General features: G+C 53.3%; 57 protein-coding genes (2 of these 57 cut by a window edge). 21 read left to right on the forward strand and 36 right to left on the reverse strand.

The features are described from left to right. The 4 genes from CUN67_RS27920 to CUN67_RS27935 all read right to left on the reverse strand — a co-directional run. On the reverse strand, positions 1–1002 hold the 5' portion of the coding sequence (locus CUN67_RS27920; protein ID WP_208718699.1) for a solute symporter family protein. It extends 816 nt beyond the left edge of the window; the window shows 1002 of its 1818 coding nt (coding positions 1–1002); the start codon lies at positions 1000–1002; the stop codon falls past the left edge of the window. Continuing rightward, positions 999–1328, reverse strand: coding sequence for a DUF485 domain-containing protein (locus tag CUN67_RS27925; protein WP_217621311.1), 330 nt, complete (start codon positions 1326–1328; stop codon positions 999–1001). Before CUN67_RS27925 ends, CUN67_RS27920 begins: the two co-directional genes overlap by 4 nt. 240 nt (positions 1329–1568) lie before the next feature. Continuing rightward, the gene (locus CUN67_RS27930; protein WP_208718701.1) at positions 1569–2486 is read right to left on the reverse strand and encodes a LysR family transcriptional regulator; all 918 of its coding nucleotides are present in this window, start codon (positions 2484–2486) and stop codon (positions 1569–1571) included. A gap of 123 nt (positions 2487–2609) precedes the next feature. Further along, positions 2610–3119 (reverse strand): GNAT family N-acetyltransferase, encoded by a 510-nt coding sequence (locus CUN67_RS27935; RefSeq protein WP_208718702.1) that lies wholly within the window; start codon positions 3117–3119, stop codon positions 2610–2612. 63 nt (positions 3120–3182) lie between these two features. Between CUN67_RS27935 and CUN67_RS27940 the strand changes: the two genes are divergently transcribed. Then, entirely contained in the window at positions 3183–3761 is a 579-nt protein-coding gene (locus CUN67_RS27940; RefSeq protein WP_208718703.1) for a helix-turn-helix domain-containing protein, read from the forward strand. A gap of 255 nt (positions 3762–4016) precedes the next feature. Beyond that, entirely contained in the window at positions 4017–5471 is a 1455-nt protein-coding gene (locus tag CUN67_RS27945) for a phosphoethanolamine transferase (protein ID WP_208718704.1), read from the forward strand. A 22-nt stretch (positions 5472–5493) separates the two neighbouring features. Here CUN67_RS27945 and CUN67_RS27950 read toward each other — a convergent pair whose 3' ends face one another. From CUN67_RS27950 to CUN67_RS27985, 8 genes are read right to left on the reverse strand one after another with little or no spacing between them, the layout of a single operon-like run. Beyond that, the gene (locus tag CUN67_RS27950; RefSeq protein WP_208718705.1) at positions 5494–7164 is read right to left on the reverse strand and encodes an AMP-binding protein; all 1671 of its coding nucleotides are present in this window, start codon (positions 7162–7164) and stop codon (positions 5494–5496) included. After that, positions 7145–8404, reverse strand: coding sequence for an MSMEG_0569 family flavin-dependent oxidoreductase (locus CUN67_RS27955; protein WP_208718706.1), 1260 nt, complete (start codon positions 8402–8404; stop codon positions 7145–7147). The genes CUN67_RS27950 and CUN67_RS27955 overlap by 20 nt, the downstream gene beginning before the upstream one ends. A 17-nt stretch (positions 8405–8421) precedes the next feature. Beyond that, positions 8422–8712, reverse strand: coding sequence for an MSMEG_0570 family nitrogen starvation response protein (locus CUN67_RS27960; RefSeq protein WP_208718707.1), 291 nt, complete (start codon positions 8710–8712; stop codon positions 8422–8424). A gap of 11 nt (positions 8713–8723) precedes the next feature. Further along, the gene (locus CUN67_RS27965; protein WP_208718708.1) at positions 8724–9686 is read right to left on the reverse strand and encodes a sll0787 family AIR synthase-like protein; all 963 of its coding nucleotides are present in this window, start codon (positions 9684–9686) and stop codon (positions 8724–8726) included. Next, on the reverse strand, positions 9683–10243 hold the full coding sequence (locus tag CUN67_RS27970; RefSeq protein WP_208719567.1) for an MSMEG_0567/Sll0786 family nitrogen starvation N-acetyltransferase: 561 nt from the start codon (positions 10241–10243) through the stop codon (positions 9683–9685). The genes CUN67_RS27965 and CUN67_RS27970 overlap by 4 nt, the downstream gene beginning before the upstream one ends. Before the next feature lie 9 nt (positions 10244–10252). Next, positions 10253–11362 carry an MSMEG_0568 family radical SAM protein gene (locus CUN67_RS27975; protein WP_208718709.1) on the reverse strand — a complete coding sequence of 370 codons (1110 nt, stop codon included), beginning with the start codon at positions 11360–11362 and terminating at the stop codon, positions 10253–10255. Beyond that, a complete protein-coding gene (locus CUN67_RS27980) occupies positions 11322–12323 on the reverse strand; it encodes a Nit6803 family nitrilase (protein ID WP_208718710.1) in 1002 nt (333 codons plus the stop codon). The genes CUN67_RS27975 and CUN67_RS27980 overlap by 41 nt, the downstream gene beginning before the upstream one ends. Before the next feature lie 13 nt (positions 12324–12336). After that, the gene (locus CUN67_RS27985) at positions 12337–12819 is read right to left on the reverse strand and encodes an MSMEG_0572/Sll0783 family nitrogen starvation response protein (protein WP_208718711.1); all 483 of its coding nucleotides are present in this window, start codon (positions 12817–12819) and stop codon (positions 12337–12339) included. Between the two features lie 366 nt (positions 12820–13185). On the opposite strand from CUN67_RS27985, the gene CUN67_RS27990 reads away from it, so the two are divergent. The 3 genes from CUN67_RS27990 (at position 13186) to CUN67_RS28000 (ending at position 16547) form a co-directional block, all read left to right on the forward strand. Next, complete coding sequence (locus CUN67_RS27990; protein ID WP_208718712.1) at positions 13186–14586, forward strand: PLP-dependent aminotransferase family protein; 1401 nt, start codon at positions 13186–13188, stop codon at positions 14584–14586. An 82-nt stretch (positions 14587–14668) separates the two neighbouring features. Then, positions 14669–15226 carry a hypothetical protein gene (locus tag CUN67_RS27995; RefSeq protein ID WP_208718713.1) on the forward strand — a complete coding sequence of 186 codons (558 nt, stop codon included), beginning with the start codon at positions 14669–14671 and terminating at the stop codon, positions 15224–15226. A 58-nt stretch (positions 15227–15284) separates the two neighbouring features. Then, positions 15285–16547, forward strand: a complete 1263-nt coding sequence (locus CUN67_RS28000; protein ID WP_208718714.1) for an SEL1-like repeat protein — start codon at positions 15285–15287, stop codon at positions 16545–16547. A gap of 111 nt (positions 16548–16658) precedes the next feature. Here CUN67_RS28000 and CUN67_RS28005 read toward each other — a convergent pair whose 3' ends face one another. Beyond that, positions 16659–17552: a LysR family transcriptional regulator gene (locus tag CUN67_RS28005; protein ID WP_208718715.1), complete on the reverse strand. Its 894-nt coding sequence runs from the start codon at positions 17550–17552 to the stop codon at positions 16659–16661. 371 nt (positions 17553–17923) lie between these two features. Between CUN67_RS28005 and CUN67_RS28010 the strand changes: the two genes are divergently transcribed. The 3 genes from CUN67_RS28010 to CUN67_RS28020 all read left to right on the forward strand — a co-directional run bounded on the left by CUN67_RS28010 (position 17924) and on the right by CUN67_RS28020 (position 20088). Continuing rightward, complete coding sequence (locus CUN67_RS28010) at positions 17924–19153, forward strand: multidrug effflux MFS transporter (RefSeq protein WP_208718716.1); 1230 nt, start codon at positions 17924–17926, stop codon at positions 19151–19153. Positions 19154–19271: 118 nt separating this feature from the next. Continuing rightward, positions 19272–19670, forward strand: a complete 399-nt coding sequence (locus tag CUN67_RS28015; protein WP_208718717.1) for a (R)-mandelonitrile lyase — start codon at positions 19272–19274, stop codon at positions 19668–19670. Positions 19671–19866: 196 nt separating this feature from the next. Further along, the gene (locus CUN67_RS28020; protein ID WP_208718718.1) at positions 19867–20088 is read left to right on the forward strand and encodes a hypothetical protein; all 222 of its coding nucleotides are present in this window, start codon (positions 19867–19869) and stop codon (positions 20086–20088) included. Between the two features lie 252 nt (positions 20089–20340). On the opposite strand, the gene CUN67_RS28025 is transcribed toward CUN67_RS28020, so the two are convergent. Genes CUN67_RS28025 through CUN67_RS28035 form a run of 3 tightly spaced genes read right to left on the reverse strand, consistent with a single transcriptional unit; the run spans position 20341 to position 23160 of the window. Continuing rightward, entirely contained in the window at positions 20341–21804 is a 1464-nt protein-coding gene (locus CUN67_RS28025) for a hypothetical protein (RefSeq protein ID WP_208718719.1), read from the reverse strand. After that, positions 21789–22175 carry a hypothetical protein gene (locus CUN67_RS28030; protein WP_208718720.1) on the reverse strand — a complete coding sequence of 129 codons (387 nt, stop codon included), beginning with the start codon at positions 22173–22175 and terminating at the stop codon, positions 21789–21791. Before CUN67_RS28030 ends, CUN67_RS28025 begins: the two co-directional genes overlap by 16 nt. A gap of 16 nt (positions 22176–22191) precedes the next feature. Further along, complete coding sequence (locus CUN67_RS28035; RefSeq protein WP_208718721.1) at positions 22192–23160, reverse strand: hypothetical protein; 969 nt, start codon at positions 23158–23160, stop codon at positions 22192–22194. Between the two features lie 258 nt (positions 23161–23418). Here CUN67_RS28035 and CUN67_RS28040 point away from each other — a divergent pair, with 258 nt between their 5' ends. Then, entirely contained in the window at positions 23419–24678 is a 1260-nt protein-coding gene (locus CUN67_RS28040) for a chloride channel protein (protein WP_208718722.1), read from the forward strand. A gap of 37 nt (positions 24679–24715) precedes the next feature. Here the strand turns inward: CUN67_RS28040 and CUN67_RS28045 are convergent, their stop codons facing one another. Beyond that, complete coding sequence (locus CUN67_RS28045) at positions 24716–25633, reverse strand: LysR family transcriptional regulator (protein WP_208718723.1); 918 nt, start codon at positions 25631–25633, stop codon at positions 24716–24718. A gap of 113 nt (positions 25634–25746) precedes the next feature. On the opposite strand from CUN67_RS28045, the gene CUN67_RS28050 reads away from it, so the two are divergent. Both CUN67_RS28050 and CUN67_RS28055 read left to right on the forward strand, forming a co-directional pair. After that, on the forward strand, positions 25747–27168 hold the full coding sequence (locus tag CUN67_RS28050; RefSeq protein WP_208719569.1) for a coniferyl aldehyde dehydrogenase: 1422 nt from the start codon (positions 25747–25749) through the stop codon (positions 27166–27168). Positions 27169–27194: 26 nt separating this feature from the next. After that, complete coding sequence (locus CUN67_RS28055) at positions 27195–27878, forward strand: type 1 glutamine amidotransferase domain-containing protein (RefSeq protein ID WP_208718724.1); 684 nt, start codon at positions 27195–27197, stop codon at positions 27876–27878. Positions 27879–27946: 68 nt separating this feature from the next. On the opposite strand, the gene pptA is transcribed toward CUN67_RS28055, so the two are convergent. After that, the gene (gene pptA, locus CUN67_RS28060) at positions 27947–28177 is read right to left on the reverse strand and encodes a tautomerase PptA (RefSeq protein WP_208718725.1); all 231 of its coding nucleotides are present in this window, start codon (positions 28175–28177) and stop codon (positions 27947–27949) included. A gap of 522 nt (positions 28178–28699) precedes the next feature. Between pptA and CUN67_RS28065 the strand changes: the two genes are divergently transcribed. Both CUN67_RS28065 and CUN67_RS28070 read left to right on the forward strand, forming a co-directional pair. Then, the gene (locus CUN67_RS28065) at positions 28700–29974 is read left to right on the forward strand and encodes an OprD family outer membrane porin (protein ID WP_208718726.1); all 1275 of its coding nucleotides are present in this window, start codon (positions 28700–28702) and stop codon (positions 29972–29974) included. Positions 29975–30211: 237 nt separating this feature from the next. After that, complete coding sequence (locus CUN67_RS28070; protein WP_208718727.1) at positions 30212–30568, forward strand: DUF488 domain-containing protein; 357 nt, start codon at positions 30212–30214, stop codon at positions 30566–30568. A 3-nt stretch (positions 30569–30571) separates the two neighbouring features. On the opposite strand, the gene CUN67_RS28075 is transcribed toward CUN67_RS28070, so the two are convergent. From CUN67_RS28075 to CUN67_RS28085, 3 genes are all read right to left on the reverse strand, one after another. Further along, positions 30572–32011 (reverse strand): UbiD family decarboxylase, encoded by a 1440-nt coding sequence (locus CUN67_RS28075; protein WP_254711511.1) that lies wholly within the window; start codon positions 32009–32011, stop codon positions 30572–30574. A 129-nt stretch (positions 32012–32140) separates the two neighbouring features. Next, complete coding sequence (locus CUN67_RS28080) at positions 32141–32542, reverse strand: SRPBCC domain-containing protein (RefSeq protein WP_208718729.1); 402 nt, start codon at positions 32540–32542, stop codon at positions 32141–32143. 114 nt (positions 32543–32656) lie between these two features. Then, positions 32657–33775 (reverse strand): alkene reductase, encoded by a 1119-nt coding sequence (locus CUN67_RS28085; RefSeq protein ID WP_208718730.1) that lies wholly within the window; start codon positions 33773–33775, stop codon positions 32657–32659. 104 nt (positions 33776–33879) lie between these two features. Here CUN67_RS28085 and CUN67_RS28090 point away from each other — a divergent pair, with 104 nt between their 5' ends. From CUN67_RS28090 to CUN67_RS28105, 4 genes are all read left to right on the forward strand, one after another. Then, on the forward strand, positions 33880–34785 hold the full coding sequence (locus tag CUN67_RS28090; protein WP_208718731.1) for a LysR family transcriptional regulator: 906 nt from the start codon (positions 33880–33882) through the stop codon (positions 34783–34785). 185 nt (positions 34786–34970) lie between these two features. Further along, positions 34971–35639, forward strand: coding sequence for a hypothetical protein (locus CUN67_RS28095; RefSeq protein WP_254711444.1), 669 nt, complete (start codon positions 34971–34973; stop codon positions 35637–35639). Positions 35640–35850: 211 nt separating this feature from the next. Then, entirely contained in the window at positions 35851–36756 is a 906-nt protein-coding gene (gene gcvA / locus CUN67_RS28100) for a transcriptional regulator GcvA (RefSeq protein WP_208718732.1), read from the forward strand. Between the two features lie 123 nt (positions 36757–36879). Then, positions 36880–37770, forward strand: coding sequence for an oxidoreductase (locus tag CUN67_RS28105; RefSeq protein WP_208718733.1), 891 nt, complete (start codon positions 36880–36882; stop codon positions 37768–37770). A 73-nt stretch (positions 37771–37843) separates the two neighbouring features. Here CUN67_RS28105 and CUN67_RS28110 read toward each other — a convergent pair whose 3' ends face one another. Further along, entirely contained in the window at positions 37844–38059 is a 216-nt protein-coding gene (locus CUN67_RS28110) for a YdgH/BhsA/McbA-like domain containing protein (protein ID WP_084878987.1), read from the reverse strand. Between the two features lie 137 nt (positions 38060–38196). After that, positions 38197–38406 (reverse strand): YdgH/BhsA/McbA-like domain containing protein, encoded by a 210-nt coding sequence (locus CUN67_RS28115; protein ID WP_013508023.1) that lies wholly within the window; start codon positions 38404–38406, stop codon positions 38197–38199. A 268-nt stretch (positions 38407–38674) separates the two neighbouring features. Between CUN67_RS28115 and CUN67_RS28120 the strand changes: the two genes are divergently transcribed. The 3 genes from CUN67_RS28120 to CUN67_RS28130 all read left to right on the forward strand — a co-directional run bounded on the left by CUN67_RS28120 (position 38675) and on the right by CUN67_RS28130 (position 40733). Then, a complete protein-coding gene (locus CUN67_RS28120; RefSeq protein WP_208718734.1) occupies positions 38675–39121 on the forward strand; it encodes a hypothetical protein in 447 nt (148 codons plus the stop codon). Positions 39122–39126: 5 nt separating this feature from the next. Further along, positions 39127–39684 carry an RNA polymerase sigma factor gene (locus CUN67_RS28125; protein ID WP_208719573.1) on the forward strand — a complete coding sequence of 186 codons (558 nt, stop codon included), beginning with the start codon at positions 39127–39129 and terminating at the stop codon, positions 39682–39684. 95 nt (positions 39685–39779) lie between these two features. Then, positions 39780–40733: an aliphatic sulfonate ABC transporter substrate-binding protein gene (locus CUN67_RS28130; protein ID WP_208718735.1), complete on the forward strand. Its 954-nt coding sequence runs from the start codon at positions 39780–39782 to the stop codon at positions 40731–40733. Positions 40734–40735: 2 nt separating this feature from the next. Here CUN67_RS28130 and CUN67_RS28135 read toward each other — a convergent pair whose 3' ends face one another. The 13 genes from CUN67_RS28135 to CUN67_RS28195 all read right to left on the reverse strand — a co-directional run bounded on the left by CUN67_RS28135 (position 40736) and on the right by CUN67_RS28195 (position 56276). Beyond that, complete coding sequence (locus CUN67_RS28135; protein WP_208718736.1) at positions 40736–42187, reverse strand: N-acyl-D-amino-acid deacylase family protein; 1452 nt, start codon at positions 42185–42187, stop codon at positions 40736–40738. Then, positions 42184–43830 (reverse strand): ABC transporter ATP-binding protein, encoded by a 1647-nt coding sequence (locus CUN67_RS28140; RefSeq protein ID WP_208718737.1) that lies wholly within the window; start codon positions 43828–43830, stop codon positions 42184–42186. Before CUN67_RS28140 ends, CUN67_RS28135 begins: the two co-directional genes overlap by 4 nt. Next, positions 43827–44708, reverse strand: coding sequence for an ABC transporter permease (locus CUN67_RS28145; RefSeq protein ID WP_208718739.1), 882 nt, complete (start codon positions 44706–44708; stop codon positions 43827–43829). The genes CUN67_RS28140 and CUN67_RS28145 overlap by 4 nt, the downstream gene beginning before the upstream one ends. Before the next feature lie 9 nt (positions 44709–44717). Next, positions 44718–45659, reverse strand: coding sequence for an ABC transporter permease (locus tag CUN67_RS28150; RefSeq protein ID WP_208718741.1), 942 nt, complete (start codon positions 45657–45659; stop codon positions 44718–44720). 126 nt (positions 45660–45785) lie between these two features. Next, on the reverse strand, positions 45786–47381 hold the full coding sequence (locus CUN67_RS28155) for an ABC transporter substrate-binding protein (RefSeq protein WP_208718742.1): 1596 nt from the start codon (positions 47379–47381) through the stop codon (positions 45786–45788). Between the two features lie 94 nt (positions 47382–47475). After that, positions 47476–48330 (reverse strand): D-amino-acid transaminase, encoded by an 855-nt coding sequence (locus tag CUN67_RS28160; protein WP_208718744.1) that lies wholly within the window; start codon positions 48328–48330, stop codon positions 47476–47478. A gap of 17 nt (positions 48331–48347) precedes the next feature. After that, complete coding sequence (locus CUN67_RS28165; protein WP_208718746.1) at positions 48348–49271, reverse strand: N-carbamoyl-D-amino-acid hydrolase; 924 nt, start codon at positions 49269–49271, stop codon at positions 48348–48350. Positions 49272–49372: 101 nt separating this feature from the next. After that, positions 49373–50293, reverse strand: a complete 921-nt coding sequence (locus CUN67_RS28170; protein WP_208718748.1) for a LysR family transcriptional regulator — start codon at positions 50291–50293, stop codon at positions 49373–49375. A gap of 256 nt (positions 50294–50549) precedes the next feature. Then, complete coding sequence (locus tag CUN67_RS28175; protein WP_208718750.1) at positions 50550–51449, reverse strand: nucleotidyl transferase AbiEii/AbiGii toxin family protein; 900 nt, start codon at positions 51447–51449, stop codon at positions 50550–50552. Further along, positions 51449–52216 carry a type IV toxin-antitoxin system AbiEi family antitoxin gene (locus CUN67_RS28180; RefSeq protein ID WP_208718752.1) on the reverse strand — a complete coding sequence of 256 codons (768 nt, stop codon included), beginning with the start codon at positions 52214–52216 and terminating at the stop codon, positions 51449–51451. The genes CUN67_RS28175 and CUN67_RS28180 overlap by 1 nt, the downstream gene beginning before the upstream one ends. A gap of 260 nt (positions 52217–52476) precedes the next feature. Continuing rightward, complete coding sequence (locus tag CUN67_RS28185; protein WP_439332305.1) at positions 52477–53547, reverse strand: porin; 1071 nt, start codon at positions 53545–53547, stop codon at positions 52477–52479. Positions 53548–53614: 67 nt separating this feature from the next. Continuing rightward, positions 53615–55009 (reverse strand): amidohydrolase, encoded by a 1395-nt coding sequence (locus tag CUN67_RS28190; protein WP_208718756.1) that lies wholly within the window; start codon positions 55007–55009, stop codon positions 53615–53617. 13 nt (positions 55010–55022) lie between these two features. Further along, a complete protein-coding gene (locus tag CUN67_RS28195) occupies positions 55023–56276 on the reverse strand; it encodes an MFS transporter (protein WP_208718758.1) in 1254 nt (417 codons plus the stop codon). A gap of 105 nt (positions 56277–56381) precedes the next feature. On the opposite strand from CUN67_RS28195, the gene CUN67_RS28200 reads away from it, so the two are divergent. After that, positions 56382–57045, forward strand: partial view of a GAF domain-containing protein gene (locus CUN67_RS28200; RefSeq protein WP_208718760.1) — the 5' end (the start) only. 1385 nt of this gene lie beyond the right edge of the window; only the first 664 of its 2049 coding nucleotides appear in the window; its start codon is at positions 56382–56384; its stop codon lies off the right edge, out of view.

A 57045-nucleotide genomic window follows, 5' to 3' on the forward strand; every position in this document is an offset into this window, starting at 1 on the left:
AAAACCAATGACGATAATGAACAGGTGGCAGACACCGATAAACAACATGCTCCACAGCACTGATTTTCTGGCATCGGTAGAATTACGCACCGCAAAGAATCGCATCAGCACGTGCGGCATGGCTGCGGTGCCCAGCAGCAGCGCCAGTCCCAGAGAGACCTGTTCAAGCGGTTTTTTCAGGTAAAGCCCGGCTTCTAAAAACCGCTGCCCCGCCTCCTGCGGTGAAAACGAAGGATCGGTGACCAGCGACATGACATATTGTTGCAGACGATGGTCTGCCGTCAGGGTGTTGAGAAACGCCAGGCCGTTAAAACCAAAAGGTAACCAGGACAACACCACCAGGATAAAGCAGCAAGAGATCAACAACACGGCTTTGGTCACCTGCACCGCAGTCGTCGCACGCATGCCGCCAAACGCCACGTAAATCAGCATCAGCATCCCGACGGCGATAACGGAGACTTCATACGGGATGCCAATCAGTGCCCTGACGATCACCGCGCCCCCAACGATCTGCGGCACCATATAAAACAACGCTACGATGACACTGGATACCGCTGCAACAAACTTGGTGGCGCGGAAACCATTACGCCAGGCCAGCACATCCCCCAGCGTGTAACGGCCCAGGTTACGGCACGGTTCCGCAACGAGGAGTAACACCGGGATGAAGGCGACGAAGAAACCAATCAGGTAATTAACCCCATCAAAACCATAAAGCGCGATCAACCCGGATACCCCCAGAAAGGCGGCAGCCGAGAGATAATCCCCGGCAATCGCCAGCCCATTCTGTAACGGTCCAATCTGACCACCGGCGGTGTAAAAGTCACCCGCTGAACTGTTTTTACGTGAGGCAATCCAGGTGATGGAGAGTGATGCCAGGAACAGAACGGTAAATATGGCAAAGGTCATATATTTGTGACCCTGTCCAACCATGGTGTCGGCAGCATTTGCCGTTGCAGAAAACAGAGAAAGTATCGATGCTGCTATCAGCCATTTCATTTTCATTTCGCTTTACCGCCTGCCAGATAATGTTTGATCCATTTTGGGTCGTCATAGCGCCCCATCTTTTTTGCGTAGCACCATGCCACCGCCGCGCCCAATGGATACTGAAGGATGACCCATAACAACCCGATATTGAATGAACCCGCGATCTGGTATTTCATCACGGCTGGCAATAACGTGTTAAGCAGTGGTAATGAAAAGAAAAAAATAAAGGTGACCAGCACGAGAAAGGTAATTACCCAGCCTTTATTTCTCACATGCGATTTAAACTCCCCTGAAGAATAGATCTTATTAATGCTTTGTTCTGATGTCGCTATTTCATTGTTCATTGTGAATCCCCCCGTCTGTACGAAAATCCTAACAAACGGGATAACCCTGAGGAACTGGCGATTTAGCACTCGCCCTTGCATTTTTGCAAAGGTGATATTGCACCAATAACAGGAATTGCTGCCGCATGATAAGATTTATCACCATTACAGAGGCGAAAAATAACCCCATTCTGTTGATAGAATTGGGGTTTTAATTTAATGCGTTATCATCAATCGGTGCACTTTGTCAGTGCAATGACATCATGTTAAGCGAATGCCGGGATCGTTGGGATAATCATTTCCGAACATCTCCAGCAGAAATGCGATGATAGCTTTCATCTTTGGCAGATAACGCAGCTCGCTATGAACGGAGAGCCATACCACCCGGTTCACTTCAACCGATTCCTTAAGTAGCGGTTTTAGTCCAAATCGCTCCGCCTGCATAAATTCCGGCAGCATGGCAATGCCTGTTCCGCTGGCAGCGGCAAACATTTGTGCAACCAGGCTGCTGGAGCTAAAGATAATATCCGGATTAATAATCGCCTCATCCAGCCAACGCACGGTATCCAGCTGAATCAGATCGCTGATATAACTGATAAATTTATGATGGCGCAACTCAGCGATATTCGCGGGAGCACCGTATTTTTGCAGGTAATCATCATGAGCATACAGACAGAGCCTGAACTTACCCACCGGCAGAATATCCAGCCCTTTACCATCATAGGGATAAAAGCTGAGAAAAAGATCGGCTTCGCGACGATTCACATGTACCTGATGCGATGAAGTTAATAACTCCACCATGATATTGGGATATTTTTCATTAAATTTACCGATCTTTCCGGCCAGATAGAACGACGCAATCCCTTCCATGGTGCCAATCCTGATTTCTCCGGCAGGTAAATGACTGACACCGGCTTTATCCGTCTGCATCATCGCCAGCGAATGGGATTCCATCGATTCGATAAAGGACAGAATCTCTCGCCCTTTAGTGGTGGCTTTCAACCCGGCTGGCAGCCGTTGAAAAACCGGGGCAGCCAGGGATTTTTCAAGGCTGGCGATATGGCGCGATACGGTGGATACGTCGATGCGCAACTGACGTGCCGCCGCTGACAGGCTGCCACAACGATAAACTTCCAGAAATATTCGCAGATCATTCCAGTTGGGCATTGAAGGTTGCATCAGTTTTCTCAGGCTATTGTCTGGTGTGAATTCAGTATGTTGATAAAAGTATCAGCTGAGATTATCGCTGCGAAGCAGTTGTTGATGCCTTATACCCACAACACTTCCCTGTGCTGTTTCGTATCAGGGATGAGTTCTGGTGTCCAGGCGCAGCTGGAGGAAGGTCAGATCGAGCCAGCGTCCAAACTTGGTTCCCACCTCATTCATCCGTCCGACATCGGTGAAACCGAGTTTTTTATGCAGTGCAATTGAGGCTTCGTTGCCTGATTCGATCCCTGCCACCATCACGTGCTTGCCCTGTTGCTGAGCCAGTTGGATAAGCTCAGCCATCAGCGCCACACCCGCACCTTTGCCGCGAGCCTCTTTGTGGACATAAACAGAGTGTTCTACCGTATGACGGTAGCCATCCCACGGACGCCAGTCACCATAAGAGGCATAGCCCAGAACCTTCCCCTCCTCATCAACGGCAACCAGTACCGGGAAGCCAGCGTCCTTTCGGTCGCGCATCCATTTAATTCTATTGAGAAAATCAACAGTTTTCTCATTCCAGATGGCCGTCGTATTGAGTACTGCGTCGTTATAAATGTCAGCAATGACTTCTGCATCACCTTCATTTGCGGTTCGTATTTTCATGATGGACACCCCGTTTCTCTGTCACTAAAGTAGATGTATTGTTCACTATCCTATTTATCCATTATGTTAGACAACATGTCCAGCAAAGAAGACGATGTAAACCAGCGCATCGGGCAAAAAGTGAAGGCTGAAAGGGAAAAACGCGTCTGGTCTCTGACAGATCTTGCTGAAAACTCGGGCGTATCAAGAGCAATGATCCACAAAATTGAACGCGGTGAGAGCAGCCCTACCGCCACTCTGCTGGCGCGTCTGGCGGGTGCTTTTGATATGAGTATGTCCCAGTTAATCGCTCTGAGCGAGGTTCAGACCGGTACGCTGGTCAGACACGATCAACAGGCAGTTTGGCAGGACCCGGAGACCGGTTACATCCGACGCCATGTATCACCCGGACAAATCCCCGTTGACCTGGTGAGTGTCGAGCTCCCGCCAGGGGTTGCCGTTCCGATGCCTGCAATATCTTACCTGTCACGCCGTCAGTTGGTCTGGGTGCTTGAAGGTACGCTCACGTTTCAGGAAGGCAGCACCGTTTTTGAGATGCATAAAGGTGATTGCCTGGAGCTGGGCGATCCTGCCGATTGTGTTTTCAAAAATGCCACTCACGCCCCCTGCTTTTATGCGGTGGTGGTGCTTAAATCTTCATGACTTTATACGGCATACCCCCCTGCTGATAATACGCTTAAATTTTCATTCTTAACATTTCCCTGAGGGTGATCCATCCAGCCACCCTCTATATTCAGGAATATCTCCATTTTCCGTCATTTAATCCTTTCCCGGATTGATGTATTTTGCGCCGCCTTTGAGAGATGCGCTGATATTGGTAAGTCCGGGGAAAGTGTTATGCCAGAAAATACAGTAGATATTTCTAAACAATCACTGAGATTAAAAGAAAATCCAACAGTGATTAAGTCAGCACTAAAATGGATTATTCCGGCAACGATCGCCGCGGTCGCCATTCCCGTCGGCACAGGTTACGCCGGTGTGGGTAACGTTGCATTAACGTTCATCATACTTTTTATTGCCAGAAAAAACCGGCTGACCTTCTGCCTTGCCTCTCTCATTCTGCTACTTATTTCTTTTTATATTCCGGTAGGTTACAACTTTGGGCGAGTTAGCTACCCTTATGTGGTGTCAGCATTGCAGAGCAACCCTGGGGAAAGTCTGGAGTTCCTGCAAGGGGTGAGCTTTACCGCCTGGTTGCTGTTTGTTATGGCAATCACCTCACTGCTGCTATTTTTTGTTTACGGTGGCGACTTTGGCAAGAAACATCAGGTAATCTATTTAATCCTTTTCATCATTGTTAATCTTAATTCCTTTCCAAAACGGATGGCAGAAGAAGTTATCACCTCCATGCACAAGGCCAGTCTTGAATTAAAAAAGTTAAGAGCATCCAATTTAATCCCGGATGATTTCCCTGGCCTCAGCCATAGCGGAAGATACAAGAATGTGATTGTTATTATTGGCGAGAGTGTCACGCGGGATTATTTATCCGTTTATGGTTATCAGCATAACACCACGCCGTGGCTGAATACGGCTCCGGGTCTGTTTTTTACTGACTATATTTCCACTGCACCCAATACCTACCTGTCATTGCCTCGCACGCTCGCGCTCAGTGACGGGGTGAAAACGCAGGAAAACAACAACATTGTCGCCCTGGCAAACAGAGCCGGTTTCAATACATTTTGGGTCTCAAATCAGGGTTTTCTCGCCACTTTCGACACACCTGCAACGCTCATCGGCAGCAGAGCTAATCATCAGGCTTTCTTCAAGACAGGAGACTTTGATGAGAACGATACGGATGATATGGCCCTGCTGGAACATTTGCACAGCATCGTCAATGCAAACCACAGCACCGATAACGCTGTATTTCTCCATATGATCGGCTCTCATCCTGACACCTGTTCACGCTTAAATGGCTATCCGGTTACTCTGCATATCAGCCAGCAGGAAAGCTTCAATTGCTATCTCGCCACCCTGCAGAAGCTGGATACCTTTATGGAGCGCGCGCATAACATTCTTGAACACAGCGGCGAATCCTACGCGCTGATCTATTTCTCCGACCACGGCATGTCGATTGATAACAGCGTTCGCCCGGTGCGTCATGGCGTTGACGCACAGCAAAATTACAATGTCCCGTTTTTTATCCTCACCAGCGATAACAACCAGCACCTGATTGATAACACACCCATCAGCGCCAGACATTTTATGGCGCTTTACTCATGGCTGACCGGTATCCATAGCGAGCTGATACCCGCTCAGTCGCCTGCGCAAGTTGCCGATCAGGAGAGAACGGTATTTAACGGGGAGAGTCTGATTCCTTATAATGATCTGAAAAAAAGTGAGGTAGTTGAATAGATACAACTGATCTCCCCAACTTTCACGCACTCAACATCCGGCGCAAAAACTTCCCGGAAAAGGTCTTCGGCAACGAACGGCGGAAGTGAATCTTGCGCGGCAGGGCATAGCGGCCACAGCGGCTGATCAGACGTTCGCGTATTTGTTGCTTCAGTGCCGCTTCCTGTGGTGCATTTAGCCCATCGGTGACGACAAAAAGCGCCACCATTTCACCCAGCAGGTGATGTGGGGTGCGGGTGGCAACCACCTCAACGATACCGTCCAGGCCCGCCAGGGCATTTTCTACTTCCGCTGTCGCCAGACGCTTGCCGCCGATGTTGATCACGTCGTCCATGCGCCCCTGAATGACGATGTTATCGCCCACCTGCACGGCACAATCATGGGTGGCATAACTCCAGCGCCCATCACGTTGCAGCCAGTAGCGTTGATCATGCTGCGTATCATCCTGCCAGAGGGTTGACATGCCACCCGGACCAAGCGAGCCATTTACCACCAGCAGTCCTGCCTCACCCGCCGCACACAAAGCGCCACTGGCCGCATCAACGATCGCCACTGAGCGGCTGAACACCGGCTTCAGACCGCTGCCCGACCCCGCCAGCAGTGGCCAGCCGGATTCAGTCTGCCAGTAGTGATTTTCGCATGGCACGCACATCTCCGTGCTCACCCAGTCATGCGTTGTACTGTCGAGCGGTTCGCCTGCCAGATAGAGCGATCGTAACGCCGCCAGGTCGGCACGCGGCGTCCCCTGCTGGCGTGCCATGCGGATCGCACCGGCGATGGTTAACATACGGGTGATCCCCAGCTCCGCCACCATTTGCCACCAGCTTTCTCCGGGGGCATTCACCGGGCTGGCTTCACACATAACCGTGGTGATCCCCGCCAGCAACGGTGCATAGACGCCGTAGCTATGTCCGGTGACCCATCCCACATCCGCCGTGGTAAAGAAAATTTCGTCATCCTGAACCTGAAACAGGTGATGCAGGCTAGCCAGCAGCGCCACGGCGTAGCCACCGGTATCGCGCACGATGCCTTTCGGCGCGCCCGTGGTGCCGGAGGTAAACAACAGGTGTGAAGGCTGAGAAGCCTCTACCCAGGCACAGGGCACCTCGCGCCCCTGATGTTGTGCCAGCTCACGGCTAAAATCCGCACTCACCATATCCGCCACGCGTAACGTGGCGGTGGGTGCAGGGATGGAGGGCAGGCTCTCACGGCTGCGCTTCTCGCTGCTGTGGATCAGCAGCACCGGTTGGCAGGCATTGATACGCTGGGCCAGCGCTTCGCTGGTGCTGGCAGAGTAAACCACCACATGCACCGCCCCGAGCCGGGCGCAGGCCAGCATGGCGATGGCGGCCTGCGGCATCATCGGCAGCGCAATCAGCACCCGATCCCCCTGGCGGATCCCCCAGCTCGACAACAGGCTGCTCAGGGCGTTGACCTGCTGCCAGAGCTCAAGGTAGCTGAGCCGATGGGTATACCCGAGATAATCACGATGAATGATGGCGCAATGGTTTCCACGGGTCACCAGATGGCGGTCGAGCGCGTTATAGCTCAGGTTAGTTTTCCCATCCGGGAACCAGCGACAGCGCGGACCACCATCAATGCTGGCTACCAACGCGCTAAAATCCTGTTGCCAGTGCAGGCGTTGCGCTTCCTGTTGCCAGAACGCGGCATCCTCAACGGTGATCATTGACATATACCGTCTCCGCAGCGCCCTGATGCTGCTGCACAATCGCTTCCGCCAGCCATGCGGCATCTTCCCCTACACCTTCAAAGCGCCCCGATCCCCAGGTCCACAGCCACGGCAACCCAAGAAAATACAGACCCGGCTGTACCGAGACACCACGGGTATGCCGTGGATAGCCTTTGTCATTGAAGGCAGGCGCGTCTATCCAGCTGAAATCGGTATGGAACCCCACTGCCCAGATAATGGCGGTGATATTGGACAGATCGATATGGGTGGCGCTTTCTTCTGGTTGCCACAGCGGCTGATAGCGCGCTTCAGCGGGCGCGTCGATACCCTGTTCAGCGATCCAGACATCAATGCTGTCTTTGATTTTCTGCGAGGTGGCGTCAGCACCGTCGAGGTTAGCCTTAAGGTCATCGGCGGTGAGGAGTGTGCCGTCGCGGTATCCCAGCAGACGGCCATACAGCTGCATGCCCTGCAAGGCAAAGGCGCGCAGATCGATATCGCGCCCGCCATCACGGCCCGTGACATAGTGGTTGGTTTTGCGCCGTGCGTCTTCACCGAGCGGATGATCGTCAACGGTCAGACGGTAATGCCCCATATCATCCAGCCAATCCACCACGTCGCGACCACGGTAAAAACGCGCCACGCGCGGTGCGCTGCCCACGCACAGATGGACGCGACGACCGGCCAGATGCAGATCCTCTGCGATCTGCGCACCGGATTGCGCCGATCCCACCACCAGTACGTCTCCGGCGGGCAATTGCTGCGCCGATTTATAGTCAGCGGAATGCACCTGCATGATGCTTGCTGGCAGTTGTGCGGATATCGCCGGAAAGCGCGGACGATGATAATTGCCCACCGCGATCACCACCTGGTCAGCGGTGAAAACCCCGGCAGAAGTCAGTAACTGAAAACCCTGCTGCGTTTTCTCTACGCGCAACACGTTAACCCCTTCACGCAATGGTGCATTGAAGCTACGGGCGTAGCGTTCAACATAATCGATGATTTCATCGCGCAGCATAAAGCCGTGCGGATCGTCGCCGTCATAGGGGAAGCCAGGCAACTTACATTGCCAGTTAGGCGTCACCAGGCAGAAGTTATCCCAGCGTTGTTCGCGCCATGCCCAGGCCAGTTGATGGCGTTCCAGCACCAGATGCTGGATGTTTTTTTGCGTCAGGTTCCAGCTCATGGCGAGACCCGCCTGCCCGCCGCCAATAATGACGACAGGATAATGATTGTTGTTCATCGTAATCTCGCTTGTTATCAGACCGGGACGGGGGTGATTTTTTCCACAATGACTTGCTGCTGCGCCGTAAACTGCCGGGCTTTTTGCACGATTACCGCAGACTGATCCTGGGCGCTGGAGCAGTAATAACCGAACTTCGCCTTCACCCTTTCACTGGCTTCGTCCAGCGCGCGGGTACTCAGGGTGACGAACTCATCCAGCGTATAGGGATGGTTCACCTCCAGGTGTTTCTCAATGGCGGTGGAGGGGGAATAGCAGGTATCTTTGCTGCCGTCAGGCCAGCAAACGACAAAATGCATTGCAGGCATCGTAAGTTCCTCTATTGATTGTTCATGCCGGTAAGCGGCTGTTGCGCCAGATCCCAGTAACAGCCGCGCTGCTGCTGGTACTGCATGATGAGTTTTCTCTCCGGGGTGAACTGCCCCACCGCAGCACAACTGATGCCGTGCCGGGCAAAGCGTTCAGCTACCTCGTCGCGATGATATGGCTCCACTGCCAGCAGGAATCCGAAGCTGGGGAAGGCACACAGCCACTGCTCCAGTTCCACGCCTGGCGGGATGGGGATCTGCGCCAGGTCCAGCTCGGCACCCAGCCCGGCGCTCTCCAGCATCATCACCAGCGTGCCCGCCAGCCCGGCCTGGCTGATGTCTTTCGCCGCCTGAAGTAATCCTTCATCGGCCATCGCAGGCAGCAGCGACAGGGCCTGGCGCAGAGCCAGAGGATCGGCATGAGTCGCCGCATCCCAGTTGTTACCGGGTGGGTGCCAGCGCCCCTGTAGATTGGCAGCCACCATAAGCGTCTGACCCGGTTGTACGGCAAAGCTGCTGAGCGGATGTGTTGTCTCCCCCAGCACCGCCACGGCCAGCTGTGGCTGATCGCTGCGCAGATTGGTGTGGCCGCCAACCACAGGCACCTGATACGCGCGGGAGGCCGCCGCCATTCCTTGCAGGATCTGCTCCGCATGGGGTAACGCGTCATCCCACAGGGCGTTAACCACCGCCAGCGGGCGTCCGCCCATCGCGGCAATGTCACTCAGATTGACCATCACGCCACACCAACCGGCAAACCACGGCTCTTCCGCGACAAAGCGGTTAATAAATCCCTCCATTGCCAGCAGTTTGTAGCCGTTGCCATCGGGGATCAGCGCACAGTCATCGCCATTCGGGTACGGGTTAGGCCAGGCATCGCGCAGCTGCTGCGCCACCTGCTGGATATCGCGCTTGTGGGCGATGCCGCTAAAGGCGTGCAGCCGTTCAATCAGCGCAGCTAAGTCATGATTCATCGCGCTACCCCCGTCAGAAAGGCGGGCATTTCCGTCGGCTTGCGAACCGGGGTATTGATCACCATGCCACTGCGCGGGTCGTGACAGGGGGGATAAAAGTTGAGATCGGCCTGCATCCGCGCATGGCGGACCCCGCGCAAATCCAGCCACTCCAGCGTGTGCCAGTGCATACGGCGAAACAGTGGCTCGTTCTGATGCTGCACCTGGGCATAAAATTCGCGGCAGCCCAGCGCATGGGCGCTGCACACCGCCAGGCGGATCAGCGTCGGCCCCAGCTGGCCCTGGCGACGATAGGCGTTATCCACCGCGAGGCGCGATCCCATCCAGATCCCCGGTGCCCGTTCATGGATACGCACCGTGCCCACCACTTCATCGTGCCAGCCGCCCACGCTACCGAGTGCCACCAGCAGCCGGGCATGTCCATCGATATCATCCAGGTCATCGCCCTCAAACAATCCCTGTTCCTGGCAAAACACGCGCTGGCGCAGCGCGTAAGCCTGTCGCCGTTCCCACGGCAGCGTGACCCATTTGATGGTGTAACCTGCGTAGTGATTCATCATGCCCCCTTACGCCATCGCCTGTTCAAAGCTGGAAAGTGAGGAGCAGGCACCGCAGCGACCGCAGCCCGCCTTGATATCGCTGGAACGCAGGCTCGCCTGGCTGAGCATCTGTCCGAGCGGCTGCAAAATGGACGACATAAACTGGCTGTCAGGGGCCGGATGATGTTCCAGCGGTGTGCCGCTGATCGGGACAAAAGGCACCACAAACGGATAAACCCCGAGGTCAATCAGCGTCTCCGACAGCGACAGGATAGCTTCCGGCGTATCGCCCAGACCCGCCAGGATATAGGTACTGACCTGCCCCCGGCCAAACACCGCCACCGCATCGGCGAATGCCTCAAGATACTGATCCACGCTCACCTGGGCCTTGCCCGGCATAATGCGGGCGCGAACCGCAGGAGTGACGGCTTCGAGATGCATACCCAGCGCATCAATCCCCGCGTCTTTCATGCGTCGGAACCATTTCGCATCTCCCGGTGGTTCGCATTGTCCCTGCAACGGCAAATCCACCGCCGCTTTGATGGCGAGCGCGCTTTCCACCAAAATGCGGGCACCACGATCACTGCCGGAGGGGGTTCCGGTGGTCATCACCATATGTTTCACCCCATCCAGCTCCACGGCCGCTTTTGCCACTTCCGCCAGTTGCTGCGGGGTTTTACGCGCGATGGTGCTGCCCGCTGCCAGCGACTGCCCGATAGCGCAGAACTGGCACGCCTTCGCGCGATTTTCATAGCGGATGCAGGTTTGCAGCACGGTGGTCGCCAGCACGTCGGTGCCATGCAGCGTGGCAATCTGCGAGTAAGGTATGCCGTCGGCCGTCTGTCGCTCATAAAAGCGCGGTTTATGGGCGACGCTGATCTCCCGCACCGGAATCAGGTTGTTGTACAGCCGGGTGGCACCGGACTCCTCGTGTTTCACCTGCCAAGGCGACTGGCGCGCGGAATGGGTGTAGATCGGCACCATCACCGTCACACCATCGATATTCATCGCCTGATGGTCCGACGGTCCGGCGCCACCGTGACGGCTGACATGATCCTGGCGGGGATTAATGACATTCACCCCCTGGGTCAGCAGCTCAGTGATCAGCTGCTGGCGCGTAGACGGTACGTTCTGCATCGTGGCCTCCTCCGGTTTCGGACTCATTATCACGCGCCACCACATAACGGGCAGGCGTCGCATCGAGGCGCAGGCTGAGTAATTCCGGTCGGGCATAGTGGCCGACAGAATCCATCATGCGTTTGCGTTTGGTGATCAGGGCCATGTCCAGATCGGCAATCAAAATCCCCTCACCTTCGGTCAGCGGCGGCACCAGGTGGCGGCCTTCCGGCGAGATGATGGCGGTGTTGCAGCCACCACGCAGCCCCTTTTGTAACACCGGGTCGCTGGTCAGCTCGTTGATTTGCTCCTCGGTCAGCCAGCCGGTGGCATTGATGACAAAGCAACCGGACTCCAGTGCATGATGGCGAATGGTGACGTCCATCTGCTCGGCAAAAATCGGCCCCACCAATGAACCGGGGAACTGGCTGCAATGGATCTCCTCGTGCTGAGTCATCAGGCTGTAGCGCGCCAGTGGGTTGTAGTGCTCCCAGCAGGCTAAAGCCCCGATGCGCCCAACCGCCGAGTCCACCACCTTCAATCCGGCACCGTCTCCCTGTCCCCAGATCATCCGTTCGTGATAGGTCGGGGTGATTTTGCGGCGTTTCAGCACCAGTTCCCCGCTGGCATCAAATACCAGTTGGGTGTTGTAGAGTGTGCCGTGGTCACGTTCATTCACCCCCAGCACCACGACGATGTTGCGCAGGCGGGCGCGTTCGCCCACCGCATGGGTGATCGGGCCGGGCACCACCACCGCCTGGTCATACAATTTCAGATGGGCCGCTCCGGCGGTCATCGCGGGCGTGATAAACGAGAAGTAGGGGTAATAAGGCACAAAGGTCTCGGGAAAGACGATGATCTCTGCCCCCTGTGCAGCTGCCTGATCGATCGCGTCCAGCACCCGGGCCAGCGTTTTGCTGGCCTCATGGAGATCTGGCGCAATCTGGGCGGCGGCGGCACGAATAATGCGTGACTCAGCCATAACGCGCCTCCGCTTACATCGTCCAGGTATCGATGATCACCGCGTTGTCACGCACGTGGAGCAGCTTCAGATCCAGCACATCCAGCGGGTTGATCGGGCGTACCCCTTCCAGCAGTGAAGGTTCGCCATGACCATACAAAGCCTGCAGGGCAAAACGGCAGGCGTAGACTTTGCCGCCTTCAGACATAAATTTGGTCAGCTGGTTGCCATAGTTCTGGTGACCGGGAAACGCTTCGGCCCCGATGGTGGGGAAACCGCGCTGCACGCCAAGCAGCACCCCTGGCCCATACAGCAGGATGGAGGTTTCGAATCCTTTACGTTGCAAACGGGTGGCCTGCAACATGTTGACGAAACCGATCGAACCTTCAAAGGCGACGGTGTGGAAGGTCACCAGTGCCTTCTGGCCCGGTTCCGCCTTCACATCCTCAAACACTTTCTCTTCGTAATCGACAAAGAAATCACCCGTCTTATGAGCTGGCAAAGTAACTTTTGGCATAGCACGTTTCTCCCGGTTTTATCAGGGGGGAGCCTCGCTCCCCGTCATGGTACATCGCAGGTGATGCACAGAGACTGGAGCAAGGTACGTGCCAGCGGGGATTCAGGGGTATGCAATCAATGGTCCATCAAACGCTCAAATTATGCGCAAAAAAATTTTCATCGCGTAAACACTCTCATAACATGCCGCGCCAGATCGCGCGAAATCACGTTGAGATGCACTGAATTGATGCCAATTTGCACCAAAAATGCACACAACTAAAATCATCATGCAATCAATGATGCAATCAATGGATAAGGTGATTGCAGATTAACGCCAGCCAGGCAATAGTGATGCTAACTTCGCCGTTTTGCTGGAATGGTATGCATGCTTAATAAACTTGGCAGTCGCTGGAACAGTTATCAGAACCAGAACACCCAACGCCCGGCTTATCTGTTGATTGCCGATATCATCGCAGACGGCATCAACAGCGGGGAGTTTCAGCCACGCGATCGCCTGCCGCCGTTACGTGAACTGGCGCTGCTGCTGGCGCTCAATTACACCACCGTGACGCGCGGCTATGCGGAAGCCAAACGGCGCGGTTTGATTGACTCGCGACCGGGTCTTGGCAGTTATATTCGCGGCAAGGTGCCTGCTGTCCCACTCAGCGGGGGTAGCAGCTATGAGATGACGATGAATTCACCGATTGAACCCGGTGAGGAGCTGGCACAGGCCATCAGTGAAGGGGCGATTAACCTGTTCGCGCAGAAAAATATTCTCAGCCTTCTGCGTTACCAGGATTTTGGCGGACAGGCCGACGATAAAGCGATGGCAAAAGTCTGGCTGGAGAAGCAGTTGCCCGCCGTCAGTCTGGAGGAGATCCTGGTCGCTCCGGGGATCCACAGTGCGCTGGTGGGATTGCTGACTCTGCTGTGCCGCAAGGGTGGCAGCGTGTGCGTCAGTGATTTGATCTATCCGGGCCTGAAAGCCATTGCCAGTCAGTTGAATATCACGCTGCAATCCCTGCCCTGCGATGAGGATGGACCGCTGCCGCGCGCCTTTGAACATCAATGCCAGACCGGCAACATCAGCGCGTTGTATATCAATCCTACCATCCAGAATCCCACCACCCTGACCTTGCCACTGCGCCGCCGGGAAGCGCTGGCCGATGTGGCGTCACGTTACAGCGTACCGGTGATCGAAGATGAGGCCTATGCTGCGCTGGCAACACAACATATCGCTTCGTTCAGTGAGTTAATTCCCGAGCTGACCTGGTACGTCACCGGCATGTCCAAATGTTTTGGGCCGGGGCTGCGTACCGCATTTATCAAAGGTCCGGGTAAGCGCAATACCCAGCTGCTGGCGGGTGCGCTACGCGCCCTGAACGTGATGGCCAGCCCGATTACCAACGCGCTGGCGACCCAGTGGATCAGCGATGGTACCGCCGATCGGGTGTTGCTTTCCGTGCGTGCCGAATCGGTGATTCGCCAGAAAATGGCCAGTGAAATTCTGCACGATTTCAGTTATCGGGCCACGCCGCAGGGATTCCATCTGTGGTTGCAGCTGCCGCGTCATTTCAACTGGAATCCTGCCGAGATGGCGGTAAAACTGCGCGAACTTGGCGTCAGTGCCGTTTCAAGCGCGGCATTCTGCACCGATAATAATCCACCGGATGCGCTGCGTATTTGTCTGGGTGGCTCCTGGTCACGGGAAACCTGTGCGGAGAATTTACAGACCATTGCCCATGTCATGCTGAATCCTCAGCATTATGGCAGCGTGATTCTTTAAGCATGTTAATGGGTTCGCTTGAATAATGATGATGATGCTGGCAACATTAGTCGCCTATCTTAATTAAATCGGGTAAGTCAGGATGACCCTACCTAATTTCACTGCGATCAGAATATTTCTCGTGGGGTTATTGCGAAAAATAAACTGGGAAGCTTTTTCGGTTATCGTCGCTTTAGGCATATTTCTCTGGGGCAATCACTCCGCTTCAGTGGATAAAGAACAAAATGCCATCGAGGAAGTGCAAAAGATAAAAATCATGCTGCACTCCGAGGTGGAATATAACCTGCAGGCGGTGGAAACCGGGGGCTATGAGCAATCCCTCGTCGAGGGGCTGGAAGTCTGCGTTCCTTTACCCGACAACGATAGCGAGGCGATAGAGCGGCTCGACGTTGTCGCGGGCTATTTGCACGATGATATTTATAAAGCCACACTGCCTAAGCTACAAAACCTCCCCCCTGAATATGTTGACAGGCTGGTGCGCTATTATAACGCTATCGGCAGATTTAAAGATTTAAGCGCTGCGTTTAAAAGCAGTGGCGGCAATCATAGCAAGATCAATTTGTTTAAAAGTGAATATTATGCCCTGGTGACGCAATCCGCCACGCTGGAAGAATTACTGCGGACGAAAGACGCGTCATGATTGTGTGCACGCTTTTAACGCCCCCTTCTGAGCCATTACCGTTCTGGATAATAATGAGATGAAACTATTTACCCCTAAAGCTATCGCTCTGCTGGTGACATTATGTTGTTGCAGTGCTTCCTATGCCGGGGAAAGTCTGGCTGATCTGCAAACTAAAGCCACTAATGGTGATGCGGCTGCACAAACCACCCTTGGCATCGATTACCTGAACGGTGACGGTGTCACGCAGGATTACGGCAAAGCACAGCAGTGGCTGGAAAAAGCGGTGGCTCAGGATAGCCAGGAAGCCTGTCATGCTCTCGCCCTGATGTACACCTATGGACAGGGTGTGACGAAAGATCTTAATAAAGCTGTCGAACTGTATAAAAAAGCCGGTCCGGCGCAGCATGGCGATGCCTACAATAATCTGGCGGTTATCTATTCGAAAGGATTGAATGGCAAAGCGGACCCCGCCCTGGCGATGAAGTATTATCAACTGGCTGCCGATGCCGGCAATAGCGAGTCGCAGGCCATAATCGGCTGGAAATATGCTACCGGTGACGGGGTGGCAAAAAACACCCGGAAAGCGTTTCAGTATTATGAAAAATCCGCCGCGCAGGGTAACTCTCAGGGACAATATTTGCTCGCCACCGCCTATGACGATGGTACCGGGGTGAAACGTAACGATGCACTCGCCGTCTCCTGGTATAAAAAAGCCGCAGATAACGGCAACACATCCGCAATGAATAACCTCGGCGTTATGCTTACCGATGGTGAAGGCGTGAAGCGAGATTACGTCAAAGCGCGCTTTTATCTGGAACAGGCGGTAGCGAAAGACTCAGCAGAAGCCAGAGCCGGGTTGGGTTATTTGTATCTCAATGGGCTGGGGGTAAAAAAGGACTATTACAAAGCCACCGAACTCTACAGCACGGCCTGTGACCGCGAGGTTGCGGGTGCTTGCGATACCGTGAAGGACATGAAGGCGAAAAAAATGTATCGCGTCAGAACGGCCAGCTCGTCTGCCTCCGCGCCAACCCAGCGCCTGATCGCAAAATCCATTGATGATGGAGTCAACGCGACATTTACCTGGCAAGGTGACGATGCCACTTTCAAAGCCAACGGACACGCAGAGGATTGCTCATTTTTGAAAGACTTTTCTGAGCCAGCAGGCAATCTCGCCACCTCTTTTGTCTGCACCGGGAATGTCCAGATCGTGCTGAAGCAATTCAAAACCACGAAGAATGCCTACATCGCGGTGACCACTAACAACTTTAAAGATGAAGTGAAATCGTTCGCCGTCAATGTTTATACCGTGGATGCAGCAGCGCTCGCTGCCGAGTGATGGCCATTGCGCGATAAATCGCGCCGCTACGAATCCCCCCGCTGATCGTAGCGGCGTGATTTATCACGCGGGGTTTACCGGCTCCGTGCGGTTATTGGAAGCCGCTGCCAATTAAGATTTATAACGCACCGCCTCAATCAATTTCGAAAAAGCCGCCGTGTGCTGTTTACGGCTGGGGTAGTAAAGATAATAACCGGCAAAAGGTGCACACCAGTCATCCAGCGCCACCTGCAATTTCCCTTCATCAATATATTGTCTGACGCAGTCTTCAGGAACATAGGCGACGCCCATCCCGGTTAACGCGGCATCCACGCGCGAGGCGAGGTTATTAAAAATCAGCTGCCCTTCAACTTTAACCCGAATTTCTTTGCCATCCTTGTTAAATTCCCAGTTATAAATCCCCCCGAGTGTGGGCAACCGCATATTGATGCAATTATGGTTCTGGAGTTCATAGGGAGTTTCAGGCATCCCTTTCTGCGCAAAATATTCGGGGGCAGCGACCACTACCATGCGCCAGTCCGGGCCGATACGCACGGCCACCATATCTTTCTCAACCTGTTCGCCCAACCTCACCCCGGCATCAAAGCGGCCGCTGACAATATCCGTCAGGGTGTTATCAACCGATAATTCAACATTCACTTCCGGGTAGGCCTGTAAAAAAGGTTTCAATAACGGCCAGAGGGTTGATGCCAGCGCGTGCTCCCCGGCGGTAATACGGATATTGCCGGAGGGCTTGCCCTGCTCATCGGTCAATTGCAGCAAGGCTTTTTCGATATCGATAATCATCGGCCCCACGTTCTGAATTAACCGCTCGCCTGCTTCAGTGGGAGCCACACTACGGGTGGTGCGGGTTAATAATCGGGTATTAAGTCGTTCTTCAAGCCCGCGGATGGAGTGGCTCAGTGCCGATTGCGAGACCCCCAGTTTGGCAGCAGCGCGGGTAAAACTCTTCTCGCGCGCCACCATCACCAGATAGATGAGGTCGTTAAAATTTTCCCTGAGCATCGGTTACGCCTCTTTGTCATCTTTTATCAGGCCACAGCCCTGAAAAGCATACATAAATTGAAATATATGTGACTCACTCACAAATTGACCAGTAAATAACTGACGCAACGTGACGGAAGCCATGTTCTAAGCCAGTTTTCACTTCAATGCTTAACCTTTTAGAGCGGTACTGATGAGTTTTTCTCATTACGTCTGGCGGGGTTTGCCCGCTAATAAACTGTCATGACGATTATCCCGTCGTTCGGCATCTTTTATGAATCTGCCTCATAAGGTCAATCCCCGCTAGCTGGCTAATCATCGGCGAGAATTCTGTTAATTTACAATTGTTCTCCGCACCTGCCTTGATAACTTCTCTCAGCAAGAAACCGACTATGACGACTCCTGTGATGGACGCTGTAACACAACGGCGTGATTTACGTTTGTTGATTATCCTGAGCGCACTGATGTCATTTGCCTCAGTATCAACCGACCTCTACCTGCCTGCGATGCCACTAATGGGCAAAGACTTACACGCCGCCAGTGGCGGGATTGAACTCACCCTTTCCGGGTTTCTGATTGGCTTTAGCCTTGGGCAATTAATCTGGGGGCCTGCTGGCGACCGTTATGGTCGACGCATCCCGGTAGGACTGGGACTGGTATTGTTTTTGATCGGCTCGATTGGCTGCGCCTTGTCTACCTCAATCCCGCAAATGGTCAGCTGGCGAGTGATTCAGGCCGTCGGTGCCTGTGCCGGACCCGTACTGGCACGGGCCATGGTACGCGACCTGTATAGCCGCGAACGTGCCGCACAAATGCTGTCGACGCTGATTCTGTTTATGGCGGTTGCGCCATTATCCGGCCCGATTCTTGGCGGACAAATCATGGCCTGGAGTAACTGGCATATGATTTTCTGGTTTATGGTGCTGCTGGGCGTGGTTGCCATCATCGGGCTGGCTTTTCTGCCGGAGACGCTTCAGCCGGAGTCACGCGCTACCACCCCGCTCTCCTGGGCCATGAAGGATTACGGCAACATACTCAGGGATAAACGGGTGATGGGTTATGGCCTGGCAGGAGCCTGTTACTACGCGGGGTTTTACGCCTTTATCGCGGGTACGCCTTCTGCCTATATCGATTATTACCATGTCTCGCCACAGGTATATGGCCTGCTGTTTAGCGTCAATATTATTGGCGTGATGGGTGCCAACTTCCTTAACAGCCGCACGGTAAAACGCATCGGCAGCGATCGTCTGTTTCATCTCGGTAGCACCATTGCGGCATTGGCCGGGGTGATGTTCGCAGTGGATAGTCATTCAGGCTGGGGCGGCATTAGCGGCCTGATCCTGCCATTCCTGGTTTATGCTGCAATGAACGGACTGATTGTGGCCAATTCGGTGGCCGGTGCCTTAGCCGAAGCCACCACCAATGCCGGTGGCATCTCATCGTTAATTGGTGCTATGCATTATGGCTCCGGCATCTTTAGCTCCGCCGTACTGGGATGGTGGAAAGATGGCTCACCCTGGCCGATGGGCGCGGTTTTAGGTGCGGTTGCCATCACCGGTTGCGTTATCAGCTGGGGGCTGAAGCGTCATAACCACCTCTCCTCGATCGCATCACACCAGTAGCATCATAAACTTATGAAAAATGCTCATAGGTACATCCCACTTATGGCATCTAATGCCCGGTCCGCAGCTTTGCTATGGTTTAGTTGTCATCCAGAGACGCATAACCAAGGAATTAAGCATGTTAAAAATTATCCCTAATGGCTCCGTACCCTCACGCAAAGGCCCGGAAGAGTATTTCACCGGCACGGTGCGTCTTGATGCGCCATTCAGTGGCACCGGGTCAGCACGTGTGGGCGGCGCAACCGTGACCTTTGAACCCGGTGCCCGTACCGCCTGGCACACCCATCCGCTCGGCCAGACGCTGATCATCACTCACGGCCAGGGCTGGATTCAGTGTGAAGGTGAAGAGACCGTGGTGATGAATCAGGGTGATATCATTTTTATCCCGGAAGGTGTGAAACACTGGCACGGTGCTACCCCTGACAATGCCATGACACATATCGCCATCGCCGAATCTGTCAACGGCAGCCCGGTTGACTGGATGGAAAAAGTCACCGATGAACAATACAAAAAGTAAAAAAAACCTCTGAAACTGCTCAGAAAACCTGCTGCCCGGTCACCTGCCGGGCAGGATACTTTTCCAGAAATAACAGTCACCTGACAGAGTGACGCACCAGAAAGTAGCCTGGTTCTCTCCGAATTTTCCAATAGTGCCCCAAAACTGTGCTACAAAAGCATGGCTGCAATCTGATGACATTAACCCGGGGAACGAGATGAAAAGCGTAAAAGCCACATCAATTCGTGAGGTGAACGATAAGCTGCACAACGGTGAATCCAAAGAAGTTGTTATCGATTTCGATATCAGCAGTGATGACTTCTTTGCTCTCTCCGATTACTGGTGCGAACGTGGGGCAAAGATCAAAAAAGAAGGTGATCGATTTAAAATAAAACTGGGCAAAACCAGTATCCCTGAGCCTCCCGAAGCAAAAAAATAATATCATCCTGCCTATCGCTCATTGGCGCAGGGACGCGTCAATTTCATATCTAACTTTCTGGTAAACCCGATTTTTATTTAAAAAAAATTTAAGAGCCTTCCGTTCGTCAGACACCAACGCTGTAATCCAGCCGAACTGGAGGAGCTAATCATGGAAAACATAGCGGTAAAAGAGAACATCAATTTGCACATCTTAGAAAAAAGTGCTGTTAAATGATTCAGAGTCACTCCTGAATCATTTAATCAAACTATATCAGTCAGCAAGAAGGGCTTGCCTGGTTTTCTTATTCTTTTTAGAAGGCGGTGAGGCAGTCGATGAAGATTCTGCTGATATCTGTCTTTCCAGCTCCTGCCTGTCCGATTCTTCTTCCACGGGTGCAAGTATAGGCTCAGGATTTGTAGCCAATCCACCCCAGCCACTTTCTTCTAATTCATTAACGATACCGGAACCGATAGTATTTATCGCCTTAAAGGCAGCCAGATAATCTTCAAGAGCATCTGCATAAATACCTTTCTCACATTGCTCCAACACAGAAAATAAAAGGTCCTCATATTCTTCTTCTACACCGCTCTCCAATAATTTAATAGTTTTATCCCAGAGTTTATGTAAGTCTTTAACCAAGGCAGGACGGGATATATTATCAGAAATATCTCGCCGAAGTTTACCCTCACCTATCATTGAAGAAATGTTATGACCAGCGGAGCGGGCCATACTGGCAGCATCACTACTCGCCCCTTTGATAGCTGCATCAGCCAAAGTGCGAACAAAAAGACTATCAGTAGCAACATCTGATGATCCAGGTATTGGTTCAATACGGACTTGTCGTGATTCCCATTCTGCTGCTTTAACCGCATTACTTTCATTTGCTACAGCAAGCATATCTGCGGCTAATCTATTTAAATTCCTCACATATAATGGCTCAGGTCTGTGTTGTTTTGCTGTGGCAATTCTATCAGCAGAAACTTTACTCTTCACGTAATTCCGTCGAAAAGCCACAATTGCATTCTTTTGCTTTTCATATCTTTCATTATCTTCCAATTGAGTTTCTCGCAGCATTTCGGGTGTAATCTCCCGATGACCAAACTCGTCCCCACCTAATTTCTGAGCAATCTTTTCAGCTTCATTCCTTATCTTATTAAATGATGCAATTTTCCTATGCTTAACAGCCATTAAATTACCAGTTTCTAAAGTATCACTGGATTGTTTATAAAATGCGAGTGGCAAGTGATCTCGTAACTTACCTTTTCGCGCAGCAGTGAGTTTGGGGAAAACAGAACGTTCATACACGCTATCGACCCTTTCATAAAAGTTGCTTTTCTCTGAGTTCGCTCGTTCTATACTGGGAACGCAGGAACTTTTAGACATGGAATCAATTAAATCAGATCGAGTGCCCTCATCTTTCTGAGCGAGTTGTTCCATTAAGCGGGTCAACCTTACCCCAGCAGGTTTCAACATAAGTTGAGGAATGACGGCCATAATAAATTCTTTAGCTTTTGCTGGGAACAAAGCAGAACAGATATTTTTGGCAGAAACAGAGCCATCTTTTAATAAATCAAGCAGGTCATTTGCGAGGTCTTCAAGTAGTAATCCACAACTTGTTACCGACTGACCACTGAGAATACCCTCAGCCAGACGTTTCGCTACATCCGCTTCACCCAGCCAGTTGAGGAAGGTATCTGGGCCAAACTCTTTGGCCTTCTTCAGTGCCTTCTGCATATCTTCAGCGGGTCAAGAGAATCGAGTGCATCTCTTACTGGTGGAGATAATTCCTTAGTAGGTTTATTTGTCGGTTCCTCTTTTTGTTCTTTATCATAAATGTATTCAGGAAATATCTGTATTTTATTCCCCTCAACTACTGCATCAACCCACTCAGGAGAAACTGGACTTATCCACCTCATATTACACATTATAAGTTTCCCATCACTTTCCCACTCAACCATTTTCTCTCTGAATTTGGATGTGTAATCACTTGCTTTACATGCAATATTTGCCCATGGGTCTACAACCCAGCACTTGCCATAATCCGAAAAATGAACGGAATCTTTGGCTCCAACTGGTGGTTGTCCGACCAGAGTAAATGCATGCAATCGATTATCAGCAATTTTATACCTTCTTGCGTACCCCCCCGCATTTATTAATTATCTGCTCAGCAATGCCAGACATTTCATCACAATTACCCATCCCTAATTTCATAAACGGTGTGAGGTCAAAAGGAGTATCACTTGAATATACCTTATCCTGCAAGGCATGTGCCTCGGGGTGTGCTTGACGTTGACGATTAACACTTTCCGGCACCTGTGGTTTCATTTTATTATAACTTTTCAATGCATCTCTTTTGAAACGACTTCTTATTATAGTATTTGTTGTTTCGGCCAGATATTCATTGTGGTTTTCATCTAAGGACCTAACATTTCCATAGCCATTAATATTTGGCATTCTATAATCGTCAGATAATAATGAGTCGTTGGATGAACCAGGCAAGTTATTTCTATTTTCATTTTCGCTCCGTTGGCTCTCTCTTTGATTCTTGCAATCACGAACGAAGCGGGTAATATTTGAATTACTTGCATAAATCGGATCGAGCAATGAATTTATCAATGAATCCGGTATCATAGATAAATCTATGCCACTATCTCTAATTGAATCAACCAACCCATTAATTATTTGCGTTTGTTGGTTAGGTGTTAACTGTCCATTGTTAGTTACAACGGAAGCAAGGCTGACATCATCAGATCCATTTAAGTATCTTTCAATCTCAACATCTGTCCATTGCTGTTGCAAGCCTGAACTCACTGCCGCGCTAATATCAATATCGCTTAAGTCGATACCAGAAAAATCAATAGGTGACTCGGGATCAAAATCTCTGATTAACTGACCAAGTGCATTAGATCTCTGGTTAGTAACTAATTCACGTTCATAATCACCCAAGTGATCAGGTATCGGTTGTCTTAACAGATTCAATGGCTCACCGCCTGAGGATGTTGAAGGCGATGAGTATCCCTGATTGAAGGAAGTTGAAGCTGTACTGTCTGAAAAACTATATGTTTGATTACTGTTGACTGTTGGATTCATTTCATTTTACCTTTAATTTAATTAGGTAAAATGTATTTGAATCATTTTTTTCAGCTTTCGTTTCCTGTCAGGAATTTATAGATTCTGTGCAAAAATAGCCTATTCGCTAGCTATAAGAACGCGTCCTGCTGCCTGAACGGGACACGGAGATTTTTCAATCCTCCCCCTTCCAGCTCCAACATAAATCCCTCCGATACACTTTCTATTGATTAAGCCTCTGTTATCTTTGAGGCTTCACTTTTTACAGGACGCCTGGTAATGACTACCCCTTCTGGCGATAAAAAATACCTGCCTCGTCTGGCAGCCGTGGTAATAACGGGATTGCTTGCCGGGCTGGCAGGAATGCTACTCGCCATGATTTTACACAGCATTCAGCATCTCGCTTTTGGCTACAGCATGGACCGGGTCATCAGCCCGGAATCTTTTCTGCAAGGGGTGACGGATTCAGAACATCTGCGCCGTATTGCGGCGATTGTGACCGGTGGCCTCGTCGCCGGGTGTGGCTGGTGGCTGCTCGGGCGCTATGGGCGTAAACGGGTTTCGGTCGCTGCGGCTGTTGCGCCATCTGGTGCCAGGATGCCGATGGGGACCACCACCCTGCACGCTTTGCTGCAAATCATCACCGTCGCACTGGGATCTCCGCTGGGGCGTGAAGTCGCACCACGGGAAATGGGGGCGCTGGCGGGGGGATTTATGGCTCGCCGGGTAGGATTGGATCCCGACGAAACCCGCACGCTGATTGCCTGTGGTGCCGGTGCAGGCCTGGCGGCGGTGTACAACGTGCCGCTGGCCGGAGCGCTGTTCAGCCTTGAAGTGCTGCTGCTGTCGTTCAGCTGGGAGAAAGCGCTGGCCGCCATCATCACCTCCGCCATCGCGGCCTGGACGGCAACGCTGGGGCTGGGCAACGAATCGCAATATCACTTTACCTCTGGCACCCTGTCCCACTCCTTCCTGGCGTGGGCGATTGTTGCGGGTCCGGTGTTGGGCTGTGCCGCCTGGCTGTTTCGTAAAAGCACCGGTGCCGCGCGCGCCGGTGTGCGGTCAAACTGGCAGATGCCAGTTTTCTGTTTGCTGGCCTTCGCGCTGCTCGCCGTTCTCAGCCTTCATTTCCCCCAGTTGCCGGGCAACGGTAAAGGACCGATGCAGCTGGCCCTGAGCGACAATCTAGATTATCGCGATGCGGCGTTACTGCTCGGGCTGAAAATGGTCGTCATTCTGGCGGTGCTACGGGGCGGAGCCGAAGGTGGGTTACTCACTCCAGGATTGACCGTCGGGGGACTGCTGAGCCTGCTGCTGTGCTTCCTCTGGCAGCTGGCCTTCCCCGGAGGGGATAACGGCAGCTTTGCGCTGGTGGGCGGTGCCGCATTCCTCGCCGCATCAATGCAGATGCCGCTGACCGCCGTGACGCTGGTGATGGAGTTTACCCACATGGATCATGACTATTTTGTTCCCGCCCTGCTGTGCGCCGCTGGCGCTTTTATTACCTGCCGGGTACTGGAGAAAAAACACGCTTTCTGATGAGTGCAAATCTGCGGGCGATCTGTAGCGACGCAATTTATTGCGCGTTTTTATCCCAGCGTTGTTGCCCAGCCCGGTTCAGCCGCCAGACCAGGGTTTGCCGGGCATGAGCAATCCTTGGCTGTCGCAGTGCACTGGGCAGCCAGACCAGGTTATAACGAATGTCGGTATCCCCCACAGGGGCATGCAGGGTGACCAATTCGCCATTGTCGATATGCTCCTGGCACAAAAAAAGCGGCATCACCGACCAGCCAAATCCCTGCAGCAACAGACTGCGCAGACCGCGTAAATCCTGGCCGACCAGCGCCGGCAACAGGGTTTGGTATTTGATGCGATTTTTATCCAGCCAATGATCGATCAGCGAAAGTTCAAGGTTGTACGCCAGCAGCGGTTCCCGCAGCAGACCCGCCGCACAATCGTGGCTGGTATGGATCCGCTGTGCCACCTCGGGTGCGGCTACCGCCACCACCTTATCGGTAAAAATGACTTCTCCTTTAAGACGACTGTCCGTGACAGGATGCGCGGTGATCCCTAAATCGCAGTGGCCTTCAATCACCATTTGCGCCACCAGCGGGCCATCACCGGTATGCATATGCACCCGGATCCCGCTCTCCAGCAACGGCAGCAGCTCCCCGGCCAGTTTATCCGCCATAAAATCGGCGTGTCCGATGATCTGCAGGGTGCCACTGACATCCATCGAACGCGCCCTGGCCGAAGCAAGTGCCGATTCGGCGGTATCGAGGGAGTTGCCAATATCCGCTGCCAAATCCTCCGCTGCTGGCGTGGGCATCACCCCTTGTGGCTGACGTTCAAATAACGGTCGCCCGATCGCCACTTCCAGGCCGCTGATATGCTGCGATACCGCAGGTTGCGTCAGGTTCAGCGCTCTGGCCGCACCGGAGATTGATCGCTGACGGTAAACTTCCATAAAAGTGCGCAAACGAACCAGTGACATACGACCCCATAAATTAATTTATACCCCCACGAAAATAGCCTTGTTAGCCACGGAAAACCAGCGCGATTAAGCTTGTCGCATCTTAAGTAAACGTATTCAGACAGGAAAAGATGATGAACAACGCTCCCCATGATCAGCAGCTCCAGCACATCCTGGAAACGATGAAAAACGCCCATCTGCAGGCAGGTCCGGCTTCAGCTGCATTACGTCGTGACCGTTTGATGCGCAGCATCGCGCTGATCCGTGATAACCATGCTGCCATCAGCGCCGCGATCAGTGCTGACTTCGGCCATCGCAGCCTGTACCAGACCATGGCGGCTGACCTGGTCACTACCATCAACATGCTGCAACATTCCGCCGATAATCTGGCGCAATGGATGGAACCGGAAGCAGCCGACGTTCCCGTTCCGGGCATGCAGGCATGGATTGCACCGCAGCCACTTGGCGTAGTGGGCATCATCAGTCCGTGGAATTTTCCCATCAACCTCGCTTTCGGTCCGCTGGCGGGCGTATTTGCTGCCGGTAACACCGCGATGCTGAAACCCTCGGAGCTGACGCCGAAGACCTCCGAGCTGCTGGCTGAACTGGTTGCGCGCTACTTCGACCCACAGGAACTGACCGTGGTACTGGGTGATGCCGATGTCGGACAGGCGTTCAGCCGTTTGCCGTTTGATCACCTGGTCTTTACCGGCAGCACCGCCGTGGGTAAACACGTGATGCGTGCCGCCGCAGAGAACCTGGTGCCGGTGACGCTGGAGCTGGGGGGTAAATCGCCGGTGGTGCTGGATGTGGATGCCGATCCGGCGCTGGCAGCGGCCAGAACCATGACCATTAAAACCTTTAACGCCGGACAGATCTGTATTTCCCCGGATTATCTGCTGCTGCCGCAGCAGGCGGAAGCGGCATTCGTGACGGCGGCCAGCGACTTTATGCGCCAGGCATTTCCGACTGTCCAGACAAACCCGGATTACACGGCGATTATCAGCGACCGCCATTATCAGCGCCTGATCGCGGTGCTCGACGATGCGAAAAGTAAAGGCGCACGGGTGGTCAGCCTGGCGCCTGTGGGTGAACCGGATTTTGATGCCCGCAGCAGAAAAATCGCGCCGCATCTGGTGCTCGATGTCAGCGACGAGATGCTGATTATGCAGGAAGAGATCTTTGGCCCTTTGCTGCCAGTGAAAACCTATGCGACCTCCGCCAGTGAAGCCATTGCATACATCAATGCGCATCCGCGCCCGCTGGCTGCTTACTTTTTTGGTAACGACCCGCTGCGTCAACAGCAGATGGCACAACAAACAACATCGGGTGCACTGGTCATCAATGATGTCATGACCCATGCTTCTCTCGACAGTTTACCGTTCGGTGGTGTTGGCGCGTCAGGTATCGGTGCTTACCACGGCATTCACGGTTTCCGTCGCTTCAGCCACGCCAAACCGGTGGTGATTCAGGACGAGGCGGGCACCACCAACCTGCGGCTGCGTGCGCCTTATCAGGAAAAAACGGCCATCATCGCCTCTATGCTTGATCAGTAATTCACTACCTAACCTGAGGAGTTATCATGAAAGTTTTAATGGTACTGACGTCCCACGAAGAACTGGGCAATACCGGTAAGAAAACCGGATTCTGGCTGGAAGAATTTGCTGCCCCTTATTACGTGTTTAAAGATGCAGGCGCAGAGATTGTGCTGGCCTCTCCGGCCGGTGGACAGCCACCACTGGATCCGAAAAGCGATCTGCCCGATTTTCAGACCGCAATGACCGATCGCTTCAAAGCCGACCCGGCCGCGCAGCAGGCGCTGGCCACCACCGTCAAGCTGGACAGCGTTGATCAGGCAGCGTTCGACACCGTGTTTTATCCTGGTGGTCACGGTCCGCTGTGGGATCTGGCCGAGTCGGCCACATCCATTCAGTTGATTGAGTCTTTTGAACGCGCAGGTAAACCGATTGGCTTCGTATGCCATGCGCCGGGCGCACTGCGTCATGTCAAAGCCGCCAATGGCGAGCCGTTAGTGAAAGGGAAGCAGGTCACGGGTTTTACTAACAGCGAGGAAGCTGCGGTAGAACTGACTGACGTGGTACCGTTCCTGATTGAAGATGAATTTATTGCCCAGGGCGCGCATTACCAGAAAGGTGCCGACTGGATGCCGTTTGTGGTGGAAGATGGCAATCTGGTCACCGGACAAAACCCAGCCAGCTCCGAAGATGTCGCTAAACGCCTGCTGAGCAAACTGGCGAGTAAATAAAAACCACGTTCGCTCAGATGGCTGATGACCCGACTGCAGGCCGGAACACAATCCCGGCCTGCATAAACTCAGTATTGATAACCGGGTTTTTTAATTAACTCAGCTAAATGCGGTTTGATGATGGTGTCATAAACATCACTCTTCCATTGATCCGAGGTAATTTCATTCAATGCAATGGACACCGCATCATCTGTGGTGCCCAGATTTTTTATCAGCGCAGCGGTAATATCCTCTGCCAGCGCTTCAAGCTGCTGTTCCGTCAGGTGACGTGGCAAACATTTAATATCTACATGTGGCATTTTTTATCCTTATGAGTAATTTCACCTGCATTTTACTGTACCTGTCGAAGAGTTCCCCGGAAAATGAACCTAATCCCGCCCGAATTACGTTCACATCTTTTTCACGCATGGGCGTTGCCTCGGCCAGCGGGGGGATCCACTGCGCCATCACGGCAATAACTCGGGCTGTTTAATGCCAGCCAGTCATGACAGGTGGGACATGCAGAGGATATGGGTGCTGGTATTTAATTTACCAAATGCATGAAAAATGATTGTAGCCATTAGTAAAATGGCTTTGTAGTGTTATTGCCTGATATCAGTTATGAGTGATTTTAATTAATATCGCCACAACTCCGTCCATCGAACGCACAAATTATAGACGCACCCCGCATAATTACGTCCCGCCAGGAAAGGATTAAGCTCGGCTAAAACCGCATAAATCGATAAAAATGAGGCACATTCGGTCACGCATTCGATGGTAATATCCCGCGCGCAGTCTTTCGCATTAACAGAATAATATTGATTTTTTAAGGCAGACATAACGTGAAAAAGATCTTCAAACTTTCACTGGTAGCATCATTAATTGGTCTCTCGGGAATGGCCGCTGCAGCGCAGCAGGATTCAAACGGTTTCCTCGACGATAGCCACCTGGATGTGTTGTTACGCAATGCGTACATCAACAGGAATTATAAAGACGACGGTATTCGCACTCGCCGCGAGTGGGGACAAGGCATCATCGCCAATTTCTCCTCTGGATTCACTCAGGGACCGGTTGGATTTGGCGTCGATGGTCTGGCGCAGTATGCGGTTCGACTGGACGGTGGCCGTGGCCGTAGCGGCGCGGGCGGCATTGATTTCTTTGCTCAGGATAACGATGGCAAAGCAAAGTCAGATTTGGCTAAATTCGGTGCCACGGCGAAAATGCGTTTTTCCAACACCGTGCTCAGCTACGGTACGCAGCGTCCGGTTCTGCCGATCCTGACTGCCGATGATTCACGCCTGCTGGATGAAACCTATACGGGCTTCATGATCAACTCGCAGGAAGTTGCCGGATTAAACGTTTCAGCCGGTTATTTCACCGATGAACAGCAGAAAAGTGACGACAGCCACAATACCGGCCTGAAGTCTCTGAGCTTTGCCGGTGCCAGTTATCAATTTACCGATCAGCTGAGCGGTGCGTTTTACGCCTCAAATGTTGAAGATGTGATCAATAAGCAATACCTGGGTCTGAATTATAAAGCACCGATTGCGGCTAATCAGTCATTTGGTCTGGATTTCAACGGTTATAACTCACGCCTGAGCCAGGAATATGCCAATCAGCTCGACACCGGTCGCAGTAATACCATCTGGAGCCTGGCAGCCAGTTATACCTTCGATATCCATACCTTCAAAGTTGCTTATCAGCAAAGCAGCGGTAGCACCGGTTACCATTATGGCGGCTATCGTAATCAGGGCGGCGTAGGCGATGGCGGCAGCACCATCTGGCTGGCGAACTCTTACTGGTCTGATTTTAACGGTGAAGACGAGCGTTCATGGCAGGTGGCTTACTCCATCGACCTGAGCGGCGTCGGTATCAATGGCCTGAGCTATGACGTTGCCTATGTCCGTGGTGACAATATCAAAACCTCAGCGACCGATAATGGTCATGAGCACGAATTCTTCAACCAGTTGCAGTACAAAGTACCGGATGGTGCCGCGAAGGACCTGAAAGTCAAACTGCGCTTCTCCTCACTGCGCGTCTCGTCTGATGCTTCTGACTATAATGTCGGCGGTAATGAAGTTCGCGTATTTGTCGAATATCCGTTCTCAATCCTTTAATAATAAAAATGGCAGCTTATCGCTGCCATTTTTTATTGCCGCCACCTCCACCAGACCAATAACCGCACGGATCCGTAGCGGCGCGATTTATCGCGCAGTGCTGTGTACGGTGCCGAAAAAAACCGCGTGATAAATCACGCCGCTACTTTCTGGTGCGATATTCCTGGGTGTTATCGCGCAATCCGTTGTTAAATAATCTGACGGGCTTGAAAAAATATAAAGCGGGAGAAAATAACCATGATCCAATGTAAACGCGTCTATGACCCTGTCAGCGCTGACGATGGCTACCGGGTATTGGTCGACAGACTGTGGCCGCGCGGCATTAAAAAGACCGATCTTCACTATGACGAGTGGAGTAAAACGCTGGCCCCTTCAACGGCGCTGCGTAAAGCCTTCCACGCTGAAACCCTGGATTTCACCTCTTTCAGTGAAAGCTACCATCAGGAACTGGCGGCACATCAGGATGAAGGTCGCCAACTGGCAGGGCGGGGAAAACACGGCACCGTCACCCTGTTGTATGCAGCGAAAAATACGCAGCACAACCATGCGGAAGTACTGGCACAGTGGCTGCGTTCGCTGGATGAATCGGGTTAGCGGTTATTGTTCATTTTTACCAAACAATTCAGGTGCCCACAGGCTCGCATCCACCGGTTTGAACTGGGCACGAATGAAGTGCTCCTTCAGATGGAACGGCACCGTGCAGTCAAAAATGGTTTTGGTGGTGGTGCCCTTCGCCGTGACACGCGGATCATAAAAAGGCTGCTGTGTCGGGTCGAGCACATGCCCGGCAATACCAGGGACAAACAGGGTATCGAGATCGCCAACGTAGCGGGTCTGCAACGCCCATAACACATCGTCAGTATCGAAGATGTCGACATCCTCATCCACCAGAATGACATTCTTCAGCTCACGATAAACTGCCAACGCAATCAGCGCCGCCTGGCGTGTCATGCCATCGTCACCGGCATTCTTCTTCTCCACCTGCAGCACTGCCAGAAACTTGCCGCCACCGGCGCTGTGGGCATAGACATTTTTCACCAATCCCGGCAGCGCATCCTGGCACTCAATATGGATACTGGCTTCTGTGGGGATCCCCGCCAGGCTGACATGTTCCTCACCCGGCCCCACCAGCGTTTGCAGGATAGGATGGGTACGGGTGGTAATCGCTTTAACCTTTATCACCGGCAGCGATGGATTAGCATCACCGGTATAGCCGGGAAATTCCGGCATCGCTTTGCCGGTTTTGCTGTTCTGGTCTTCCGCCACACGCACGTCAGGCAGAATCTCCCCTTCAATCACAATCTCGGCACGAGCAATCGCCCGCTGCTTAACGGTTAAACACTCCACCAGCTCAACGGGTCGTCCCCGTAAGCCGCCCGCAACGCATAACTCGTTGAAGCCGAATGGCGTAGTTGGCGCTTCGAATTCGGCACCAATATAGATCGCCGGATCCAGTCCCATATTAATGGAGACCGCCAGAGGTTTACCTGCGGCTTCGGCCTTCTGTCGGAAGGCATCAATATGGCGACCCGGCGCAAAGAAGATGGAAAGTTCATCTGCGCTCTGCACGCACAGGCGATGGATGGTGACATCAACGTTGTCGCGATCGTCAGGGTCACTCCCCAGCACCAGACCAAGGCAAAAATAGGGGCCTGCATCCTCAGTGGTGTTAGTGGGGGCTGGCAGGATTTTGCGCAGATCAAAACCTTCGTCTCCAGCGCGATACACCACTTCCTGGCAGGGCGCATTTTCCCGCTCTACCACTACCGGCGGCGTGACGTTTTTGCGGGCTTCCGCCATCTGGATACCCAGCTCACGTACCGGCGCACCCAGCAATGCGCTCACCCTTTCACGGCTCGCCATTAAGCCAACCAGCACACGGGCATCGGGAAAGCCTTTTATCTTGTTGAAAGTCATGGCCGGACCGATGCGCGTCGGGCGCATCACCGTCCCACCTGCACCGATATAACGGTAAACCCCCGCCAGTTCGGCTTTTGGGTCCACTTCGCGATCGGTTTCAATATAGTGGCCTGGCATGGTTTTCAGCAGCTCAATCGCTGAGCGCAGATCGTTAACAGGGGGCACTTTCCAGCCCTGCGGATGCGGTTCACCGGGTTTAACAACGTGGTAAGTGGCAGGTTTTTTCTGTGGCATGGCGACTTGTCCTCAGGCGCGTTCGGCGAAGGTTTTCAGATGAAAAAGCACTTCACCCCAATAAGTGTTGCAGAACGGCAGATGTGGATCGTTCTCTGCCCACTCTCCGTGCGTCAATTCCACCAGCGTGCGGCCATCATCCAGATCGGAAAGGGTAAAGGTGAGGGTTTTTCCGGCGTGGCTATCGGTTTCTTCCTGTGACGTCTGCACGATCAGCGCATCCGTCTCCAGTTGATCGGTGCGCCAGCTAAAGCGGGTTTCAGGTTTGGGACGCAGCGTCAGTACCTTGCCTGGCGCAATCTCCCCCTCAACTTTCCCGGCATGCCATGCGGCCATGTGGTTGATGTCAGTTAGCGCGGCATATACCGTGTGGCGGCTGGCGGAAATTTTAATCGCGTGGTGAAGCGTGATCATCGTGATCCTCCCCTGGGGGTAATGGGATGAATCAGAAGTATAGAAACAGTTGCAGAACAACGTTGATCCGATTTAGACCGGTACCCGCCAGCCAGACACTGGCGGGTATAGACCTTATGGCTGGGTAGCCGCTGCCACGTCATAGCGTGGATAATCGGTGTACCCCCTTGCCGCACCGCCAAACAGCGTGGACGGATCGCTCACGGTTGCCAGCGGCAGATCGCGGGCTATGCGTGCTGGCAGGTCCGGATTCGCAATAAACGGACGACCGAACGCCACCAGATCGACCCATCCGGCCTGCAGATACGTTTCGGCTTTCTCAACCGTGTAATTCCCGGCAACGATCAGGCTGCCATTAAAGGCGGCACGCAGCGCTTTACGGAAGGAATCCGGGATGGTCGGCGCATCGTCCCAGTCGGCTTCAGCCAGATGGATAAAGGCAATGCCTTTTTCGCTGCACCATGCCGCCAGCGCGAGAATGGCATCCACTGCTTCAGGATCATCCATACCACGCTGGGTTATAAACGGAGCCAGACGAATCCCGGTGCGCTGCACACCAATGGCATCGCTGATCGCCGTCAGCAGCTCCTGAGCAAAGCGGATACGGTTGCGAAGCGGGCCACCATATTGATCGGTACGCTGATTTGAGGTGCGGCGCAAAAACTGATCAACCAGATAACCGTTGCCGCCATGCACTTCAATACCGTCGAATCCTGCCTGGATTGCATTGATCGCCGCCTGGCGATACTCATTGATCACCGTCTGAATATCCTGTTCCGTCATCTCACGTGGCACCGGGCAATCCACCATTTGTCCCTGCCCCTGCTCATCAACAATCCAGACCTGCGCGGCAAACGGCATGGCTGACGGGGCCAGCGGCCGTCCATCAGGATGGAACGATGGATGCGACATTCGCCCTACATGCCACAGCTGGGAAAATATTTTACCTCCGGCACGGTGCACCGCCGTGGTGACCCGATTCCAGCCCGCAATCTGTTCCGGCGAGTGCATCCCGGGCGTCCATGAATAGCCCTGGCCCTCGGGTGAAATCTGCGTGGCTTCGGTGATGATCAGCCCTGCCGAGGCACGCTGCTGATAATATTCAGCCATTAGCGCAGTGGGGATGTTGCCGGGCTGAGCTGAACGCGCGCGGGTCATGGGGGCCATAACGATACGATTTGCCAGCGTCATGCCGCCCAGCTGAGTTGGCTTCAGAAGCATTTTCTCTGCCATTCCTCATTTTCCTCTGTCAGATAAAGTGGCTTGACACTAAACCGTTCCGGGTATTTTGATAATGGTGATGAAAACTGAATCTCTATTCGGAAAAACGGAACAATATGGGCAAGCTGGAAGACCTGACATTACTGGTGCAGGTGGTTGAAGCCGGTGGGCTGGCCGCCGCAGGGCGACGTATGAACCTGTCACCCGCCACCATGAGCGCACGCCTGAAAGCGCTGGAAGAGCGTTATCAGACGCGCTTTTTCCACCGTTCCACCCGGGCAATCTCCCTGACCCGGGTGGGGGAAGAGTTTTATCAATCCGCGCTGCGGGTGCTGGAAGAGATGGAACAGGCCGAAGCAAAACTGGCACAACACGACGGTGTACTGAGCGGTACGCTGCGAATCTCAGCACCCTCGGATTTTGGTCGCCAGTATCTTTCCCCGGCATTGCTTGAATTTTCCCGCCTGCACCCGGAAGTCAGAAGCACGCTGCTGTTAAGCGAAGACGTTGAGGATTTAATCGCGCAGCGGCTGGATATGAGTATCCGCTTTGGCAATCTTCCTGACAGCAACCTGGTGAAGCGCGAGATCAAACCGAACCATCGGGTGCTGGTCGCGTCGCCTGATTACCTGGCAAAACACGGTACGCCAGGCCATCCGCTGGAATTACCGCAGCATCGTTGTCTGGTGATGGAACAACGCGGCTCACTGCTGAATATCTGGCGCTTTGCCGTGGAAGATGAAATCAGGACGGTGGAAATCAGCCCTGCGATGATCAGTGATGACGGCGCGCTTATCCGCCAGTGGGTTTTGGGCGGTGCGGGTATCGCCAGCAAGTCGTGGTGGGACGTGAAGCGTGACGTGGAAAATGGCGATTTGGTGGTGTTATTTGGCGATCACTTTATCGGTTTCAGCCGTTATGACAGCCGCCAGGTAGGATTGCAGTTTGTCTATCCACAGCGCAGATTCCAGCCACAACAGGTGGCGGCGTTCAGTGATTTTTTTATTGGCTGGCTGGATTAATCCACAGATATTTCTATTTATAATGTGGACGATTTGACACCTAAAACAACAATCCCGCCAGAAGGCGGGATTGTCTGAATGAGGTGGCCCTGTATAACAGGGCCAGAACGAACCTGGTGTCATCACCGATACGGTGGTCGGGAGAGGACGTAAACACAGGGCTGCTTCAGGATAATAACAGTCTCATGGTAAAAATTAAAGGAATGACTATGCAATGGAATGAACTGGAAAAATACTTTTCTGCTGCCCGGCTGGGTCGCTACTGCAACGCACGAGCAGGTGACCAGGTCAGGGCTGCATCCGATTATGCCAGTAACCTGCTTCTGGCCGAGGCGATGTTGCCAGTGCTGAATACGGTTGAAATAGCCCTTCGTAATGGAGTCCACTCTCGTTTAACTTTCCTTTATAAACGGCCAGACTGGTGGGCTGAATGGGATGAAAATATCGCCTTTAAATGGCAGAACCGTGAAATTGCCTCAGCAATTGCCAAACTTAACAGGCGGCACGAACCACGAACGCCGGACAAAGTCATTGCCGAACTGACATTTGGTTTCTGGTGTTCACTTTTTAACGCACAGTTACAGGACCTTCTCTGGAAAGACTTACGCCTGGTCTTTGCCCGTTGCCCGAAGCCTTTACGGCAAAGACACAACGTCTCTGCGGCGCTTAACCAGATCCGGGATTTGCGCAACCGCATTTTCCATCATGAACCCTTGCTGTGGCTGCAACCCCCTCTGCCAGACCATCACTCTAATGGTCTTATGGTGATCAGCTGGATAGATCCCTGTCTGGCTCAATGGCTCAAAGACCTTGACCGGCTACCTATGGTTTGGAACACATGGCAAGCTAGCTGAGTGACGAAAATATCTTCTGTTTTGTGTTTAATCAGAATCCGCATAATAATAACAACATGTCAAGTTAGTAATTTAACAAGATTTTAGTCACTTTTGCCCGATGTCACTTCCCATTTGTCCAGTCAATGAAAGACATTTTCGAACATGCCATACTATGACCATTCACTCATAGCTAACGACCCTGTTGTACTCGCCGGGGAGACACCGCTTTATGAAACATCTGCCGCCAACCGCGACCTTACGCGCCTTTGAAGTCGCCACCCGGCATTCAACCTTCACCTCGGCCGCAGAAGAGTTGCATATCACGCAAAGCGCCGTCAGCCATCAATTGAAAAATCTCGAAGACATCTGGGGATTACCGCTTTTTCAGCGTGGAAAAACATTAAGCCTGACGCCAGCCGGGGCGGCTCTTGCCCCGATTGTGCGTGAATTCTTTATGAATCTGGACGCCACCCTGGCCGATCTGCACGAGCAAAATGGCAGGTTCCGGCTGAGAGTGAATACCACTTATTCCTTTGCGCTGAAATGGCTGTTACCCCGCTTACCCGATCTGACGAAACAACACCCGGAAATCCTGGTGACGCTGGAATCCAGCGATAAAGTGATCAATTTTTCCGGTTCGGACTCGGACGTGGCGATCCGTTTCGGTAACGGGAATTATCCCGCATTGCATGCAGAATTTATGTTTCGGGAACAAATCTTTCCGGTAGCCAGCCCGGCGTTGCTCAGCCGTTTTGGCACCCCGCAGGAACCCGCCGAATTATTACGTTATCCCCTGCTCACGCGTGACGGTGCTGATCTGGTGCCCAAATGGGAGAGCTGGTTTAAACAGGTTGGCGTCAGCATTCCGGCACTGAAGGAAAACGTCCGGCTGGCTGATACCAATATGACGCTTGAAGCTGCACTGCTGGGCCAGGGCATCGCTCTGGCACGCAGTGGCCATGTGGAAAAAGAAATTGGCGATGGCAGCCTGATTCGGTTATTCGATACGCCCTTTCCTTCCCCCATCGCCTACTATTTTGTTTGCCCGAAAGGGCTGGAAACGCAGCCGCATGTGGTGAGTTTCCGTAACTGGCTGCTGGCAGAATCGCGCAAGGCACAGGATCAGTACCTCTGAAGCATGAGTTTTTATTCATACCTGAATGAGAAGACTTTGCTTTCATTCTGGCACTGAGCTGCATAGCATCAGCGCATACCTGATTATCTTGCTCAACCTATTCGCCAAATTGAGGAGTCCATCATGTCAGAGAATGCAGGGGTTGCGCTTATCGGCCCAGGGGCCATCGGCACCACTATCGTCGCCGCCCTCCATGAAGTGGGGCGTACTCCGGTGGTATGTGGCCGTACCGCTCACCCACAACTGGAAGTACGCTTTGATGGCGGGCAAATTGTGGTGCCGGGACCGGTACTGACCGATCCGGCAGCGATCACGCATCCGTTCAGTGTGGTTTTCGTCGCAGTGAAGACAACACAGCTGGAGGCCACCACCCCGTGGCTGGCTGCGTTATGCAACGAGAAAACGGTGGTTTGCGTGTTGCAAAACGGTGTGGAGCAAAAAGCCATGCTGGCAGATGCCGTCGCGGGTGCCACCGTGTTGCCATCGGTGGTGTGGTTCCCGGCGCAGCGCGAACCCGACGCTTCGGTCTGGCTGCGAGCCAAACCACGCCTGACCTTACCTGATACGCCAGCAGCAAAGCTGGTGCAGCAAACCCTCGCAGGGACGCGCTGTGAAGTCACCCTCTCTGATGATTTCATCTCCGTTGCCTGGCGTAAATTGCTGCAAAACGCGGTCGCCGGGTTAATGGTGCTGTCAGGTCGTCGCGCCGGGATGTTCTCCCGCGCTGATATCACCGATGTGGCCTTAGCCTATTTACGTGAATGCCTGTCGGTTGCCCGTGCCGAGGGGGCAACCCTGAGTGATGACGTTCCGCAAGAGATTGTCGACGGCTTCCATCGTGCCCCGCCGGATTTGGGCACCTCGATCCTCGCCGATCGCCAGGCAGGACGCCCGCTGGAATGGGATATCCGTAACGGCGTGGTGTCACGGCTTGGCCGAAAGCATGGCATTGCGACACCGATAAGCGACATTATCGTGCCACTGCTCGCCGCAGGCAGCGACGGACCGGGTTGAGTTTTTTGCTTACACACACGGAAAAGGCCGCCTTGCGGCGACCTTTTCCGGCACTTCCCTGTACGACCATCCATTATTTGTACAGTTCTGCGGTCATGTGAACACGGTTATTGGTGTTCGCTTCGGTAATTTTGTACTGCGCACCCTGCTGTGCTGCCTGAGCGGCGATTTTCGCTTCCGCACCGTCCAGTGTTGAAGAGGTGACGGAGATGCTCTGAGCAAAGCTGCCAAATGACATCAGTGAAAGAGCAGCGACAGCGGCGATGGACATTGCTTTGATAGTTTTCATGGTCTTAATCCTTAATTTGTCTGTNTNGAAGGCTGTGTGCCTTCGATGGAAGCAATAATAACCTTAGTTATCATTTCACGATTGATAATTAGTGCGATAACTGTGATCTGGCTAATTATCACTCCCGCGTTAACCGTTTATTTAGTCAGTTCAGCTGACAGGTAAGCACCGTTATCGACGCGTGCACCGGTGATTTTGTAAGAGGCACCCGCCTGTTTAGCCTGAGCAGCGATTTTGGCTTCTGCGCCATCCAGAGTTGAAGCGGAAGCGGTGATGCTCTGCGCGAAGCTGCCGAAAGAAACCAGTGACAGGGCCGCAACTGCAACGAAAGTTTTGATAGATTTCATGGTCAATTCCTCAGAGATAGTTTTTAGTGGGTGGGGCGTTGTGCCCCGATGTGAGAAAGAATAGACCTGTCGGCTGAGGAGTAAAAGCTGAGGGTTTTGCTGAAAGCGTTCAAAAAATTTGATTGAAATGTGTGCAATAAATTACGTCGCGACAACGATGGTAAAAACGATAGCGGCATAATTTTTTCTTTTTTTAGCAATATTTCTTTTGCTCATTCGTCTACCTCAACACAGGCAGTAATCCGCTAATGTGAAGAGAGGAATGACGATGAGAGATTTTGATATGCGTGGACGTCGGTTTGGTGGCCGTGGAATGGGTGGACACAGAATGGCTAAGCCATTGTTACTGGGTGCCGCACTGGTTGTGATACTTGGCTTGCTGGTGATGTCGCTGTGGAATGCGTTACTTCCCGCCATCATCGGAGTGAAAAGCATTGGCTTCTGGCAGGCGCTGGGGCTGTTGGTCCTGTGCCGTATCCTGTTTGGTGGCCTGGGCTTTCACGCTGGCATGTTCGGGCAGGCGCGTCGCCGCATGCACGAACGCTGGATGCAAATGACCCCCGAGCAACGCGAAGAGTTTATGCGTCAGCGCCGCGAAGGTTTTGGACGCCGTGATGCTCGCGGTCACTGTGGCTGGCGCGGGCGCTGGGATGACAATAACGATACCAGCAAATCCGCGGAAAACACCCCGCCTAAAACGCCGGAAGCTGAGTGACAGCCATGAAATCTGCCACGGCAAAGGAATCCCTGCTGATGTCAGCGATCGGTGCCTGCCGATCGCGGCTGAAATCCTTTATCAGCCGTCGTATACCGGTACGTGACGATGCGGAAGATATCCTGCAGGAAGTCACCTGGCGGCTGATGACGGTGGATCAGCCAGTGGAAAACGCCGTCGCCTGGCTGTTTCGCGCCGCCCGCAATGAAATGACCGACCGCTCACGCAAAAAAAGCGAGCTGCCTCTTTCTGCCTATTTTGGCGATGATGAGGCGGGCGACACGGCGGAAGATGAACTGGCGGAGACGCTTTTCGGTGTACCGAACACGCCAGAGGATGAATATCTGAAAGCGATGATATGGGCAGAACTGGGCGAAGCCTTAGCGGAACTTCCACCCGCGCAGCGGGAAGTGTTCGATAAAACCGAATTGCAGGGCTACAGCTATAAAGAGCTGGCAGAAGAGTCCGGGGTTAGCGTGCAGACATTGTTATCACGCAAACATAAAGCGGTGCTTTATCTGCGCACCCGGCTGCGCGATATCTATGATGAACTTACGGGTTAGCTCAAATCCGGCAAACCTTATGCAAAGACGGCAGTTGGTGTGCAGCGGCCCAGCTCTTACCATCGCATGACAATAAACGCCAAAAAGGACGTGTCATGCCCACTTTTCGACCGCTGCTGGCCAGCGCGTTGCTGCTCACAGCACTTATCTCCGCCTCTGTTCAGGCTGCCGAAACGCTGCGTATTGGTTACCAGAAATCCTCAACGTTACTGACGCTGATTAAGCAGCGTGGCGATCTGGATAAATCCCTTGCCGCCGAAGGCATTAACGTTAGCTGGCACGAATTTTCCAGCGGCCTGCCGTTGCTCGAAGCGCTTAACCTGAACAACGTCGACCTTTCCGCCGATGTCGCCGATACGGTACCCGTCTTTGCCCAGGCGGCTGGTGCGGATTTGACTTACTACGCGCGCGAAACGCCTTCCCCCAACGCGCAGGCGATTCTGGTCCCGGCGGACTCATCGATTAAAACGTTGCAGGATCTGAAAGGAAAAAGGATCGCCGTCACCAAAGCGGCGGGCAGCCATTATCTGTTGATCGCGGCGCTGAAACAGGCGGGGCTGGGATTTAATGACGTCAAAGCGGCCTGGCTGACACCGGCTGATGGCCGTGCGGCGCTGGAAAACGGCAGCGTTGATGCCTGGGTGACCTGGGAACCCTACGTCACCAGTGCGAAGGTGGAGCAGCACACGCGCGTGCTGACCAGCGGTGACGGTCTGGCAAGTTACCAGCGCTACTATCTGGTATCGACCCCTTATGCCAAAGCCCATGCCCAGGTGCTGAATACTGTGTATCAGGCACTGCAACAGGAAGCCGCCTGGCTGAAAGCCAATCCCGCCGCGGCAGCTAAAATCCTGTCGCCGTTGTGGGGCAACCTGCCCGTCTCCACCGTGGAACAGGCAAATGCACAACGCAGCTACCAGATCGAACCGGTGCATATCAGCAACCTCGCAGAACAGCAGAAAATTGCCGATGCGTTCTACGATGCGAAGCTGTTACCCAAACGCATCAATGCGCGTGACGTCGGGACCTGGCAGCCTGCCACCCATTAACGTTATAAAATGGCCGGAATCCGTGCTTCACGTTTTAACAAGCGTCCATTCCGGCCCTGCACTTTTCCGTCCTCATAACTCACCACGCCGTTGACCACCACCAGATCAATGCCCGGAGCCTGGCGGCAGGGGGCGCTATAAGTGGCAACGTCCTGAATACGGGTCATATCCACCAGGGTTAAATCGGCGAATGCCCCCTCACGGACGATGCCACGATCGCGCAGGCGAAAGCGTTTGGCAGACAGACCGGTCATCTTACGCACCGCCTCTGCCAGGTCGAACAATTTGAGGTCGCGGCAGTAGTGGGCCAGCACGCGCGGGAAGGTGCCCCACAGGCGCGGGTGTGGATTGGGATCGGCAGGTAAACCGTCGGAGCCCACCATCGACAGTGGATGGGCAAGAACCTGGCGCACATCCTCCTCACTCATCATATGGTAGATCGCCCCGGCCGGACGCAGGCGCTCCGTGGCCTGCCACTGATCGACACCCCATAGATCGGCGATTTCCTGCAAGGTCTTTTTCGCCATCTCCGGATGAGGCTCCGACCAGGTAATATAAATCTCCATCTTGCCGTCAACCCGCCAGGCATCCAGTGTGGTGGAGCTGCAATGGTAGGGGTAGCAATCACAGTTGCAGGATTGTTCGCTGGCGGCTTTTTCCAGCGCCGCCAGTGCCAGTGGCGCGCGGCCCCAGTTCCCCGCTCCGGCGCATTTAAGATGGGAAATGACCAGTTCCGCTCCGGCCTGGCGCGCAGTGGCGAATGATTCTTCCAGCGAGTCCAGCAAACCATCGTGTTCATTACGCATATGGGTGGTGTAAATCCCCCCCGTGACACCGACGATATCCACCAGCGGTTGCAACTCCGCCATCGGTGCCTGGCGGGCGTTGGTATAGGCTAAGCCGGAACTCAGACCGATGGCTCCGGCATCAAGCGCGTCCTGCAACGTCCCGCACATCTGCGCGAGTTCACTGCTCGTTGCCGGACGATCAAATTGCGTCATCACGTTGGCACGCAGCGCGGTATGGCCAATCAACGCCGCCACGTTCACACTCGGACTGGCCTCTTCCACCGCCGCGACATAATGCTGAAAAGTGGGATATACAAAAGCCTCTTTCTTCCCCAGCAGGTTCATCGGGTCGGGCGGCGCATCCGGCAGAACCACTGGCGACGCGCTGATGCCACAGTTGCCGACGATCACCGTGGTCACCCCCTGAGAAATCTTGGCGAGCATCTCCGGCTGATGAATCACATTGGTGTCATCATGTGTGTGGACGTCAATAAACCCCGGCATCAGGCAGCGCCCGTTGCCCTCAACCACGCGCTGCGCCCCCTGCCCGGTGAGCGAGCCGATGGCGACAATCCGTTCGCCCGCAACGGCCACATCCGCCATATAGGGTTCAGCACCGCTGCCATCCACCACGGTGACGGCACGAAACAGTAAATCAAAGGTCATGATTCAATCCTCCGGCCTGCGGCAAAATCCCAGCCTTTACCGGGCACCGCGCCCATCAGTTGTTGGGTATAAGGATGTTGCGGCGCGTCCAGTACATCACCGGCTGCGCCGTACTCGATCACCTTGCCGTGCTGCATCACCAGCACGTCATCACACAGCTGGGCGGCGACCCGCAAATCATGGGTAATAAATAAAATCGCCACCCCCAGCCGACGCTGGATGTCATCAAGCAGTTGCAACACCTGCGCCTGCACCGAAACATCCAGCGCGGATACCGCCTCATCCGCCACAATCACATCCGGCTCCATCGCCAGCGCACGGGCGATAGCGATACGCTGCCGCTGCCCACCGGAAAACTGGTGCGGAAAACGATCGATAGCGTCAGCAGGCAAACCGACCAGTTCCAGCAATGCCTGGCCACGCGCCCAGGCCTCGGCGAAAGAAACGCCGTGGTTCATCGGCCCTTCCACCAGGCTTTTGCCGATACTGATGCGAGGATTGAGCGAACGGTTCGGATCCTGAAAAATCATTTGAATGCGTTTGCGATGGGGTTTCAGCCCGGCGGGAGACAGCTCGGAAATATCGTTGCCGGTGATGCGTATCGCCCCTTCATCCGGCGTCAGCAGGCGCATGACGCAGCGCGCCATGGTCGATTTACCGGAACCACTTTCGCCCACAATGCCCAGCGTGCGGCCCCGTTTAAGGCTGAAGGTGACATCATCCAATGCGCGTGTTCCTGCGCGCCTTTTGCCAAACCAGCTCAGCAGCCCCCCTTGCGCCCGATAGATTTTCCCCAGCTCCACCACATCCAGCACCACCTGCGGGCTGATGGCTTTGCGCGCCGGACGCGGTGCCAGGCCGGGCACCGCCGCCAGCAGCGCTTTGGTGTAATCCTCACGCGGTTGTGACAGCACCTGCTCTAACGCGCCGGATTCGACGATATTGCCTTTGCGCATCACGCAGACGCGGTCCGCAATATCCACCACCACGCCCATATCGTGGGTGATAAACAACACGGCGGTGCCGTGCTTTTGCTGCAATTCACGGATCAGTTTGAGGATTTGCTGCTGGGTGGTGACATCCAGCGCCGTGGTCGGTTCATCGGCGATCAACAAGCGCGGTTCCAGTACCAGCGCCATCGCGATCATAATGCGCTGACGCTGGCCGCCGCTCAGCTGGTGCGGGTAAGCACCATAGATACGGGTGATATCCGGCAAATGGACCTGCGCCAGGGCATCCATCACGCGCACACGACGTTCTGCCGCACCCAGACCAGTGTGCGTCTGTAATACTTCATCGATCTGGCGTCCCACCGTCAGCACCGGGTTGAGTGCCGTCATCGGCTCCTGAAAAATCATCGCCATATGGCTGCCGCGCAGCGCTTTCTGACGGCTTTGGCTTACCTGCAACACATCTTCGCCATCGAGCAGGATGCGGCCACCGGTGACCTTCAGCGCGCCTTTTGGCAGTAAACCGAGGGTCGCCAGTGAAGTGACCGATTTACCCGAACCGCTTTCCCCCACCAGACAAAGCGTCTCTCCGGCACGGATACCGAAGGAGATATCCTGCAAAATCGGCACGCCCTGCGCGGTGTTCACCGACAGACGATCAACATGCAGCACCTCATGATGTTGTTCCGTCATTTATCGCCCCTTTTTTTCAGTCGCGGGTCGAGAGCATCGCTCACCACATCGCCCAGCAGGTTAATCGACAGGATGCACAGCGAAAGCAGCAACCCCGGCCACAACACCAGCGAGGGCTTCAGCTGGAAATAAAGGCGTCCCTCAGAAATGATGTTGCCCCACGTAGGGATTTCCGTGCCGATCCCCGCGCCGAGAAACGACAGAATCGCTTCGGTGAGAATCGCCGATGCGCAGATATAGGTACTTTGCACAATCAGCGGCGCCAGGGTGTTTGGCATCAGATGCCGGGTGAGTACCCGGAAGGTGGAGGTACCCGTCAGGATCGCCGCTTCCACATAAGGTTCTTCACGCGCCGATAGCACCCTGGAGCGGACCAGGCGCACCACCTGCGGGATCTCCGGCACCATTATCGCCACCATCACCGTCCAGATGCCCGCGCTGCTCAGTGAAACGATGGCGATGGCCAGCAGGATGCCGGGTATCGCCATCAGGCCATCCATCACGCGCATCACTATCGCGTCGAGACTGCGAAAATAACCGGCCAGCAGTCCGAGCGGCAGGCCAATCAACACGCTCATCAAGGTGACGCCCAGCCCGACCATTAACGAAATGCGTGCGCCATAGACCACGCGCGCAAACAGGTCGCGACCGTAGGCATCGGTCCCCAGCCAGTACTCCGCGCTGGGCGGTTTGAGACGAAACGCAGGTGACAACGCCTCAGGGTCATGGCTGGCAATCCACGGGGCGAAGATCGCCATGCAGACAATCAGCGTCAACGTGACCAGCGCAATGACCGATAACAGCGGGATGCGCGGCAGCGTTAACCAACGACGTCGGGGTGTTGGCAGCACCGCAGAAACAGGTTTAATCATGCTCATGCCTTACCCTCAGTAACGAATACGCGGATCGCTCAGCGCGTATGACAGGTCGATCAACAGGTTGATAATGACGTAGACCCCGCTGGTCAGCAGGATCATGCCCTGAATCACCGGGTAGTCACGGGCCAGCACCGCATCAACAATCAACCGGCCCAGACCGGGGATGTTAAACACGCTTTCCGTGACCACCACGCCGGAGATCATCAGCGCAAAGCCGGTGCCGATCACCGTCAGGATCGGGATCATCGAATTACGCAGCGCATGACGAAACAGCACATGGATTTCCGCTAACCCTTTGGCGCGAGCGGTGCGGATATAGTCTTCACCCAACACCTCCAGCACGCTGGCACGGGTCATGCGCGCCACCAGCGCGATATACACCGATGACAACGTCAGTGCCGGTAAAATGATGCGCTCGGCAAACGGCCACACCCCTTTGGTGATGCTGGTAAATCCCTGCACCGGCAACCATCTCAGCTCGATAGCGAACAGGGTTGCCAGCAGGTAACCAATCACAAACACCGGAATGGAGAAGCCCAGCACCGATGCCGACATCACCAGGTTGTCGACCCAGCTGCCGTGTTTCCACGCCGCCAGCACGCCAAGCGGCACGGAAATCAGGATGGTGAAGATAATCGCCACCAGCGCCAGACTCAGCGTCGGCTCCAGGCGTTGACCGATCATGGTCAGCACCGGGGTATGCGCCATCAGCGATGTACTGAAGTCGCCATGCAACAGTTGTCCGATCCAGACAAAGAATTGCTGATAAAGCGGCTGGTCCAGACCCAGATTGGCGCGAATCGCCGCCAGCTGCTGAGGCGTTGCCATATCACCGGCAATAATCGCCGCCGGATCGCCCGGCGACAGGCGCAACAACAGAAAAACAAACAGCGCGACCACCAGCATCACCGGGATTGCCGCCAGTACGCGGCGAATAAAATAACCAGCCACAGGAGCCTCCGAAGTTAGTGTTTAAATGCCTCTGGGTAGCGGCGCGATTTATCGCGCAATGTCGTGCACGCGACCGGAAAACCCGCGCAATAAATTGCGCCGCTACGGAATATGCCTTTGGCTTAATCAGTCGTCTTTCTCGACGTTCCAGAACACGGTTGAAGGCCCGGTCATCAGGTGGCTGACATGGTTACTCCACGCGGCGACGTCATAGAATTGCCCCAGCGGGATGTAGCTGACTTCGTCCATCGCATGCTTCTGGATCTCGACGGCAATTTCTTTCTGTTTGGCCGGATCGGTGGCGGTGGCAAAATCCACTTTCAGCTGGTTCATCTGCGGATCGGTCGGCCAGCCAAACCAGGCACCGTTACGACCACCGCCATCCAGCATCGGGTTGACCACCGGGTTCCAGATGGTTTCTGCGTTCCAGTAGGTGAAGAACATATTCCAGCCGCCCTGAGCGGGTGGGTTCGGATTGGCGCGGCGCGACACCAGCGTCTGCCAGTCCATCGGCTGCAAATCGACCTTGAAGCCCACCTTACGCAGCGCCTGGGCAGCGACCACCGGCTGGGATGCCTGGCTTGGTACATCGGTTGGCTGCATGATCACCACGGGTGTGCCGTCGTAACCGGCTTTCTTCAGCAGCGCTTTCGCCTCTTCAATATTGCCGCCGTTCAGCAGCGACTCGCCGCCCGCCTGGCTTTCCAGCGCCGTGCCGCAGCCGAATACCGATGCACACAGTTTGTAGTACTGCGGGTTGCCCACCAGCGCGTCGAGCACATCTTTCTGGTTCATCGCCAGTAAGGCCGCGCGGCGGATATCAGGATTGTTAAACGGCGGGTAGAGGAAGTTCATCCGCCCACCGGTCATGGAGCCGAGCTTGCTCAGGGTGCCGTACTTCAGATTCGGATCGGCCTGCACCATCGGCAGCAGGTCGATCGGCAGCTGCTCGATAAAATCGATATCACCGGAGGTTAAGGCATTAATCGCGGTCATGCGGTCAGGCATATTGATCCATTCAACACGGTCCACCTTCACCACTTTGCCACCCGCCGTGCCGCTGGCCGGTTCTTTGCGTGGTACGTAGCGTTTGAATTTTTCGTAAACCACGCGGTTGCCGGGATCAAACTCGCTGGCGACAAATTTAAACGGCCCGGAACCGGTGTAGTCGGTGATCATTTTGCCGTCCGGGGTGTTCGCTACCCTCTCCGGCATCATAAATGCCGCGACCGATGAGGGTTTCGCCAGCAGTTGCAGCACATAGCCGAAGGGTTTCGCCAGCTTGAGGGTGATGGTTTTGTCATCGGCAGCGGTGAGGCTCTCGACATATTTCATCATAAGCTGTCCGCCGACATCGTAACGCGCCCAGCGTTTTAGCGAGGCAACGCAATCGGTGGCGGTCACCGGTTTGCCGTCATGCCACAGCAAGCCATCACGCAGCGTGAAGGTGTAGGTCAGGCCATCGGGTGAAATTTTCCAGTCCGCCATTTGCGGCTGAGGCGTCTGCTTATCGTCCATGCCAATCAGGGTGTCGTAAATCATGTATCCGTGGTTACGGGTGATTTGCGCCGTGGTGGCAATCGGATCCAGTACCCGCAAAGAAGACGACATCACCACATGCAGGGTTTTCTCCGCTGCCATGACAGAGGGCGCGGCAATGGCGGCACTCAGGCCAACCGATAACAGACAAGCGATCAAAGTACGTGACGGAAATAGTTTCACTCTTAACACTCCAGTAGAAGGCAAACCCTGGTGTCGGGAAATGCGGTGTGTGCAATGTAAGGGGACAACGCAGGGCGTCAGCGCCCTGCTGCCGTCAGAGTGCCGCTGCTAAGGCATGCTCGATATAAAGCTGGCGTAAACGCAGAGTCAGTGGACCCGGTTGACCCGCGCCCACCGGCTGGCCATCGACATTGACGACCGGGTAAACAAAGGAGGTTGATGAAGTAATGAAGGCTTCTGCGGCGTCCCTGGCTTCATCGATAGTGAAGCCGCGCTCTTCCAGACACAGGCCATGTTCATTGATCAGGGCAATCAGCGCGCTGCGGGTAATACCCGGCAGCAACAGCTGAGACAGCTCGCGGGTGACCACTGCACCGGCGTGGGTAATGATAAAGGCATTGTTGGAGGTGCCTTCGGTAATCAGGCCGTCCTTAACCAGCCAGGCATCGTCAGCACCGCGCAGCCGCGCCTGCTCTTTCGCCAGGCAGGCGTACAACAGCTGGGTGGTCTTGATGTCACAACGGCCCCAGCGTAAATCCGGCAGGCTGATAATGTTCATTCCGCGCTCCGCCAGCGGGCTACCGAGGATATCTTTGGCCTGGGTATAGAGCACCAGCGTCGGCGGCGTGCCCTGTGCCGGAAACGCGAAGTTACGGTCTTCCACGCCACGGCTTACCTGCAGGTAAATCAGACCTTCATGCAAATCGTTGCGGGTAACCAGTTCCCGATGGATTGCCAGCAGCTGATCGTTATCAACCGGTAACGACAGCGCCAGCTCGCCCAGTGAACGGCGCAGACGCTTGAGGTGCTGCTCGAAATCCACCAGCCTGCCCTGCAATACCGCAGTCACCTCATAGATGGCATCGGCGAAGGTGAATCCCCGATCAAAGACCGAGATTTTCGCTTCATTTTCCGCAATAAACTCACCATTCAGATAGACGGTGCGCATGGCTCAATTTCTCCGGGTTAGGGGCGTTCCACGCCGGTCTGGCGTGTGATGATGCCGTAATGTTCAATGCGGCGATGACGGGCGAAATCGAAGATGGTGGTCTTGCCGAACTGACACAGATCCATGTCGCAACGGTGGGAGATCAACTCATCGCCCTGCCCACTGGCGCGTGCCACCACAAAGCCGTTCGGGTCCACGATGACGCTGCCGCCCATTAATGGGAAGCCATCTTCAACACCGGCTTTCGCGACGCCAACCACCCAGGTTGCATTCTGGTAAGCACCGGCCTGCATACAGAGTTCAGAATGGAACAGCCGTTTGGTTTCGCCTTCATCGCGCTCAAGGGAGTTCACGGAAGGGGTGTTGTAGCCCAGGGTAACCAGCTCCACGCCCTGCAACCCCATCACGCGATAGGTTTCCGGCCAGCGGCGATCGTTGCAGATACACATGCCCATGATCGCGCCCTGGTTTTCCCAGGTCGGGAAACCGAGATCGCCCGGTTCGAAATAGCGTTTTTCCAGATGCTGGAAATCACGATGTGGATCGTACTCAACATGTCCCGGCAGGTGCACCTTGCGGTATTTACCGACGATATTGCCCTGCCGATCGGTGACGATGGAGGTGTTAAAGTGTCGCCCTTCCGGGGTCAGTTCGGCGTAACCAAAGGTGATGGCAATGCCATGCTCGCGGGAGAAGTCGAACAGCGGACGCGTCACATCATTCGGCATTTCACGTTCAAACCAGCTATCAACTTCGTTCTGATCTTCCATATACCAGCGAGGGAAAAACGTTGTCAGCGCCAGTTCAGGAAACACCACCAGTTCGCATCCCTGCTGCCGTGCCTGTTCCAGTAATGCCAGCATGCGCTGGACCACGCTTTCTCTTGAGTCGCTTTTTTGGATTGCTCCCAACTGAGCACCGCCAATGACAATTTCACGCACGCACTTTTCCTCAACAAGACCGACACAGTGTCGTAAGGCCATTGTGTGAGGTTCAGGGCGGTCTGTCGTATACCAAAATGTGGGCCTTACTTAACCTAAAGTTAATCCATGTTGAACAGATGGAAGCCGCTGCTATCCAGCACCTTGCGCAGATGATCGATAAACACCTGCGCGAACTGCGCCAGCGGTTCGTGGCGCAAATGCACCAGGCTGATAGTCAGGCGTTCTTCGCCGAGAATCGGCAGCACCGCCATGCGTTCGGCCCCGGAGGCACGGAACGAGATTTCATCAACCACCGAGAAGCCAGTGCCGTTTTTTACCAGCGCACAGGCGTGATGCGGTGAATCGACATCAATACTCGGGCGATACGGCAGACCGACGCGTTCGAAAGCCTTCATCATAAAACTGTAGAACGGGGTATCCGTGGAGTAACCAATAAAGGGCGTCTCCGCCAGCGCCGCAGGCAACTCTTTGGCCGGTAACTGCGTCAGCGGATGATTGGCCGGGCACACCACCATCACGCGGATATAACTGAGGGGCACCGCACACAGATTAGGATGATCGATAGGAAACAAAGAGATACCCAGATCCGCGTGTTGATCGAGCAGCCGGTCCCGCAGCAGTCGGTGACGCAGGCATTCCAGGCTAACGAGGATGTTTTCGTTGCACTGCCTGAAAGCACCTATGGCATCTGGCACCAGTTGATGCCCCAGACTGGGGCTGCTGGCAATGCGCAGCACTCCCTGACGCTGCTGTACCAGGTTGTGCAGCGTGGTGTTAACGCGCTGAATATCGCGATACACCGATTCGACATCATTGAACAGGCTGCGCGCCTCCGGCGAAGGGTATAACCTTCCCTTAACCCGTTCGAATAAGCGAAAGCCAATACGTGCTTCCGTGTGGGACAACATACGGCTGACAGCGGGCTGGGACACAAACAACAGTTGCGCGGCACCATTAATCGAACCGGTAATCATAATCGCCCGAAAGACTTCAATCTGACGCAGATTAAGCGACTGCATTCGGTTTTCCTCTGAGGAATGGATAGCGTGTGCTGAGCTGCTAAACGCTTAACACCAGGTTATAGGTTGTTAGCAATTAGCATGCCAGGAGGCGTTCGCCTGCGGGGAAGTGCGCTGACAGCGGGGGTGTCGTCCGGTAATAATATGATTCGCAAGATTTTACCGGGACACTTACATACCCTGCTGTCAATGGGCACGCTGCCGATGTGGATCTGGTTTTGAAATCCATGCGGGCTGCGTTGGGAGAGGTTAGAGGCTACAGCCTTAATATGGCCTCTAATTTATTTATCTGACCTTGCCATTCATCTGGATTATCTTTTCTAAATTTCTCAAGGTGGAGTTGTTTCCATTTCACTGAAGGAAAATGTTGATAATCATAAATAGACCAATCCGGCTCCAGCCGGTTGAAGCCAAGCAAGAAGGCTTTGTCTTTCTCTGTCAGGCTGTGCCTTATTATCCTGATAATCTTATCTCGCGTTGCTTCATAATCCTGATAACTGAAGGGAATATCAGTCATGCCGGTAAATTGATTGTCAAAAGCACTTCGCTGATCCTGCAAGTGTGGATCAAGCATCTCGTAGGTAGGCCGATTGCTGCTGACCAACCCTAAAATGAATCCCTGCTTAATTTCTTCAGTGAAGCCTTCCGCTTCAAGTAACAACTTTACATCGAAAAGATCGCGGGGATGCTGCCGGTCCACTGCTGCACATAGTTTGCCACCATAAAGCTGAGCCATCGGGACAACCGGCATAGCACAAAAGGCGTCAAACAGTTCCTGCGCCTGGTCGCATAACGGCATTCTAACCGGCTCGGATAATAATCCCCGGCCAACCATATTGACTTCAATTTTTATCAGTACGTCATTCTCTGTTATGTGAAGTTTGCAAACATCTGCTCTGTGCTGAACCTTAATTGAATTTCTTAACGAAACAATATTCTCTGCTACACGAAGCAATGCGTTATTAATTTCAACCAGTGATTTTTCACGTTCTTCGATATGGATATAAGTGAGATCTATATCAACAGATAGTCTGGGCATTTCCCTATAGAAGAGATTTATTGCCGTACCGCCGTGCATGGCAAAACAACTTTCTTTAGCCACTTCGGGCAAGACATCCAACAGTAACTGAACCTGTTTCCTATATATATCCTTCATTACGCTATCTCCAGTTCCTTTGGCATAGTTATCTGATACTTAGGTATATAGATGCCATTAGGTACAATGGATCTCTTCCCGGTCCCTAAATCTATTTTTTCTATCTTCAGGTAGTTAAACCAGTCATGCCCTGCTTTATCAGCCATGTACAGGAACAATCGCTTCACTTTCACGGATGAGCAGTTTTCCAGCAACTTCTGCACTGACACTGGCCTCAGATTATTAAGCCCCTCCATCAGTTCATATACTTCCAGCAGAGGCTGATGCTCAGGAGCGAGGTACAGGCACTCCATTAAAGCACGGGCTGGACTGGAGATCTTGACCTTAAAGTCCTTATGTTCTATTTCAACCAGACCCAGATCAGAGGGAAGAAAGCTGGAAGCTTTCATGTCTATACGCAGACCCCAGTTATGGCTTTGGAACCACTTCGGAAGTTTCGCTCCTTGCGGGCCAAAGAGCATCACGCTTTTTTCTGACAGTCCCAAATAATGCGCGCGGCCTTGCAAAGCAAGGGCCGTTTTAGCCGCAGGATGTATTGCCATGCCCAGCTGTGATTGCAGCGCATAGATACCCCCGAGATAATCAACGTTATCGCCACTGCGTACCAACGCTCCAGAGCCAATCGATTCAAACCATTGGCTTTTTTTGTATTGCTTCTGCAAATCAAGGCTATATCCCTGATCTACCAGCCACGTAGTGGTCAGCGCCACGCCAGGAGGGATAGCACTCAGCAACAAGTTTATTTTTGATAATTTTTCGGTATTCATAATACCTTTATAGTACTTTTTTTAAACCCCGGCAAGATGCAAGGTTTAAAAAAAACAATTTTTAGGTATTTTTAATACCTGAAAATGATAAAATTTAAACCTCCTTATGAATAATCCACGCAATGCATTGATAAATATGGAAATAATAAGGGTATTATGGTTGCATATATCCGTAGCGGCGCGATTTATCGCGCAGGTTTTTGACAACAGATAGCCAATTTAAAAGACGCGCGATAAATCGTGCCGCTACGGAATGAACCTTAGAACTGGTATGTCATCCCCACACCGAAGCTATCATCGGTGGAGATCCCGAAGGGGGTATTTTTATCGAGTTGGTTGATTTTATAGTCGGTATAAACCAGAAAGTTTTTATTTAAAAAGTAGGCGACGTTAACATCCAGATACTTCGCCAGATAGACATCGCCATAGCCTTCAATTTCTTTTCCCTGTGACTGGAACCAGCCAATACCGGGAACGATACCGTTTTCGAAAACATAGCGCGAATAGACTTCGAAATTCTGGGTTTTGTTTGCAAAACCATAACCACGAATAGGCGTGATATTCTGGCCTTCCGAATATTTAATCGCGGCATAAAACTGGCCTGGATTATATTTGAACCCCAGCGCCCACATTTCAGCTCGCTCGCCATCGCCATACGCTAAGGCTTCCTGCGCCGCTGTGCGATGCGAGTTGCCATAAGCGGCCAGCACGGTGCCACCCCAGTCGAAACTATAACTGGCTGACGCGCCTGCACCCTCACCATTCGAGGTGTAAACGGTGCGGCCGCTGTTATTATTGCCTGCCCCGTTTTTCCCCTGATACTGCAAGGCAAAGTTAACATTATCAGAGAGGCCAAAAAAAGAAGTATTGCGGTAAGTCAGCACCCCGGTGGCGCGTCCGGTCATAAAGCCATCGGTGTAACTGTCTGTCAGATGGTCAAAGATCGGGGCATAATCCGTAATGCTGGCAACATCATATAACACGCCGTTATTTCTGCCGTAATCGATGCTGCCCCACTGATCATATTTCAGTCCGGCAAACCCGTAGCGGGTTTTATTGCCCTCATCACCTTCAGCTTCGGAATGGTTGGCCTGAATATTATATTCCCACTGTCCATAACCGGTGAGCTTATCATTAATTTTTGTTTGCCCTTTAAAACCTAAGCGCACATAACTGTTATCACCATCAACGCTGGTATCGTCGCTGAAATAATGTCTGGCTCTTACGCTGCCATAAAGATCCAGTTTGTTGCCATCTTTATTATAAATTTCAGCTCCCTGAGAGATTGCAGGCAGAACAACAGCCACCGCAAGCAGTGTAAATTTCATCACCTTCATTATTAATGCCTCATCATTTTTATTTTAAAAAGAGGTGGCGAGATGCCACCCAATTGCACTATTAACGGTTTAATGGACGGGGTTGCGCATCCTGTGGCAGCAATGAATGGTATGTCTCACCTTCCAGTTGCAATAGATGTTCCTCTTTGGCCTGGTTAATAATCGCCGGATTGGTTAGCACGCGAACCGCCGAGGCTGCCATTACGCTGCCTGCCAGTAACATGCCCTTGTGTGCATAAGAGGTTTTGCCCTGCGTGACCATTTGCCAGGAATGCGGTGGTGTGCCCCATGCGCAGGTCGCAATATAAACCTGCCCGACCGGCAACAGCCAGCTGACATCGCCAACGTCGGTAGAGCCATTAAGGAAATCAGGTTCGCGCCGCAAAGGGGTAATATCTTCGGATAATACCCGTCCTTTTTTCGTGACCTTACGTTTTTCCTCATCAGAAAATGTTGCCTGAATAGAAGCGGCAAAGGCCTTTTCTTCATCGCTGAAAGCCATCGGCCCGATCTTGTTCAGTTCTTCATCCATAATGCTTGCCAGCGTCACATTGGGGATGAGATCAGCAGAAGCCGCGTCAAATTCAATCGTCACCTGGGTGCCCGACATCAGCGCCGCCCCCCGGGCGATATCATGCACTCGCTCGGTAATATCCCGCACCTCATGCATTTTGGGCGAACGAACCTTGTAGAGAACATGCGCCTCAGATTGCACCACATTCGGCGCGTTACCACCGGCATTGGTGATGGCGTAATGCAGTCTCGCTTCGGGAATAATATGTTCGCGCAGGAAATTAGCACCGACGTTCATCAGTTCGACACCATCCAATGCGCTGCGTCCCAGATGCGGGCTAAATGCCGCATGGGTGCTTTTTCCTTTAAACAGATACTTCACCTGATTGGTCGCCAGCATGCGCGCGTTATACGCCAGGTTTTCATCCCAGGGGTGCCAGGTGAAGGCTACATCGACACCTTCAAACAGGCCAGCACGCGCCATAAATGCTTTGCCACCCCCTCCCTCTTCAGCCGGGCAGCCAAAGAATTTAATCGTCCCGGAGAGTCCGGTTTGTTCCATACAGGCTTTAGTGGCAAGGGCGGCCGCTAAGGCTCCCGCGCCTAACAAATTATGCCCACAACCATGCCCATTGCCGGACGGCACCACCGGCGAAAAATAGCTGCAATCTGCCTGCTGGCTGAGGGATGGCAGCGCGTCAAACTCGCCCAGAAAGGCCACAACCGGCTGACCGGCCCCAAAAGTCGCCACAAAAGCGGTTTCAATGCCGCCTGCCTGACGAATCACCGCAAAACCTGCGTCCTCAAGAGTCTGCGCAATCAGCGCTGCTGACTGTGATTCTTCATAGCGTACTTCAGCAAATTCCCAGACCTGGTCGCTGACCGAAATAATCTTTTCACGTTGTTTGTTCAGCGTGTCCTGAATAATGGCTGAATAATTCATAGGGCCTCTCTTATTAATGCGATGGATTCGAACGGGTTTCGGTATGAACCGGATTGTTCGAATGGGTAATGGAAAGCGCGATCAGACAGGTCACCACCGCGCAGGCGATAATCATCAAAAACGCCGTGGCATAATTCTGGTTGGTGAGCTTTAACAGATACCCGATCACCAAAGGGGAGAGAAACGAACCAATCTGCGCCACGGAGTTAATCAGGCCGGTCGCCGTTCCCACTGAAGCTTTCGGGTATTGCTTGATGATGGTGACGAAGACGCTGATGCTGATCGCGTTAAGGAAAATGTTGGAAAGTGACAGCCAGGCAAAGGCGATCGGCACTGATGAGGCGTTAAACATCAGCCAGATAAACAACGCAGATACCGAGGAACCGATAGCAATCAAAAGCTTCTCACGGCCCTGGAAAAACCGATCTAACAACCAGCCACAAACCAGAAACGAGATAAAACCCAGTGTAGGTGGCAGCATCGACCATGCCCCCATTGAGACCATGCTCATGCCCTTCACTTTAATCCAGTAAGACGGCAGCCATGATTGCAGCCCCCAAAACACGATATTGGTGAAGAAATAACAGGCGGCGATTTGCCATGTCAGCGGACGGGTAACAATTTCCAGCAGCCGTTTTTTTTCAGAGGTTTTATCGCGTTCCGGGCTGGCGGCCTTAGAAACGGTCTGACCCTCAGATGAAGAACGCAGCACCAGCCAGAGAACCAGGGCCAGACCCATGCCGAGGATACCCAGCACGAAAAACATCATGCGCCAGTTGAAGAAGGCAATCAGGGTGGTGACGACCACAGAACCCACGGCAAAACCAACCGACGCACCTGATTGCAGGAAAGACTTGGCCCTTGCCATTTTGCTTTTATCAAATTGCTGGGCAATGACGACAGAACTGCCCGAAGGAAAAACTGCTTCCCCCATACCCACAAAGAAACGCGACACCACCAGACCGAGGATCCCGGTCGCCATACCGGTACAGGCGGTGGCGACGGACCAGAGGCCCACCGCACCGGTCAGAATCGTTTTGCTGCCCAGCCGATCGACAAGATAGCCGCCAATCAGTTGCGTGATGGAGTAGGCGAGGAAGAATCCACTGATAATCATGCCCGTTTCATCAGAGGCCAGTCCGAATTCACCACTAATCGGAATGATGGCAATGTTTATCGCGGTTTTATCAATGAAGCCCACAACCCAACACAGAAACAATATGAAGATAATGACTTTATTTTTATTCTCTGCAATGAAGCCAGACATAGTTGACCCTCAAGTGGATAGCGATACCTTTTCTTCGCCCTTGCTACACTTGCAAAAAAAGTGAAAAATAACTATGTGTGAACACACATCAGAAAGGTTTATTTTATGTATGAAGATACACATAGCATCGCAGTGCCCGATCATGCATCAGCGATAACCTCAATTGTTCAGCGCTATTATTCGCAGGCGCAGGTTAATGTCAGCCTTTCGGCACGGCGTTATGATGATGCATTGAAAGATGCGGATGAAAACATTGATGAGCGCAACGAGTCATATATTCTTAGCCACCAAATCCGACCGCAGGAGATCATTATTGAAGCTGTGTGTCTTTATATTGACTCTCTGAAGATACATATTAAAAATATTAATATTGAAACTGAGAATTGCGTTGTACATGCATTAATCAATGACATCAAAGTGTACTTTCTCTCTGGCGTTATTAAGTATCAAAACTTTATGTTCAGAAAGGTCAGCGATAACACCTGGCATCTGGCCTCAGGTTTATCGCATGAAGTCATTTTGCAGCATGTGATTGAAGGCGCACTGAAAACCATTCCGCACAGTGATGCAGCGATTTTTCGTATCTACGATAAAGAAAAGAACCTGTTAATTCCGGTTGCGATGCTGGGGTTTGAGAATAACTATTATGAATACTCTGTCACACCGCAGCAGTCCATCTCCGGTAAAGCTTTCGAAAGCCGATCATCGATTTTAGTTAACTCCAGGGAAGAAATATTAAACAGTTTCACCGAACACTCAACAGTTCGTG

Origin of the sequence: Pantoea cypripedii, assembly GCF_011395035.1 — a bacterium.
In the GTDB taxonomy this organism is placed as follows: Bacteria; Pseudomonadota; Gammaproteobacteria; order Enterobacterales; family Enterobacteriaceae; genus Pantoea; species Pantoea cypripedii_A.

What these genes read in the sequence shown, in the direction of transcription:
- CUN67_RS27925 (WP_217621311.1), bottom strand. Translation starts at nt 1,328, where the DNA reads ATGAACAATGAAATAGCGACATCAGAACAAAGCATTAATAAGATCTAT.
- CUN67_RS27930 (WP_208718701.1), bottom strand. Translation starts at nt 2,486, where the DNA reads ATGCAACCTTCAATGCCCAACTGGAATGATCTGCGAATATTTCTGGAA.
- CUN67_RS27935 (WP_208718702.1), bottom strand. Translation starts at nt 3,119, where the DNA reads ATGAAAATACGAACCGCAAATGAAGGTGATGCAGAAGTCATTGCTGAC.
- CUN67_RS27940 (WP_208718703.1), top strand. Translation starts at nt 3,183, where the DNA reads ATGTTAGACAACATGTCCAGCAAAGAAGACGATGTAAACCAGCGCATC.
- CUN67_RS27950 (WP_208718705.1), bottom strand. Translation starts at nt 7,164, where the DNA reads ATGTCAATGATCACCGTTGAGGATGCCGCGTTCTGGCAACAGGAAGCG.
- CUN67_RS27955 (WP_208718706.1), bottom strand. Translation starts at nt 8,404, where the DNA reads ATGAACAACAATCATTATCCTGTCGTCATTATTGGCGGCGGGCAGGCG.
- CUN67_RS27960 (WP_208718707.1), bottom strand. Translation starts at nt 8,712, where the DNA reads ATGCCTGCAATGCATTTTGTCGTTTGCTGGCCTGACGGCAGCAAAGAT.
- CUN67_RS27965 (WP_208718708.1), bottom strand. Translation starts at nt 9,686, where the DNA reads ATGAATCATGACTTAGCTGCGCTGATTGAACGGCTGCACGCCTTTAGC.
- CUN67_RS27970 (WP_208719567.1), bottom strand. Translation starts at nt 10,243, where the DNA reads ATGAATCACTACGCAGGTTACACCATCAAATGGGTCACGCTGCCGTGG.
- CUN67_RS27975 (WP_208718709.1), bottom strand. Translation starts at nt 11,362, where the DNA reads ATGCAGAACGTACCGTCTACGCGCCAGCAGCTGATCACTGAGCTGCTG.
- CUN67_RS27980 (WP_208718710.1), bottom strand. Translation starts at nt 12,323, where the DNA reads ATGGCTGAGTCACGCATTATTCGTGCCGCCGCCGCCCAGATTGCGCCA.
- CUN67_RS27985 (WP_208718711.1), bottom strand. Translation starts at nt 12,819, where the DNA reads ATGCCAAAAGTTACTTTGCCAGCTCATAAGACGGGTGATTTCTTTGTC.
- CUN67_RS27990 (WP_208718712.1), top strand. Translation starts at nt 13,186, where the DNA reads ATGCTTAATAAACTTGGCAGTCGCTGGAACAGTTATCAGAACCAGAAC.
- CUN67_RS27995 (WP_208718713.1), top strand. Translation starts at nt 14,669, where the DNA reads ATGACCCTACCTAATTTCACTGCGATCAGAATATTTCTCGTGGGGTTA.
- CUN67_RS28000 (WP_208718714.1), top strand. Translation starts at nt 15,285, where the DNA reads ATGAAACTATTTACCCCTAAAGCTATCGCTCTGCTGGTGACATTATGT.
- CUN67_RS28005 (WP_208718715.1), bottom strand. Translation starts at nt 17,552, where the DNA reads ATGCTCAGGGAAAATTTTAACGACCTCATCTATCTGGTGATGGTGGCG.
- CUN67_RS28010 (WP_208718716.1), top strand. Translation starts at nt 17,924, where the DNA reads ATGACGACTCCTGTGATGGACGCTGTAACACAACGGCGTGATTTACGT.
- CUN67_RS28015 (WP_208718717.1), top strand. Translation starts at nt 19,272, where the DNA reads ATGTTAAAAATTATCCCTAATGGCTCCGTACCCTCACGCAAAGGCCCG.
- CUN67_RS28020 (WP_208718718.1), top strand. Translation starts at nt 19,867, where the DNA reads ATGAAAAGCGTAAAAGCCACATCAATTCGTGAGGTGAACGATAAGCTG.
- CUN67_RS28025 (WP_208718719.1), bottom strand. Translation starts at nt 21,804, where the DNA reads ATGCAGAAGGCACTGAAGAAGGCCAAAGAGTTTGGCCCAGATACCTTC.
- CUN67_RS28035 (WP_208718721.1), bottom strand. Translation starts at nt 23,160, where the DNA reads ATGAATCCAACAGTCAACAGTAATCAAACATATAGTTTTTCAGACAGT.
- CUN67_RS28040 (WP_208718722.1), top strand. Translation starts at nt 23,419, where the DNA reads ATGACTACCCCTTCTGGCGATAAAAAATACCTGCCTCGTCTGGCAGCC.
- CUN67_RS28045 (WP_208718723.1), bottom strand. Translation starts at nt 25,633, where the DNA reads ATGTCACTGGTTCGTTTGCGCACTTTTATGGAAGTTTACCGTCAGCGA.
- CUN67_RS28050 (WP_208719569.1), top strand. Translation starts at nt 25,747, where the DNA reads ATGAACAACGCTCCCCATGATCAGCAGCTCCAGCACATCCTGGAAACG.
- CUN67_RS28055 (WP_208718724.1), top strand. Translation starts at nt 27,195, where the DNA reads ATGAAAGTTTTAATGGTACTGACGTCCCACGAAGAACTGGGCAATACC.
- pptA (WP_208718725.1), bottom strand. Translation starts at nt 28,177, where the DNA reads ATGCCACATGTAGATATTAAATGTTTGCCACGTCACCTGACGGAACAG.
- CUN67_RS28070 (WP_208718727.1), top strand. Translation starts at nt 30,212, where the DNA reads ATGATCCAATGTAAACGCGTCTATGACCCTGTCAGCGCTGACGATGGC.
- CUN67_RS28075 (WP_254711511.1), bottom strand. Translation starts at nt 32,011, where the DNA reads ATGCCAGGCCACTATATTGAAACCGATCGCGAAGTGGACCCAAAAGCC.
- CUN67_RS28080 (WP_208718729.1), bottom strand. Translation starts at nt 32,542, where the DNA reads ATGATCACGCTTCACCACGCGATTAAAATTTCCGCCAGCCGCCACACG.
- CUN67_RS28085 (WP_208718730.1), bottom strand. Translation starts at nt 33,775, where the DNA reads ATGGCAGAGAAAATGCTTCTGAAGCCAACTCAGCTGGGCGGCATGACG.
- CUN67_RS28090 (WP_208718731.1), top strand. Translation starts at nt 33,880, where the DNA reads ATGGGCAAGCTGGAAGACCTGACATTACTGGTGCAGGTGGTTGAAGCC.
- CUN67_RS28095 (WP_254711444.1), top strand. Translation starts at nt 34,971, where the DNA reads ATGGTAAAAATTAAAGGAATGACTATGCAATGGAATGAACTGGAAAAA.
- gcvA (WP_208718732.1), top strand. Translation starts at nt 35,851, where the DNA reads ATGAAACATCTGCCGCCAACCGCGACCTTACGCGCCTTTGAAGTCGCC.
- CUN67_RS28105 (WP_208718733.1), top strand. Translation starts at nt 36,880, where the DNA reads ATGTCAGAGAATGCAGGGGTTGCGCTTATCGGCCCAGGGGCCATCGGC.
- CUN67_RS28110 (WP_084878987.1), bottom strand. Translation starts at nt 38,059, where the DNA reads ATGAAAACTATCAAAGCAATGTCCATCGCCGCTGTCGCTGCTCTTTCA.
- CUN67_RS28115 (WP_013508023.1), bottom strand. Translation starts at nt 38,406, where the DNA reads ATGAAATCTATCAAAACTTTCGTTGCAGTTGCGGCCCTGTCACTGGTT.
- CUN67_RS28120 (WP_208718734.1), top strand. Translation starts at nt 38,675, where the DNA reads ATGAGAGATTTTGATATGCGTGGACGTCGGTTTGGTGGCCGTGGAATG.
- CUN67_RS28125 (WP_208719573.1), top strand. Translation starts at nt 39,127, where the DNA reads ATGAAATCTGCCACGGCAAAGGAATCCCTGCTGATGTCAGCGATCGGT.
- CUN67_RS28130 (WP_208718735.1), top strand. Translation starts at nt 39,780, where the DNA reads ATGCCCACTTTTCGACCGCTGCTGGCCAGCGCGTTGCTGCTCACAGCA.
- CUN67_RS28135 (WP_208718736.1), bottom strand. Translation starts at nt 42,187, where the DNA reads ATGACCTTTGATTTACTGTTTCGTGCCGTCACCGTGGTGGATGGCAGC.
- CUN67_RS28140 (WP_208718737.1), bottom strand. Translation starts at nt 43,830, where the DNA reads ATGACGGAACAACATCATGAGGTGCTGCATGTTGATCGTCTGTCGGTG.
- CUN67_RS28145 (WP_208718739.1), bottom strand. Translation starts at nt 44,708, where the DNA reads ATGAGCATGATTAAACCTGTTTCTGCGGTGCTGCCAACACCCCGACGT.
- CUN67_RS28160 (WP_208718744.1), bottom strand. Translation starts at nt 48,330, where the DNA reads ATGCGCACCGTCTATCTGAATGGTGAGTTTATTGCGGAAAATGAAGCG.
- CUN67_RS28170 (WP_208718748.1), bottom strand. Translation starts at nt 50,293, where the DNA reads ATGCAGTCGCTTAATCTGCGTCAGATTGAAGTCTTTCGGGCGATTATG.
- CUN67_RS28175 (WP_208718750.1), bottom strand. Translation starts at nt 51,449, where the DNA reads ATGAAGGATATATATAGGAAACAGGTTCAGTTACTGTTGGATGTCTTG.
- CUN67_RS28180 (WP_208718752.1), bottom strand. Translation starts at nt 52,216, where the DNA reads ATGAATACCGAAAAATTATCAAAAATAAACTTGTTGCTGAGTGCTATC.
- CUN67_RS28190 (WP_208718756.1), bottom strand. Translation starts at nt 55,009, where the DNA reads ATGAATTATTCAGCCATTATTCAGGACACGCTGAACAAACAACGTGAA.
- CUN67_RS28195 (WP_208718758.1), bottom strand. Translation starts at nt 56,276, where the DNA reads ATGTCTGGCTTCATTGCAGAGAATAAAAATAAAGTCATTATCTTCATA.